General features: G+C 49.8%; 48 protein-coding genes and 1 riboswitch (2 of these 49 cut by a window edge). Of the genes, 29 read left to right on the top strand and 19 right to left on the bottom strand.

All coding sequences use genetic code 11. The annotated features are described in order from the left end of the window. Nucleotides 1–373: the 5' end (the start) of a type I glutamate--ammonia ligase gene (gene glnA, locus Q320_RS0110445; RefSeq protein WP_027468954.1), read on the bottom strand. It extends 1,037 nt beyond the left edge of the window; the window shows 373 of its 1,410 coding nt (coding positions 1–373); its start codon is at nt 371–373; its stop codon lies beyond the left edge, outside the window. A gap of 271 nt (nt 374–644) precedes the next feature. Between glnA and Q320_RS0110440 the strand changes: the two genes are divergently transcribed. From Q320_RS0110440 to Q320_RS0110400, 9 genes are all read left to right on the top strand, one after another. Next, nucleotides 645–1,094, top strand: a complete 450-nt coding sequence (locus Q320_RS0110440; protein ID WP_027468953.1) for a rhodanese-like domain-containing protein — start codon at nt 645–647, stop codon at nt 1,092–1,094. Nucleotides 1,095–1,183: 89 nt separating this feature from the next. Beyond that, nucleotides 1,184–2,050, top strand: a complete 867-nt coding sequence (aroE, locus tag Q320_RS0110435) for a shikimate dehydrogenase (RefSeq protein WP_027468952.1) — start codon at nt 1,184–1,186, stop codon at nt 2,048–2,050. A 71-nt stretch (nt 2,051–2,121) separates the two neighbouring features. After that, a complete protein-coding gene (gene mtgA, locus Q320_RS0110430; RefSeq protein WP_027468951.1) occupies nt 2,122–2,823 on the top strand; it encodes a monofunctional biosynthetic peptidoglycan transglycosylase in 702 nt (233 codons plus the stop codon). Nucleotides 2,824–3,022: 199 nt separating this feature from the next. Next, complete coding sequence (locus Q320_RS0110425) at nt 3,023–5,551, top strand: CHASE2 domain-containing serine/threonine-protein kinase (protein ID WP_027468950.1); 2,529 nt, start codon at nt 3,023–3,025, stop codon at nt 5,549–5,551. Further along, nucleotides 5,526–6,362: a Stp1/IreP family PP2C-type Ser/Thr phosphatase gene (locus Q320_RS0110420; RefSeq protein ID WP_027468949.1), complete on the top strand. Its 837-nt coding sequence runs from the start codon at nt 5,526–5,528 to the stop codon at nt 6,360–6,362. Before Q320_RS0110425 ends, Q320_RS0110420 begins: the two co-directional genes overlap by 26 nt. A 20-nt stretch (nt 6,363–6,382) precedes the next feature. Next, entirely contained in the window at nt 6,383–7,015 is a 633-nt protein-coding gene (locus Q320_RS0110415; RefSeq protein WP_027468948.1) for an FHA domain-containing protein, read from the top strand. Nucleotides 7,016–7,105: 90 nt separating this feature from the next. Then, nucleotides 7,106–7,873: an MBL fold metallo-hydrolase gene (locus Q320_RS0110410; protein WP_051534657.1), complete on the top strand. Its 768-nt coding sequence runs from the start codon at nt 7,106–7,108 to the stop codon at nt 7,871–7,873. Nucleotides 7,874–7,876: 3 nt separating this feature from the next. Further along, nucleotides 7,877–10,210: a GspE/PulE family protein gene (locus tag Q320_RS0110405; protein ID WP_027468946.1), complete on the top strand. Its 2,334-nt coding sequence runs from the start codon at nt 7,877–7,879 to the stop codon at nt 10,208–10,210. Between the two features lie 96 nt (nt 10,211–10,306). Beyond that, nucleotides 10,307–11,896 carry an HD domain-containing phosphohydrolase gene (locus Q320_RS0110400; RefSeq protein WP_027468945.1) on the top strand — a complete coding sequence of 530 codons (1,590 nt, stop codon included), beginning with the start codon at nt 10,307–10,309 and terminating at the stop codon, nt 11,894–11,896. Nucleotides 11,897–11,947: 51 nt separating this feature from the next. On the opposite strand, the gene Q320_RS22310 is transcribed toward Q320_RS0110400, so the two are convergent. The 7 genes from Q320_RS22310 to Q320_RS0110355 form a co-directional block, all read right to left on the bottom strand. Further along, nucleotides 11,948–13,570 (bottom strand): cyclic-di-GMP receptor FimW-related protein, encoded by a 1,623-nt coding sequence (locus Q320_RS22310; RefSeq protein ID WP_027468944.1) that lies wholly within the window; start codon nt 13,568–13,570, stop codon nt 11,948–11,950. Further along, complete coding sequence (locus tag Q320_RS0110390) at nt 13,567–13,980, bottom strand: HIT family protein (protein WP_027468943.1); 414 nt, start codon at nt 13,978–13,980, stop codon at nt 13,567–13,569. Before Q320_RS0110390 ends, Q320_RS22310 begins: the two co-directional genes overlap by 4 nt. 111 nt (nt 13,981–14,091) lie before the next feature. After that, on the bottom strand, nt 14,092–17,967 hold the full coding sequence (locus Q320_RS0110385) for a DUF3683 domain-containing protein (RefSeq protein WP_245590999.1): 3,876 nt from the start codon (nt 17,965–17,967) through the stop codon (nt 14,092–14,094). 314 nt (nt 17,968–18,281) lie between these two features. Continuing rightward, nucleotides 18,282–19,289, bottom strand: a complete 1,008-nt coding sequence (locus Q320_RS0110380; RefSeq protein ID WP_027468941.1) for a tetratricopeptide repeat protein — start codon at nt 19,287–19,289, stop codon at nt 18,282–18,284. Between the two features lie 136 nt (nt 19,290–19,425). After that, complete coding sequence (locus Q320_RS0110370) at nt 19,426–20,583, bottom strand: iron-containing alcohol dehydrogenase (RefSeq protein WP_245590998.1); 1,158 nt, start codon at nt 20,581–20,583, stop codon at nt 19,426–19,428. 82 nt (nt 20,584–20,665) lie between these two features. Further along, a complete protein-coding gene (locus Q320_RS0110365) occupies nt 20,666–21,682 on the bottom strand; it encodes a tetratricopeptide repeat protein (RefSeq protein WP_027468939.1) in 1,017 nt (338 codons plus the stop codon). Between the two features lie 74 nt (nt 21,683–21,756). Further along, on the bottom strand, nt 21,757–22,356 hold the full coding sequence (locus Q320_RS0110355) for an IMPACT family protein (RefSeq protein ID WP_027468938.1): 600 nt from the start codon (nt 22,354–22,356) through the stop codon (nt 21,757–21,759). 117 nt (nt 22,357–22,473) lie between these two features. Here Q320_RS0110355 and Q320_RS0110350 point away from each other — a divergent pair, with 117 nt between their 5' ends. Beyond that, nucleotides 22,474–23,247 (top strand): HAD-IIA family hydrolase, encoded by a 774-nt coding sequence (locus tag Q320_RS0110350; RefSeq protein WP_245590997.1) that lies wholly within the window; start codon nt 22,474–22,476, stop codon nt 23,245–23,247. Nucleotides 23,248–23,279: 32 nt separating this feature from the next. Here Q320_RS0110350 and Q320_RS20815 read toward each other — a convergent pair whose 3' ends face one another. The 5 genes from Q320_RS20815 to Q320_RS0110325 all read right to left on the bottom strand — a co-directional run bounded on the left by Q320_RS20815 (nt 23,280) and on the right by Q320_RS0110325 (nt 30,673). Beyond that, a complete protein-coding gene (locus tag Q320_RS20815; RefSeq protein WP_051534656.1) occupies nt 23,280–25,694 on the bottom strand; it encodes a sensor histidine kinase in 2,415 nt (804 codons plus the stop codon). Between the two features lie 220 nt (nt 25,695–25,914). Next, complete coding sequence (locus Q320_RS0110340) at nt 25,915–27,042, bottom strand: ABC transporter ATP-binding protein (protein ID WP_027468936.1); 1,128 nt, start codon at nt 27,040–27,042, stop codon at nt 25,915–25,917. 454 nt (nt 27,043–27,496) lie between these two features. Continuing rightward, entirely contained in the window at nt 27,497–28,333 is an 837-nt protein-coding gene (locus tag Q320_RS0110335; protein WP_027468935.1) for a carbohydrate ABC transporter permease, read from the bottom strand. Nucleotides 28,334–28,344: 11 nt separating this feature from the next. Beyond that, on the bottom strand, nt 28,345–29,256 hold the full coding sequence (locus Q320_RS0110330; protein ID WP_027468934.1) for a carbohydrate ABC transporter permease: 912 nt from the start codon (nt 29,254–29,256) through the stop codon (nt 28,345–28,347). Between the two features lie 157 nt (nt 29,257–29,413). After that, a complete protein-coding gene (locus Q320_RS0110325; protein WP_035853447.1) occupies nt 29,414–30,673 on the bottom strand; it encodes an ABC transporter substrate-binding protein in 1,260 nt (419 codons plus the stop codon). 614 nt (nt 30,674–31,287) lie between these two features. Here Q320_RS0110325 and Q320_RS19455 point away from each other — a divergent pair. The 5 genes from Q320_RS19455 (at nt 31,288) to Q320_RS0110300 (ending at nt 36,884) form a co-directional block, all read left to right on the top strand. Beyond that, nucleotides 31,288–32,553 carry an ABC transporter substrate-binding protein gene (locus tag Q320_RS19455; protein ID WP_245590996.1) on the top strand — a complete coding sequence of 422 codons (1,266 nt, stop codon included), beginning with the start codon at nt 31,288–31,290 and terminating at the stop codon, nt 32,551–32,553. A gap of 741 nt (nt 32,554–33,294) precedes the next feature. Beyond that, nucleotides 33,295–34,011, top strand: coding sequence for a response regulator (locus tag Q320_RS0110315; RefSeq protein WP_027468932.1), 717 nt, complete (start codon nt 33,295–33,297; stop codon nt 34,009–34,011). Then, nucleotides 34,004–35,509 (top strand): ATP-binding protein, encoded by a 1,506-nt coding sequence (locus Q320_RS0110310; RefSeq protein ID WP_084282578.1) that lies wholly within the window; start codon nt 34,004–34,006, stop codon nt 35,507–35,509. The genes Q320_RS0110315 and Q320_RS0110310 overlap by 8 nt, the downstream gene beginning before the upstream one ends. A 280-nt stretch (nt 35,510–35,789) precedes the next feature. After that, nucleotides 35,790–36,566 carry a phytanoyl-CoA dioxygenase family protein gene (locus Q320_RS19450; protein ID WP_084282576.1) on the top strand — a complete coding sequence of 259 codons (777 nt, stop codon included), beginning with the start codon at nt 35,790–35,792 and terminating at the stop codon, nt 36,564–36,566. Between the two features lie 81 nt (nt 36,567–36,647). Next, nucleotides 36,648–36,884, top strand: a complete 237-nt coding sequence (locus tag Q320_RS0110300; protein WP_027468930.1) for a hypothetical protein — start codon at nt 36,648–36,650, stop codon at nt 36,882–36,884. Between the two features lie 57 nt (nt 36,885–36,941). Here the strand turns inward: Q320_RS0110300 and Q320_RS19445 are convergent, their stop codons facing one another. After that, entirely contained in the window at nt 36,942–37,817 is an 876-nt protein-coding gene (locus tag Q320_RS19445; protein WP_084282574.1) for a lytic transglycosylase domain-containing protein, read from the bottom strand. A gap of 258 nt (nt 37,818–38,075) precedes the next feature. Between Q320_RS19445 and Q320_RS19440 the strand changes: the two genes are divergently transcribed. From Q320_RS19440 to Q320_RS0110270, 5 genes are all read left to right on the top strand, one after another. Then, nucleotides 38,076–39,143 carry an enoyl-CoA hydratase/isomerase family protein gene (locus tag Q320_RS19440; RefSeq protein ID WP_051534655.1) on the top strand — a complete coding sequence of 356 codons (1,068 nt, stop codon included), beginning with the start codon at nt 38,076–38,078 and terminating at the stop codon, nt 39,141–39,143. Between the two features lie 87 nt (nt 39,144–39,230). After that, nucleotides 39,231–39,923 (top strand): Bax inhibitor-1/YccA family protein, encoded by a 693-nt coding sequence (locus Q320_RS19435; RefSeq protein ID WP_035853445.1) that lies wholly within the window; start codon nt 39,231–39,233, stop codon nt 39,921–39,923. Between the two features lie 133 nt (nt 39,924–40,056). Continuing rightward, entirely contained in the window at nt 40,057–41,247 is a 1,191-nt protein-coding gene (locus Q320_RS0110280) for a glycoside hydrolase family 18 protein (protein WP_027468929.1), read from the top strand. Nucleotides 41,248–41,383: 136 nt separating this feature from the next. Next, nucleotides 41,384–42,076: an AzlC family ABC transporter permease gene (locus Q320_RS0110275; protein WP_245590995.1), complete on the top strand. Its 693-nt coding sequence runs from the start codon at nt 41,384–41,386 to the stop codon at nt 42,074–42,076. Beyond that, complete coding sequence (locus tag Q320_RS0110270; protein ID WP_051534654.1) at nt 42,076–42,390, top strand: AzlD domain-containing protein; 315 nt, start codon at nt 42,076–42,078, stop codon at nt 42,388–42,390. Before Q320_RS0110275 ends, Q320_RS0110270 begins: the two co-directional genes overlap by 1 nt. Nucleotides 42,391–42,441: 51 nt before the next feature. Here Q320_RS0110270 and Q320_RS0110265 read toward each other — a convergent pair whose 3' ends face one another. Beyond that, nucleotides 42,442–43,101 (bottom strand): HD domain-containing protein, encoded by a 660-nt coding sequence (locus Q320_RS0110265; RefSeq protein ID WP_084282571.1) that lies wholly within the window; start codon nt 43,099–43,101, stop codon nt 42,442–42,444. A 167-nt stretch (nt 43,102–43,268) separates the two neighbouring features. Between Q320_RS0110265 and Q320_RS0110260 the strand changes: the two genes are divergently transcribed. Continuing rightward, entirely contained in the window at nt 43,269–44,111 is an 843-nt protein-coding gene (locus Q320_RS0110260) for a hypothetical protein (RefSeq protein WP_027468925.1), read from the top strand. 140 nt (nt 44,112–44,251) lie between these two features. Here Q320_RS0110260 and Q320_RS0110255 read toward each other — a convergent pair whose 3' ends face one another. Next, the gene (locus Q320_RS0110255; RefSeq protein ID WP_084282569.1) at nt 44,252–45,238 is read right to left on the bottom strand and encodes a type II secretion system F family protein; all 987 of its coding nucleotides are present in this window, start codon (nt 45,236–45,238) and stop codon (nt 44,252–44,254) included. A 377-nt stretch (nt 45,239–45,615) separates the two neighbouring features. Continuing rightward, nucleotides 45,616–45,748: riboswitch (Lysine riboswitch) on the top strand. A gap of 82 nt (nt 45,749–45,830) precedes the next feature. Between Q320_RS0110255 and dapA the strand changes: the two genes are divergently transcribed. Then, nucleotides 45,831–46,709, top strand: coding sequence for a 4-hydroxy-tetrahydrodipicolinate synthase (gene dapA / locus Q320_RS0110245; protein ID WP_027468922.1), 879 nt, complete (start codon nt 45,831–45,833; stop codon nt 46,707–46,709). A gap of 147 nt (nt 46,710–46,856) precedes the next feature. Here dapA and Q320_RS0110240 read toward each other — a convergent pair whose 3' ends face one another. Beyond that, the gene (locus Q320_RS0110240; protein WP_027468921.1) at nt 46,857–48,143 is read right to left on the bottom strand and encodes a nitronate monooxygenase; all 1,287 of its coding nucleotides are present in this window, start codon (nt 48,141–48,143) and stop codon (nt 46,857–46,859) included. Between the two features lie 274 nt (nt 48,144–48,417). On the opposite strand from Q320_RS0110240, the gene bioF reads away from it, so the two are divergent. From bioF to bioH, 5 genes are all read left to right on the top strand, one after another. After that, complete coding sequence (gene bioF / locus Q320_RS0110235; protein ID WP_035853556.1) at nt 48,418–49,578, top strand: 8-amino-7-oxononanoate synthase; 1,161 nt, start codon at nt 48,418–48,420, stop codon at nt 49,576–49,578. Between the two features lie 83 nt (nt 49,579–49,661). Beyond that, the gene (locus tag Q320_RS0110230; RefSeq protein WP_027468919.1) at nt 49,662–50,516 is read left to right on the top strand and encodes a Rossmann-like and DUF2520 domain-containing protein; all 855 of its coding nucleotides are present in this window, start codon (nt 49,662–49,664) and stop codon (nt 50,514–50,516) included. Beyond that, nucleotides 50,516–50,941 (top strand): MerR family transcriptional regulator, encoded by a 426-nt coding sequence (locus tag Q320_RS19430; RefSeq protein WP_051534653.1) that lies wholly within the window; start codon nt 50,516–50,518, stop codon nt 50,939–50,941. The genes Q320_RS0110230 and Q320_RS19430 overlap by 1 nt, the downstream gene beginning before the upstream one ends. A 50-nt stretch (nt 50,942–50,991) precedes the next feature. Then, the gene (locus Q320_RS0110220) at nt 50,992–51,573 is read left to right on the top strand and encodes an NAD(P)H-dependent oxidoreductase (RefSeq protein ID WP_027468918.1); all 582 of its coding nucleotides are present in this window, start codon (nt 50,992–50,994) and stop codon (nt 51,571–51,573) included. 114 nt (nt 51,574–51,687) lie between these two features. Beyond that, a complete protein-coding gene (gene bioH / locus Q320_RS0110215) occupies nt 51,688–52,449 on the top strand; it encodes a pimeloyl-ACP methyl ester esterase BioH (protein WP_035853443.1) in 762 nt (253 codons plus the stop codon). Nucleotides 52,450–52,560: 111 nt separating this feature from the next. On the opposite strand, the gene Q320_RS0110210 is transcribed toward bioH, so the two are convergent. Further along, nucleotides 52,561–53,289, bottom strand: a complete 729-nt coding sequence (locus Q320_RS0110210; RefSeq protein ID WP_035853442.1) for a DsbC family protein — start codon at nt 53,287–53,289, stop codon at nt 52,561–52,563. 41 nt (nt 53,290–53,330) lie between these two features. Beyond that, on the bottom strand, nt 53,331–54,506 hold the full coding sequence (locus Q320_RS0110205) for a UbiH/UbiF family hydroxylase (protein ID WP_027468915.1): 1,176 nt from the start codon (nt 54,504–54,506) through the stop codon (nt 53,331–53,333). 70 nt (nt 54,507–54,576) lie between these two features. On the opposite strand from Q320_RS0110205, the gene Q320_RS0110200 reads away from it, so the two are divergent. Beyond that, nucleotides 54,577–56,883, top strand: a complete 2,307-nt coding sequence (locus Q320_RS0110200) for a DNA internalization-related competence protein ComEC/Rec2 (RefSeq protein ID WP_027468914.1) — start codon at nt 54,577–54,579, stop codon at nt 56,881–56,883. 189 nt (nt 56,884–57,072) lie between these two features. Beyond that, nucleotides 57,073–57,671, top strand: partial view of an MOSC domain-containing protein gene (locus tag Q320_RS0110195; RefSeq protein WP_027468913.1) — the 5' portion only. 193 nt of this gene lie beyond the right edge of the window; the window shows 599 of its 792 coding nt (coding positions 1–599); its start codon is at nt 57,073–57,075; its stop codon lies off the right edge, out of view.

The raw sequence follows: 57,671 nt of genomic DNA, 5'->3' as shown, positions 1-57,671 counted from the left end.
CCGTGTCACCGATGCCGGTGGTTTTCAAGTAGGCTTCAGCGCGGCGTGCTAATGAACGTGGATCGCGATCGTAGCCTTTACCTGTTGCTGGCTCAATCACATCGCAAGTCATGATCAGCGTTGGCTCATCAAAGAATGGATCGATGTTGGCAGTAGAAGGATCAGCCATCAACAACATGTCAGAAGCTTGAATGCCTTTCCAGCCAGAAATTGAAGAACCATCAAACGCGTGACCCGCGTCGAACCAGTCCTCGTCAACCACGTGAGAAGGAACAGTTACGTGATGCTCTTTACCGATGGTATCGGTGAAACGCAAGTCAACGAAACGAATGTCGTTTTCTTTAATAAGCTTGAGAACGTCTGCTGCCGCCATGTTGTCGCTCCTGAGGGACGAGTAAAAACACTAAAAATGAGTTGGATATTTGTTGCTGCATGTACTAAAGCACGAACCGTGCCAATGCAATTATTGCTTGCAGGCTATTGTGCCACATCTTATTGCTGGCGCGTAGCCTACTTTGCTGGGTATTTTTTGGTGCGTAGCCTTTGTTTTTGCACTGAATTGGTGCACTCGAAGTTTGCCTATTTCTCAGCGTCTATGGCTAAAATAGTGCGATGAATTAATTCAATCCGAGCGAGGGCGTTAAGTGAGTCAATTTAATGAGATTTTAGAAAGTGCCCGTTTACGAGCAGTGAATAAAGCATTGCCCTATTCGGGTGAGGTGACGCCGAGTGAAGCGTGGGCTTTATTGCAAGCGATGCCAAACGCCAAGTTAGTGGATGTACGCACGCAAGCCGAATGGCAATGGGTCGGTGTGGTGCCAGGGGCTCAATTGATTGAGTGGAAAAGCTATCCGAGCATGGCGAGTAACCCTAACTTTCTGGCGCAACTGAAAGCTGCCGTCGATCCAGAAAGCGTGCTGCTGTTTTTGTGCCGTTCTGGTGCACGATCGCACGCTGCGGCGGCATTGGCGGCGCAACATGGTTACAGCACGCTGAATATTCTGGAAGGTTTTGAAGGTGATGTAGATGCTGCAGGACATCGCGGCACCAGTAATGGTTGGCAAGCGGCAGGTTTGCCGTGGACGCAAAGCTAATTTCACGACTGTGCGACGTGTGACGCTGTAAGCCAAATCGAGTGGGGTGTACACTACGCCTCACTTTTTTATTTGCGCCGCGATCTCAGATGACTACGACTCAGCCGACTTACGTTGTTATTGGCAATCCGATTGCCCACTCCAAATCACCGCAAATCCATGCCTTGTTCGCTGCGCAGTTTCCGAATCATTCTGCAGTGGAAGGATTTTTGTATGATCGCCTGTTAGCGCCATTAGATGGCTTTACTGCTGCGGTGGATGCTTTTGCAGCAGCAGGTGGGCGCGGCGCGAATGTGACTGTGCCGTTTAAAGAAGATGCATTTAGGTTTGTTGAAGGTCGTTTAACATCTCGTGCAAGTCTTGCTGGTGCAGTTAATACTTTGGCACTTCGATCTGATGGCTTGTTCTACGGTGATAATACCGATGGAGCTGGTTTGATTTCTGATTTATTGCGCTATTCCGAAATTAAGCAAAAAAAGGTTTTATTGTTAGGGGCTGGGGGAGCTGCACGAGGTGCTCTTGGTCCTTTGAAACGAGAAAATCCAAGTTTGATTGTGGTTGCTAACCGTTCTCTTCATAAAGCGGAGTTATTGGTGCAATCAATTAAGTTCGGTAATTCTACCGAATTGCAATATCAGGTTGGTTCTGTTGGATCAATGCCTCTTGCTGAAATTCAAGGGCAATTTGATATTGTTATTAATTCAACTTCTGCAAGCCTTGCGGGGGAGCGCCTTCCTATTAAGAAGAGCGTTTTCGCGCCGAATGCTTTGGCCTACGACATGATGTATGGCAAAGCCGAAACGCCCTTTTTGGCGCAAGCGCGTGAAGCAGGTGTTGAGTTACGCGTCGATGGTTTGGGCATGCTCGTTGGGCAGGCGGCTGAGGCGTTTGAGTTGTGGACGGGTTTACGTCCCGATGTAGAGCCGGTATTGCAATGGATGCGTGAGCAACTTTAATTAATAATCGATGTATATGACTGTAGGCATTATTAGGTAATGGCTACATTCATATACCCATTAGGATCGTAATGAAACAGACTGGGGTTCTGGGCTGGATAGGGCGTGGTTTGGCCGCCTTGCTGGTGCTGGTGTTGTTGTGGAATATTTGGATGTTGCTGCATATCGTGGCATGGCGCTGGGTGAATCCGAGTAATACGGCATTTATGGCGGTGCAATTAGATCGCTTGCAAGAGATCAATCCGGCTGCCGAGCTAAAATACGAATGGGTGGATTACGAGCAAATTTCACCGAATCTGAAGCGCGCTTTGGTCGCTTCAGAAGACGCTAAATTTCTCGATCATGAAGGTTTTGATTGGGAAGGTTTGCAAACCGCGTGGGAAAAAAATATTAAAAAAGGTCGAATTGTCGCTGGTGGTTCGACGATTACGCAGCAGCTCGCGAAAAATCTGTTTCTATCTGGCAGCCGCAATCCGCTGCGCAAAGTCGAAGAAGCGGTGCTGACCGTGATGATTGAAGCGATTTTAGATAAGCAGCGAATTTTTGAAATTTATCTGAATGTGATTGAGTGGGGCGATGGTGTGTTTGGTGCGCAAGCGGCGGCGCAGCATTATTATAAAACTAAGGCCAGCAAACTCAGCGCTGGGCAAGCGGCCAAATTGGCTTCAATGGTCACTAATCCGCGTTATTTTGATAAAAATCGCAATGACCGACGTTTGCTGCGTAAAGCGGCAATTATTCAGCGCCGAATGCCCTATGCCGATATTCCATAAATAGACCACACCCACCGCAGTAAATCCAAGATCAGGCGAGATTTGCTGATAGCATCGCAACAAGTGGTAAAGCAACAGTTTTGGCCCAAGGGCAGCCCGTCTTGCATCGTAGTTTCCCGAGCTGTACTTGGATGTACTGCCTTGGGCTTGCCCGCCTTGCCATAAAACTTTTGCACGAGTATTTAAAAAGAGGTGATGAATGATTTCTCGGTGGTGGCGGAGCGATGCGCTGGTTGCGGGTTTGGTGGTGCTGCTATTTACGTTGATTTGGCTAGCCACACCCTTGATTCGCAGCTTGGAAAGCAAGGCTTATGATTTGGCGATGAGCCAAATTACGCGCACGCCTTCGCCGAAAATCTCGATTATCTCCATCGATCAAGCCAGTCTCGACAATCTAGGCCGCTGGCCGTGGTCGCGCGATATCCATGCCAAAATGATCGCCCAGCTCAAAGCGGGCGGCGCGCAATTGATTGTACCCACGGTGTTTTTTACTGAACCGCAGCGTGATCGCGGCCTTGATTTTCTTGAAAAACTCGCCAGCCAAATCGCTGCCAATCCAGAAGCCTATCCAACCCATTTGAACGACAATCTGCACGCGACGATTAAAAATTTAAACGTCGATGCTCAGCTCGCCGAGCAAATCGGTGTAGCGGGCAATGTGCTGCTGCCGATGCTGTTTACTTTGGGTGAACAAGCCGGTGAGCCCAATCGTGAATTGCCTGAGTTTGTCACAAAGCAAGAGATTGAAGGCTCAGGGGACGCCACTTTAGGCATGCCGCCTTCTGTGATTAATCCCGTGTTGCCGATTGCTGAAATCGGCGAGCGCGCCAAAGGCGTGGCATCGCTGAATTTAGAGCCGGATGCAGATGGCGTGGTGCGGCGTGCGCCGATGGCACTGCGTTATTACGATGCGATTTTCCCGTCATTTTTGACGTTAGCAGCAGCAAAAAGCTTGAATATGCCGAATCGACAATTGAGCGTGGATTTTGGTCGCTCGGTAACGCTGGGGCCGATGCGCTTTGCAACTTTGGCCGATAGCGCGCTGATGCCGCATTTTTACGCCGATCAACACGGCAAACCCGCGTTTAGCGTGGATTCTTTTTACGATGTGGCCGCAGGAAAAATCCCTGCCAGCAAATATCGCGATCAAATTGTGTTGATCGGCGCGACCGCGCCAGGAATCGGCGCAGCGCTCACGTCGCCCGTGCTGACTAATAATTCACCGGTCGTGTTGTTTGCGAATAATTTATCAGCCGTCTTGTCGCAGCACTATTACACGCCGATGCGTTGGGGCTTTGCGATTACGCTGAGCTTAGTTGTGATGGTGGCGCTGTATTTAAGTTTGGTTTTGCCGCGCCTTCGCGCCAAAGCGGGTGCGATTTCAACGGGTATCATCTTATTGACGCTGTTGCTGGCGCATTATTTTTTGATGAATACCTTGATGATTTGGCTGCAATTGATGGCGCCAGCCACGTTGCTGCTGTTGGGACATTTGGCTTTAACAACGAAACGCTTTTTATCAACTGAGGCTAAAGGCGATAAATCAGCGATTGAATCCGCAGAATCGAATCGTATGCTGGGTTTGGCGTTTCAAGGGCAAGGCCAGTTGGATATGGCATTTGATAAATTGCGCCGCGTGCCGCTGGATGACAGCATGATGGAAGTGATGTACAACCTCGGGCTGGATTTTGAGCGCAAGCGACAGTTTAATAAGGCCGAGTCGGTGTATCGCTTGATGGCGAAGTTCAATGCCAAGTTTAAAGATTTGCCCGAGAAATTAAAAACCGCGCAGCAAATGGCCGCAACGGTGATTCTCGGTGCAGGTTCGGCGGGCGGAACGATGATTTTGGCGGGTGGCGATGTAGAAAAACCGATGCTCGGACGTTATCAGCTTGAAAAAGAGCTGGGCAAAGGCGCGATGGGTGTCGTGTATTTGGGCAAAGACCCTAAAATCGGCCGCGAAGTGGCGATTAAAACACTGGCGCTGTCGCAAGAGTTTGAAGCTGATTTACTCGATGAAGCGCGTGAGCGTTTTTTCCGTGAAGCTGAAACGGCGGGCAAATTGAATCATCCGAATATCGTCACGATTTTCGATGCCGGTGAGGAACACGATTTAGCCTATATTGCAATGGAGTTCTTACACGGTGAGGATCTGATGCCGTATACGCGGCCAGCCCATTTGCTACCCATGTTAGAAGCAATTACCTTGGTTAAACACGTTGCACTGGCTTTGGATTATGCGCATAAAGCGGGCGTGGTGCATCGGGATATTAAGCCAGCGAATGTGATGTACGATAGAGCAAAACAGTTGGTGAAAGTCACCGATTTTGGCATTGCGCGAATTACCGATTCGAGTAAAACCAAAACCGGTATGGTGCTGGGAACGCCGTCGTTTATGTCGCCTGAGCAGCTTGCGGGTAAACGCATTGATGGGCGATCCGATTTATTTTCTTTGGGTGTGATGCTGTATCAATTATTAACAGGGCATTTGCCTTTTGTGGGAAGTTCGATGGCAGAGTTGATGTATCGGATTACACAGCAGCCACCGACTGACCCACATCAATATACCCCCAAGTTACCTGCAATTGTGGTGAAAATTTTGCTCAAAGCAATGGAAAAAGACGTGACACAACGTTTTCAAACGGGAGCTCACTTTGCGCAAGTCTTGGCAAAAGTTGAAGCTGCATTAAAAGGGGTTGCGGATGCGCAGTCTAGCAACGGCGCTTGAAATTTGCGGGCTGACCGATGTCGGTTTGCTGCGCGATCATAATGAAGATGCGATCAGTTTTGATACGGATATGGGCTTGGTCATTCTTGCTGATGGCATGGGCGGTTACAATGCCGGAGAAGTAGCGAGTGGAATTGCCACGCAAGTGGTCAGTGAAGTGATGCGCGCCCAATTGGCAGCGATGCCGCCGCATGTTAAAACGGCGGGTAGTTTGTGGCCAGTAGCGCATGAAATGCTGCTGATTGCAGTGGATAGATCGAATTCTTTGATTTTTCAAACCGCTGAGCAGCATCCGCAATGCGCGGGTATGGGTACGACCTTGGTCGGGGCTTTATTTTACGATAATCATTTGGCGGTTGCCCATGTTGGCGATTCGCGGGCTTATCGTTTTCGGCAGCAAGAATTAACGCAGTTGTCGCGTGATCATTCGTTTTTGCAAGAGCAAATTGATGCCGGTTTACTCACAGCCGCTGAAGCACGGTATGCGCCGCATAAGAATTTAGTCACGCGTGCCGTCGGTATTGCACCGATGGTGCAAACTGAATTGCATGAATATGCCGTTGAACCTGATGATATTTATCTATTTTGCTCTGACGGTTTAAACGATATGCTAGACGATGATTCGATCGAAGCTTTACTCAAAGCGCAGGGCAGTCATTTATCGCTGGCGGCGAAAACCTTAATTGAGCAAGCGAATGCGATGGGTGGAAAAGACAATATTTCAGTGATTTTAGTGCGAATTCGACGTGATTTTTCCGTTGAAGATGGTTTGTGGAAAAAAGTGGGTGGCTGGTTTGGCGCCAGTAATTAAGGTATTGGAAGCGATAACTCATGGCAAAACTTTATTTAAGTCTTGAAGGTAATCCGGTCAAAGAATTTCGGCTGACGCGGCATCGCACGTCGATTGGCCGTCGTTCATCCAATGATATCCAAATTGATAATTTGGCCGTATCCGGTGAGCATGCCGTGCTGGAGTTGGTCGGGCAAATTTATTTTATTGAAGATCAAAAAAGCACCAATGGCACTTCGGTCAATGGTGAGAAAATTAAACGTCATCCATTGCGTGATGGTGATGAAGTTAAAATCGGTAAATACAGCCTTAAATTTTGGCGCGAAGCGGCGGCAGAAGCGAGCGGTACGGATTTTGAGCGCACCATGATTTTGCACGCAGCGCCGCAGCCGCAAGTTAAAACTGATACTGCGCCAGCAGCAGTTGTGCGGGTTTTAACAGGTGCCAATGCTGGGCGTGAGTTGGTTTTAACTAAAAATGTGACTACTTTGGGTAAAGCCGGTTTGCAAGTGTCTGTGATTAATCGCCATGGCTTGGATTATTTCTTGGCGCATGTTGAAGGGGCTAAACGTCCTATTGTGAATGGCCGTGAAATTGGCGAAACACCGCATCAATTAATCGAAGAAGATTTAATTGAGATTTTAGGCATTCGGATGGCCTTTTTTTACCGGTAAGTAGTAAAGCAAAAGTTTTGGGCTAAGGTCACCCTGTCTTGCATCGTCGACTCGCCTTGCCATAAAATTTTTGCATGGGTACTTCATATTATGAGCGCATTACGGGTATTGGGTTGCAGCGGCGGAATTGGGGGTAGCAATCGCACCACCTCATTCCTGCTGAATCAAACCATTTTAATCGACGCCGGAACGGGGGTCGGTGATTTAACGATGGACGAGCTTTTGCAAATAGAGCACGTGTTTATTACGCACGCCCATTTAGATCATATCGCGTGCTTGCCGCTGTTAATTGACTCCACCATTGGCGCACGTACGACGCCTGTCACCGTACATGCTACTGCCGCAACGATTGCTATTTTAAAAGCACATATTTTTAATTGGCTGATTTGGCCTGACTTTAGTGTGATCCCTAGCGTCGAAGACGCTTTTTTGCGTTATGCACCGCAAGAATTAGGCGAATCTTACTTCATTGATGGTGTGACAATCACCCCGATTCCCGCTGAACACACGATTCCTGCTGTGGCGTTTCAAATTGAGAATGACCGTTCATCGATTGTTTTTAGCGGCGACACCGTTGGCGGCCCGCAATTTTGGCAAGTTGTGAATCAAATCACTAATCTAAAGACTCTAATTATTGAAACGGCTTTTGCTGAGCGTGAATTGCCATTAGCGAAAATGGCTAAGCATCTGTGCCCGAGTACTTTAGCGGCAGAATTACTCAATTTGCAAAGTAGCGTCGAAGTCTTAATTACACATTTGAAGCCCGCAGATAGCGATTTAACCATCGCTGAAGTGCTTAATTTGGATCATATTCACCCGATTCGTCGCTTATTACAGGGTGAAATATTGGAGTTTTAAACTATGCCCAGCGCCGAAACAGGCCTTCATCTGGCCTTTTTGCATAATTTACAAGCCTTAACGACTAAAATTCATGCAACGGGGCGACTGGACGAACTCTTAACCGAAATGAGTCCCGATGTGTGCGTGGTTTTTGGCTGTGAGCGATTCACGTTTTACGTGGTCAGTGATGATGGCCGCGATCTGATTGCCAAAGTTAAAACCGGATTGGAAGGTGTTCGTGAACTGCGTATCGCAATCAATGATCGAAGCTTGGCGGGCTTTGCTGCCAATCATAAGCAGCTCCTCAATATTAGCGATGTGTATGATAAAGCCGAGCTGAATCAACACGGGCCTAATCTACAATTTCTGCAAGTGGTCGATCAAAAAACCGGATTTCATTCACGTGAAATGCTGGTTGCTCCCATTCTTAATGATGCCGACGGCGTCTTGCTCGGTGTAGTGCAACTGATTAATCAGCAGCAAAAACAGCCATTTGGCCCTAACTTGTGTGAAGGTGCGCAACTGCTCGCTAAAACACTATCAGTCGCCTTAAAGCAGCGTAAAGCATCTGCTTATCCCTTTGTTCCGCAACATAAATACCATCAATTGATTGCATCAGGCGTGCTGTCGCCAGCGGCGTGGCAAGTGGCGCAAAAAGAGTCGTTAAAACTGCAACAAGACATCGAGCAAGTTTTGCAAATGGGCTTTAGCGTTACGCCTGAGCAAATCGGTGCTTCTTTAGCTACGTTTTATGGCTGCGCTTACGAGCCGTTTGTGAACGATCGAATCAAACCGCTCGACTTGCTCAAAAATATTAAGCGTGAATACGCGATTGAGCAGCAATGGCTGCCGATTGATGACGCAAATGATTGCGTATTGATTTTAACTACCGATCCTGAACGTTTGCGTTTAAGCCATGCTAGCCAGCTGTTTGCGGATAAAAAACTACAAATCAAAATTACGACACGGCAAGAGTTCATTCGTACCGTCGATCAATTTTTTGGCGCGCTTGCTGATGGCAGTATCGATGTATTGCTCGGAACGATGCACGAAGAAGATGAAGTGTTTAGCTTAGAAGACGTGAGCGCCGCGCAGGATAACGAAGTCGTCAAATTGGTCAATCAAATCATTGCCGATGCGCATCGGCAGGGCGCATCTGATATTCATATCGAGCCTTATCCGGGGGCTGCCAAAACTCAAATTCGTTTTCGGCGCGATGGCGATTTACTGCATTACCGCGAAGTGCCATCGGCTTATCGCAGCCCCTTGGTGACGCGGATCAAAATCATGTGTGATTTGGACATCAGCGAAAAGCGCAAACCGCAAGATGGCAAAATCAAAATGAAAAAATTCGTACCGACTTTGGATATAGAGTTGCGCGTTGCGACGATTCCGACGGCGGGTGGTATGGAAGACGTCGTGATGCGGATTTTGGCTGCGGGTGAGCCTTTACCGCTGGAAAAACTAGCCTTGTCGGCGAGAAATTTAAGCCGTTTACAAAGTGTGATTGCTAAACCTTACGGCCTATTTTTTGTTTGCGGGCCAACCGGCTCGGGCAAAACAACGACTTTGCATTCGGTGCTGAAGTATCTCAATCGGCCTGAAACTAAAATCTGGACCGCAGAAGATCCGGTTGAAATCACGCAAAAAGGTTTGCGGCAAGTTCAGGTGAATGTAAAAGCCGGACTCACTTTTGCCAGCGTAATGCGCTCGTTTTTGCGTGCCGATCCTGATGTGATTATGGTCGGCGAAATGCGCGATCTTGAAACGACAGGTATGGGCGTTGAAGCCTCCTTAACTGGGCATTTGGTGCTCTCGACTTTGCATACCAATAGCGCACCTGAGTCGATTATTCGTTTGCTGGACATGGGGATGGATCCGTTTAATTTTTCTGATGCTTTGCTGGGGATTTTAGCGCAGCGTTTAGCGCGTCGCCTGTGTGCAAAATGTCGTGAAAGCTACGAGCCCGATGCCAATGAAATTGAACACATGCTGGGTGAATACGCTGAAGAGCTGAAAAATACCGTCGCTTGGCAGGCCGACCCAGTGGGCGAGATGGCTGCGCTGCGCCAAGAGTGGTTAGCGAGCTTTGCGGATCAGGGTAAGTATCGATTGTATCGCGCTGTCGGTTGCGCCGAATGTCATGACACGGGCTATAAAGGCCGAGTTGGCTTGCATGAATTGATGGTGGGCAGCGATGCGGCTAAGAAATTAATCCAAGAGCATGCCCGTGTCGCCCAATTACTCGCCTGTGCTTTACAGGAAGGTATGCGGACATTGAAGCAAGATGGCATTGAGAAAGTGCTGCAAGGTATTACTGACATGGCCCAAATTAGAGCTGTTTGCATCAAATAAGTAGTAAGGCAAATGTTCTCCAGCATCGTTGTAGCTACTGGTCGTAATCAACATACTGTCTGCGGGCGCTACGCCTTGCTTAAATATAGGGGAAGCATGATGGATATTGCTGAGCTGCACGAAAGGCTGGAAAAGCTCAATTCGATTGGTATTGCGCTGTCGGGTGAGACGCAAATTGATCGTTTGCTAGAAAGTATTTTAGTCGCAGCTTCTGATTTGGTGCAGGCCGATGCGGGCACACTGTATTTGATCCGAGATCAGCAATTGCATTTTGAAATCGTGATTAATACGTCGCTAGGCATTGCGATGGGCGGCACGAGTGGCGTGCCGATTAGCTTGCCGAGCATTCCTTTGCATAACGCTGATGGTTTACCTAATTTGGCCAATGTCGTTGCCTGCGCGGTGAATAAAAATAAAACCATTAATATCGTTGATGCCTACGCTACCGATGATGAATATGATTTTTCGGGTACTCGCTGTTTTGATCTGGCGACGGGTTATCATTCGCAATCTTTTTTATCAGTTCCCATGCGCAATCATGAAGGTGAAGTGATTGGCGCTTTGCAATTAATAAATGCACAAACCGATTTACGCGAAATTATTCCATTTTCAATGAGCGATCAGCATTTGGTTGAATCGCTGGCATCACAGGCCGCTATTGCAATTACTAATCGGATTTTAATTAATTCCTTGCAGCAATTATTTGAAGGTTTTATTAATTTGATTAATTTGGCGATTGATGACAAATCGCCCTATACCGGTGGGCATTGTCAGCGCGTACCTGAATTAACGATGATGCTGGCTGAAGCGGTGAGCCGTACCACTGAAGGTAGTTTGGCGAGCTTTTCACTTTCTGAGCGTGATCGTTATGAATTAAAAATTGCCGGTTTATTGCATGATTGTGGAAAGATCACCACGCCGGTGCATGTGGTGGATAAAGCGACTAAATTACAAACGATTTTTGATCGAATTCATTTAATTGATACTCGATTCGAGGTGTTATTACGGGATATTGAAATTGCCCATTTGCGTGGTGAAATGAGCGCCGAGCAATACCAAGAACAACTGAACGCTTTAAATTCTGATCGAGAATTTATTCAAAAAGCCAATTTAGGCAGCGAAATGATGAGCGAGGCCGATATTAATCGTGTTACGCAGATTGCGGCTAGGCCGTGGACTACGGCGGGTGGCGTATCTCAACCATTTTTAACGATGGATGAATATGAAAATTTAGCCATTCGCAAAGGCACTTTAACTGCGGCAGAAAGGCAGATTATTAATCATCACATTGAGGTGACGATTCAAATGCTAGAAGCGCTGCCTTGGCCTACGCATTTGTTGAATGTACCTGAATATGCAGGTGGTCATCATGAGCGCATGGATGGCAAAGGTTATCCAAAAGGGCTGCGCCGCGAAGAAATGAGTGTGCAAGCACGAATTATGGGGATTGCCGATGTGTTCGAGGCGCTGACTGCGCGTGATCGGCCGTATAAAGACGGTATGAAGCTGTCGGTAGCGCTGGGAATTTTGACGCGAATGGCGTGCGAGCAGCATGTAGATAAAGATTTATTGGAAGTTTTTTTACGTGAAAAAGTGTGGCTCGATTATGCGAAATTATTTCTTGAGCCAACGCAGTGTGATGAAGTTGATTTGGACGCACTTATCCATAAATTAAAAGATATCTAGGGTATCTTCATGTGACCGTTATTTATTAACGGCTACAGTAAAATACATCGCTTAGCTCATCCCACCAGAAGCGACGAAATGAATCCGTTCAAAGTCATTGCCTCGACTTAAGATACTCACCAAACGAATCCGTGTTTTTCGTTGTCCATCCCATAATTCCAGTAAACGCCCTTGGCGAAACCATCCGGACGGCAGAATGAGTGTGTTTGGCACTTGTAAGGCGACAATCGCAGGAATCAGTAAGACTTCAGTGTGATCCGTTTGCCCAAATCGGGCAGCATCTTGGGCGCGGATAGTGGCCGCTTGCGGTTGCCCAGGCAGTAATTGCACGCCGATTTGCAAATCGTCATCGTGCTCGCAAAGCCAGCGTATGCTACCGATCAGGTATTGCTGTAGATCTTTTATTATTACAAGCTGCTGCAAACTCACGCGCTCGCCATCATGAGTGCGCTGTAGGCGCAGCCCTGTGGCGGTTTCATCGATGGTTTGCCATGGATTGGTCGTGATTTGGGGCAGAATGACAGGCGTATTGAGCGCGCTGGTTTGGCCAAATAAACGGATTTGCATCAGTTCTTGGCTGCTGAGCTGGGATTCATCTTGTGGTGCAGGAGCAAATCGCCCTTCGGCCATCCAGCGATGTAAGTTGCTCAAGCCAAAGCCGACAGCTACAGCTTTTTGGCTTTCACGACGCGGGAGACTGCGCTCAATCGGATGATCGCACCATTGTCGGTACAAATCGGTGAGTAGTGCTTCGGCAGCTTGTGGGCTGAGCGCGGTACCGAGGCCGATTTTCTCTGGCATTTCGCCACTGCGCAGCAGCTTAATGCGTTTGCTCAGCGCTTGAGCAAGCAGCAAGCTGCTAATCGCCATCTCACTGTCTTTTGTCGTGCGTTCACGTCGCTCAGGTGCAGCTGGTGCTTCAAAGTCAATCGTGTAGGCGGATCGATTTGCTAGTGTTTCAGCAATATGCTCTAAAGTGCAGCGTGTTGCGAAAACTTCTAAGCATTCATTAATCCACGTTAGATAACGTAAATTATATTGAAATGGATTCGCTGCAATGAGTAATAAACTATGAATAAATATATTTTCTGCTGTAGCAGCGCCGCCAATATTAATTAAACTATCTTTCGCTTTTTTTTGTTCAATTCCTAAAAATTTTGCCAATTGATAATAATTAAATTGCTGCACCCATTGAGTATTGGGAACCGATTTATTAATTAAGATATAACAGGTATTCACTTTAAGGCTGCAGTATAAAGCGCGCTCGGCAAGTAGCGGCATGTATTCAGCAGCATCGCTTTGACCAGAAATTGCTGCATGCCAGCAGCGTGCATAACAACTCTCAAGCGCCTGCCAAAGTTGCAGTGCGGCTTGCCATGCGAGTGTTTCGTTGCCAGATAGAGGAATGGCTTTTTGTGTGTAGCGGCTTAAAAAGCCTTCTTGCAATACGTGCACTGATTCGCGAAATTGCTCGGCAATTTTAAGGCTGTCTAAGCCCGAAATCGTGCTTTGATTGAGCGCATTTAAAGCGTCCAGCATTTCGGCGTGCGCCACGGGTACATTAATCAGCGGCAAGAGTTTTAGCCAATCTCTGGCGCTTCTGGCGTCATGAAAAGGGGGCGTTGCAGTGCCAGAAATCGCAGGCAGGTGCTGAGAAAAGAGGGCGATGCTCATGGCTGTAGCTGGGAGATTTGTTGTTTCAGTTGCGTGAGCGCCGCTTCACTGACGGCGTGTGCGCTGCTACGTTGTGCTTGCGCCCAAATTGGGGCAGGGAAGTGCAGATCATCTTGCCAGCGCGGAATGATATGCCAATGTAAATGCGGCACCATATTGCCGAGACAGGCTAGGTTGATTTTATGGGGGTTGAGCGTTGTGCGTACCGCATTTTCGACGGCCCAAACGATATTCATTAATTGAGTTCGTTCAGCGGCGCTCAGGTCCGTCATTTCTGCAATATGCTGCGTGAGTACGACACGGCAAAATCCGGGATAGCCCGCCTCATCAGCCAAAATAACGCGTGCAAAGTCATTTTGCCAAAGCAATTCGCCGCCATTAGTCGCGCAAAGGGGGCAATCGAGGTGCATGAGACTTCCCGTGAATTAGGTTAATTAACGTTTGATTATAAGCGTTATTCCAAGTAAAAAAATAGGGTGCAGCGATGAGCTGCACCCTATTGTGTGAAGGTTAACAATTTATTACAAAAGTACGCGCTCTATACCACCATTACTGGCTTTTTTCACGTACTCCGGCATCCAATTTTGCCCCAATACATTCTTGGCAATTTCGATAACGATGTAATCAGCGGTTGTGCCTGAATCATCATCGTAACGGCTTAAGCCTTGCATGCACGATGGGCAAGACGTCAGAATTTTGACTTGCGCCTTAGCGTCGCCAGCATCCGCGCGCAGTTTGGCTGCGCCTTGCTCCATTTCCTCTTGCTTGCGGAAACGCACTTGAGTCGAAATGTCTGGGCGTGCTACCGCGAAAGTACCCGATTCGCCGCAGCATCTATCATTGAGATCGACGCGCTGCCCCATTAACTCATTGGCAACGTCAATACCTTTGTACGTCTTCATCGGCGTATGGCATGGCTCGTGATACATATACTGGGTACCGCTCACACCCTCAAGCTTGACGCCTTTTTCAAGCAGATACTCATGAATATCGAGTAAGCGGCAGCCTGGGAAAATTTCCTCAAAGCGATATTTCTGCAGTTGATCCATACATGTTCCGCATGAAACCAACACTGTTTTGATATCGAGATAATTCAGCGTATTGGCCAAACGGTGGAATAACACACGGTTATCCATCGTGATTTTGTCGCCTTTATCCGCTTGCCCGCTGGAAGTTTGCGGATAGCCGCAGCACAAATAACCTGGTGGCAATACCGTCGTTGCGCCGACATGCCATAGCATCGCTTGCGTCGCCAAACCGACTTGACTAAACAATCGCTCCGAGCCGCAACCTGGGAAGTAGAACACGGCTTCGGTTTCTTCGTTCAAGCGTTTCGGATCGCGAATCACCGGTACGACATTGCTGTCTTCAACATCGAGCAAGGCGCGCGCGGTTTTCTTCGGCAAGCCACCAGGCATCGGTTTATTCACAAAGTGAATCACTTGCGCTTTGAGCGATGCGGTTCCCAGCGTTGCAGGCGGCGCTTTGGTGATGCCTTTAATCAAGCCAAAACGTTTCGCCAAAGTATGCGCCAAGCGTTGACCTTGATAGCCCCATTCGATCATGACTTTGCGCATCAATTTGATGGTCGCAGGGTCTTTCATCGTTAGGAAAGCCATCCCGAGCGCAGAGCCAGGGTTAAATTTCTTTTTGCCTTCTTTGCGCAAGAAATTGCGCATCGCAATCGTCACATCGCCGAAGTCGATATCGACGGGGCAAGGATTCACGCAACGATGGCAGACGGTGCAATGGTCAGCCACATCGCCCAATTCTTCGAAGTGGCGCAGCGAAATTCCGCGCCGTGTTTGCTCTTCGTAGAGGAAGGCTTCAGTGAGCAGACCCGTTGCCAAAATTTTATTGCGCGGCGAATACAAGAGATTCGCGCGCGGTACGTGTGTGGTGCACACCGGTTTGCACTTGCCGCAGCGCAAGCAATCTTTGACCATATTGCTGATATTGCCGATGTCCGATTGTTCCAGAATCAGCGACTCAGTGCCGAGCAAGCTAAACGACGGCGTATACGCATCGCGCAAATCAGCGCCAGGCATCAACTTGCCTTTGTTGAAATGCCCGTTTGGATCAATTTTTTGCTTATACGCTTCAAACGGCGCGAGTTCTTCGCGCGTTAAGAATTCGTACTTGGTAATCCCAATGCCGTGCTCACCTGAAATCACGCCGTTCAAATCACGCGCCACTTGCATAATCCGCGCCACCGCATGATGCGCCCGTTGCAGCATTTCGTAATCGTCTGAATTGACCGGAATATTGGTATGCACATTACCGTCACCGGCGTGCATATGCAGCGCGACCCAAGTGCGGCTTTTCAGTACTTTTTGCTGGATGGCATGAATCGCGTCCAGAATCAATTTATCCGCACGGCCACCGAACAGAACTTCGAGATCGGTAAGTAATTCGCGTTTATACGAAATTCGCAAAATCGAATCACGGATTGCATGGAATACACTTTGCGGCAATTCATCTGGATCTAGCGTTTTTTCCAGCGGCATAGTCGGGAATGCAGTTTGATAGAGTTCAAACGCATCGTCCAAATTACGGCTGAGCCAAGTCCAGTGCGTGCGTGCACGCTCGATAAATGCCAGCGCCGATTCGCGTCGATCACCAATCAGCACATCATGGCTAACGGGTGAATCGCTGGCGTCAAACGGCAAGCGGCCTTGCTGGAAAAACTCGGTGAATTTATCGAGCAATTCCATTTTGTTATGGATTGAGAGTTCGATATTAATACGTTCAATCGCATCCGAATAATCACCAAGGCGGTTGAGCGGAATCACGACGTCTTCGTTAATTTTGAACGCATTGGTGTGTTTGGCAATCGCCGCAGTGCGTGCGCGGTCGAGCCAGAATTTTTTGCGTTGCTCTGGCAGTACGGCGATAAAGCCTTCGCCGCCACGTGCATTAGCGAGTTGCACCACATGGCTACTTGCTTCACCGAGCGCGCGCTCATCGTCCGATACAATATCGGCGATCAGCACCATTTTCGGGCGACCTTTCGATTTTGCTTTGGTCGCGTAACCAACGGCACGTACATAGCGCCAATCCAGATGCTCTAAACCGGCCAATTGCACGGTTTTGTGCGCATCCAGATAGTCTTTGATTTCGACAATCGATGGTACAGCGCGGCTGACTTCGCCGAAAAATTCCAAGCAGACGGTGCGCACATGATTCGGCATGCGGTGCAGCACAAAGCGCGCGCTGGTAATCAGGCCATCACAGCCTTCTTTTTGAATGCCTGGCAAACCCGCGAGGAATTTATCAGTAACGTCTTTACCGAGGCCTTCTTTTCTAAATTTTGCGCCCGGAATCACCAGCGTTTCTTCGCCGATTTTGGTTTTACCGTCTGGCTTAAATTTATTCACACGGAATGTCGCTTGCGCCGCGTCGTGGATTTTGCCGAGGTTGTGATCCATACGCTCGATAAACAGCCAATTCCCATCGGGATCGACCATTTTCCAGCTCACCAAATTATCGAGCGCAGTGCCCCATAACACGGCTTTTTTACCACCGGCATTCATGGCCACATTGCCGCCAATACAGGAAGCATCAGCTGACGTTGGATCGACTGCAAACACTAAACCAGCCGCTTCAGCCGCTTCCATTACGCGGCGTGTTACAACGCCTGCGCCACATTGAATAGTACTGATTTCGTGATCAACGCCCGGGATATGCATTTTCTCAACGCCACTGTGGCGGTCGAGTTTTTCGGTGTTAATCACCGCAGAAAGCGGCGTCAGTGGGACTGCGCCGCCGGTATAACCGGTGCCGCCGCCACGTGGAATAATCGTCAAACCCAGCTCAATACAGGCGGCGACAATCGGTGCCATTTCTGCTTCGGTATCAGGGCACAACACGACAAATGGATATTCAACGCGCCAATCTGTTGCATCGGTCACGTGGCTGACGCGCGACAGACCATCAAATTGGATATTGTCACGCTTGGTAATGCCGCCCATTTTTTTCAGCGTTTTTTTACGCAGAATGGCCACATCGCGAAATTCTCGCTCGAAAGCATCAACCGCTTGGCGGGTGCGAGCCAGCAGAATATTCACGCGCTCATTTTCTTGGCGGCGCTTTTCTATTTCTGACAAGCGATGGTGCATCGCTTCAACCAGCAATTGCAGGCGTTTATGATTTTCAAGCAAATCGTCTTGCACGTAAGGATTGCGCTTCACAACCCAAATATCGCCCAAAACTTCAAATAGCATGCGTGCCGAGCGACCGGTTTTGCGTTCTTGGCGCAATTCATCTAATACACGCCAAGCGTCTTCGCCCATCAAGCGAATAACAATTTCGCGGTCTGAAAACGAGGTGTAGTTATATGGAATTTCGCGCAAACGTTCAGGCGATACAAGCAAAGTCGCGGCGGTGGGATCCATCATGAAGGGCATCTCCGGCAGGCATTACGGCTAAAGAATGAATTTTAACGGAAAAACACCAATTGAAAGGCGCAAATTTCGTGTGGGTATGTAAAGAAAGGCCAATAAAAGGCGAAAAATCGTCAAAAATCGCCGATTGTGGGTTCGCGCATTTCAATTTGCATTGAGATGGGTTTATTTCTTGGTGCTGCTCAAGGCTTTGCGTCAGCGTATTGAAGGAAATATTTGAATTTCTCGCTGCTAGTGATAGCGGCATGTTTTACGTCAGTCGCTGCCAACGTACTTCATTGCGCAGTGAAGTAAAGCGAGTAGGGCGGTTAAAACAGTGCCAATTCCATTGTTTCAAGCTGCGTTTCGTGGCGTTCGGATAGAATCGTATTGCGCAATAGCGTGTATTGCGCCTGATGTTGTTGCGCCAGATCGGGCTCCGCGATCGCGGTATACACTTTGGCTAAAGTTTGATGAATGGAAGATTGCAAATGTACCGCGCCCAACGCTGTGGCAATGATGAGGCCAGAGCTGAGTTCTTCGATCGCATGCGAGAATTCACCTTTAGCCAGATGGCATTCGCCCAGTGTGAGTAGCGTATTGGCTTCGCTCCATTGATGAATATGCAGGCGATTAATTTTCAGCGCCACCATGAGGCTCATTCGGGCGCGATCAAGATCGCCGCGCAGCAGTTGAATTCGGCCAATCAGCATGTAAATTTCGGCTTCATTGCGATAGCTTTGATCGGCACGTACTAAGGGCAGCGCGCCTTTTAGCACGCTGAGCGCTTCATCGAGCTGCTCGCAAGCGATTAAATCGGTGGCGATATTGATTAAAATCGCACCTTGCAAATGATAATCTTCCGAGCCAGCGGCCAAGTCTTCGGCTTTGCGGTGATGCGCCAAAGCGGTTTGGAAATGTTCGTGAGCGTAATAAAGTTGTCCAAGACCAACGTGGGCTTGTACGCGAGTTTCTAAATCAATCGCGCAATCGGGTAGCGTAAGGCAGCGATTCCAGCTGTCACGAGATAAATGATAATCACCTAGGGTATATTGCGTACGAGCATATAGATTAAGGCTTGCACCTTCATACTGCCCGATATCATGTTGTGCACCGAGCTGCTTGATTTCTTCGAGGTAGTTTAACGTATCTTCGTTGTTACCAAAGTTGAAGGTCGCCATCGCGCAAATGGAGATGGCTTTTGCTTCAAGTTGTGGCACCGCATAGCTACGTGCGATTTCTCTGGCGTTGAAAGCCAGATTTAGGGCTTCGCCACTTTGGGTATGGACCAGTTTTTGTGCGCGATTGAGGCTGCGCTCAAGTTCAACGAGAGTCATTATTTCGCAATACGGGGTGCTGGATGCGCAGCATACCACTGGCGCTGCGCATCACCCCAGCGAGATCAATCAGCTGTGAGTAAAATGGCACGACAATCATATGAAGTAAGGCCGAAAACACCCATCCCCAGCGCGATCAAGATGCGGTGAGAAGAATTGCGCGACAGTCATCAGGCGTCAGATCTAAATGCTCGCCCAAACGCAGACGATTATGGCGAGTTAGCTGCTCGGCGACGCCATCGGCAACGATTGTTGCATCTAGTTGATAGGCAGATAAACTCGTATGCAAGCCCATGCGTTGAAAGAAATCTTCAGTTTTGGCAATGGCCTCTTGCGCAACGACTTTATCATCGCCGTTCAGCTGCCAGACGCGGCGGCCGTATTGAGCGAGTTTGGCTTGTTTGGCGGCAAAGCGATAACGCCACAGTGATGGCAAAATAATCGCCAATGTTTGCGCATGATCCAGCCCGTGCAGCATCGTTAATTCATGCCCCATCGCATGCGTCGCCCAATCTTGCGGCTGCCCCAAACCGACCAAGCCAAACAAAGCTTGGTTGGCGGCCCACATTAAATTGGCACGGGCGTTGTAGTCATTGGGTTCGGCCAGCGTAATGGGGCCAATTTCGATCAGCGTTTGTAAAATGCCTTCGGCCAAGCGATCTTGTAGTAAAGCGCCATTTGGGTAAGTCAGATACTGCTCGGTAGTGTGTACAAAGGCATCGACGACGCCGTTGCCGATTTGCCGCGCCGGTAAAGTCATCGTCGTTTTTGGGTCGAGCACGGCAAATTTTGGGAACACTAGCGGATTTTTGAACGACAATTTATCGTTGGTTTCGCGGCGAGAAATCACGGCGGCAAAATTACTTTCCGAGCCCGTCGCAGGCAAGGTGAGCACGACGCCAATCGGCAGCGCCGTTTTTAGCGGCACGCGATTGCCAATAATCAGCCAGCAATCGCCATCGTGCGGGATAGCGGCGGCGACAAATTTCGCGCCATCAATGACCGAGCCACCACCCACTGCGAGTACGAAATCCAAGCGCTGCTCACGCGCAAACTTAACCGCGCGCATTAAGGTTTCAAATTCAGGATTCGGCTCAACGCCCGCAAAAGCTTGCCAATGATGCTGGCTGAGCGCGCTAGCCACTTCATCGTAAACGCCGTTGTGTTTGATACTGCCGCCACCATACAGCAAGAGCACGCGCGCATCGGCTGGAATCAGTGTGGCTAGTTTGGCAATTTGCCCCTCGCCAAATTCAATTTGGCATGGATTATGAAAGCTGAAATTTTGCATCATGTTTTTCCTTCGTGAACTGTACCGAGAATCTATTGGGTATATTGATGTAGGTATTATTCATTAATCTCTACGTTAATATACCCTAGCCATAATTAGCTAGTTCAGCTTCAAGCTCGGCGAGGCGTTTGAATAGCTGCGGATCGAGCAAGCGATGGAAGTTTTCTTGGTATAGCTTGTGATGGTATTCAGCGGCTTTGGCTTGGCCTAATTCACGGAAAACTTGGGCGAGAAATTTGTGAATGATAAACACTTTATGCCCGCAGCCCATACGGGTCGCCATTTCCAGCGCGCGAGTAAAGGTGGTGATGGCTTCGTTGAGTTCGCCTTGGGATTGCTGTGTGCGCGCTTTGACAATATGCCAGCTAATTTCGCCCCAAGCCCAGAAGTGAACTAGCCGTTGCCCAGCATTGATTAAGCGTAGTGCTTCTGGGTATTGCTCGTTGGCCAGTGCAATTAGCGTCTTGTAAGAGAATACTTCACCTAAGTATTCAAGGTGATTAATGCGTTGAGTGATTTCTTCTGCTTCGTTTAGCGTGTCGAGCGCTTGGGTGTATTGCTCTAGTTCATACAAATCGGCGGCAACATTAATCAGCAGCCGCGCGCGGAGTTCATCATCAATCGCTGGACTGAGCCAGCGCTCGGCCCATTGATGATGGCGCAGTGCATCGGTAAATTTGGAGCAGGCAAAGTAAATCTGGCCGATCCCAATATGGGCATTGATTCGGGTTTCGCTAGAAAATTCGGCGTGGCCTAAATTCAGGCAGTCGGACCAATAATCAATCGCGGTCACGTATTCGCCCAGCGTGTAATGCGCAACGCCAAGGTGATGCAGTAAGTCGCCGCGCTCAGCTTCAAGATTGTGCTTTTCGGCAATAACCAAGGCAGGTAGCAATACATGGCAGCCTTCGTGGATTTGCCCGAAGGCAAATAGCATGCTCATTTGTTGGTGCAGTACAGCAATGTGCAACTGAGGATCACAGCCTTGTGCCGCTAGCGCAGAGGCGTCGATTGCGAGCTGAATCGATTCCTGCGGGTTGACGTAGGTGAGTGATTTGCTGCGCTCGAGAAGCTCGCGAATTTGCGTTTCATGATGATTCATATTGCACCTGCACAAGTGAGTTTTGAGGGTACGCACTCAGGCTGGGTTTCTCAACTCATTTTTACACTAAAAGCTTAAAAACTAGGGTTTTCTAGTAAGCGAGTTTGCCCACGGCAGAGCTGATGCATTTGCGTGAGCATCTGTTCTCGTGCGCTCGATTTGAGCGATAAAGTCAGAATCACTTCGTGTTCGGTAAACTCGCTGCTTAAAATCTCAGCGCCTTGCTGCTGCAAATAATGGCGCAGCTTGTTTTCTTCCGCAAACGGCAGCGCCAATTGCACTTGCTCAACGCGGATTTGTGCTATGTATTCAGCGGCCAGCAGCGGGGTGGCAATCGCATCGGTATAGGCGCGAGTCAGTCCGCCTGCGCCCAGCTTAATACCGCCAAAGTAACGAATTACGACGGCCAACACGCCATCTAAATGTTTGTGTTGCAATACCTGCATCATGGGTCGACCCGCCGTGCCGGAGGGTTCGCCATCGTCCGACATTCCCGATTCGCCACCCGCGAGTAGCGCCCAGCACACATGACGTGCGTCGGGATGCTCTTGTCTCAATTCGTCGATGATTTGCAAGGCGCTAGCGCGATTGCTTACCGGAATGACATGACCGATAAAACGACTTTTCTTGATGATAATTTCAGCGCAAACGGCTGTGGCTAGGGTTGTACTCATGCGCTGTATTTTACGCGCATCTGAGCGTATTAAGATCAAAGTAGGCAAACAATCCTACTGCGCAGCGTGCACGCTTGGTGTAGCCTTATCGAATCAATTCAAGCGAAGGAGTCACTAGTGATTAAAAGCATTATTTCTGATATGGATGGCGTGATTTATCGTGGTAAGCAGCTGATTCCGGGCGCGAATGAATTCGTCCAAAAATTACTCGCAGCGGATATTCCGTTTTTGTTTTTGACCAATAACGCCGAGCAAACGCCGCTGGATTTAAAGCTTAAAGTTGAAAGCCTCGGGATTCATGGTTTGACCGAAGACAATTTCATTACCAGCGCAATGGCGACGGCGATGTTTTTGCGTAGCCAAAAAGAGCGCGCCAAAGTGTATGTGATTGGTGGCGGTGGCCTGATTAATGAATTGTATAACGTTGGATTTTCGATTTCGGAATCCAATCCAGATTACGTTGTCGTTGCGAAATCGACGACATTTAGCTTTGAACAACTGAAAAAAGCGGTGCGTTTTATCGACCAAGGCGCGAAATTTATCGGCACCAATCCCGATATGATTGATCCGGTTGAGGGCGGCGGGAATGAGCCAGCAGCAGGAACGATACTCGCGGCAATTTCAGCGGCGACGGGTAAAAAACCGTATATCGTTGGGAAACCGAATGCGCTGATGATGATGCTGGCGAGTCGTAAATTGGGCGTGCATCCGGAAGAATGCGTGATGGTCGGTGACCGAATGGATACCGATATTGTCGGCGGTATGGAAGCGGGGATGAAAACGGCGCTGGTGCTGTCGGGCGTATCGACTTTAGCGATGCTCGATGATTTTCCGTATCGACCTGATTATGTATTTAATCATGTCGGTGAAATCGAATTTAGCCAACTGTAATTCGTTTTGAACTGCCATTGAATGTTGGGTCTTCAGCGTTCGATGGCATTTTTTTCGGTGTCGCTAAGCAGTGGGGCAACGAGGGGAAGTTTGATATTAAATCGGGTGTATTGCTCGGCTTCGCTTTCTAGTGTTAGCTCTCCACCCAATACCCCAGTAACAATATTATAAGTAATATACATGCCTAGGCCGCTCCCCCCTTTGCCCAGCTTGGTGGTGTAAAAAGGCTCAAAAACTTTTTTATGCAGCGTTAGCTTGATGCCACAGCCATTATCTTCAAAGCAAAAGTCAACCCAGCCCGCTTGATTTTGCTGGGCTGAAAGCCGTATTCGTCCTGCACTCTTTTTTTCAAAACCGTGCAGCAGTGAGTTGTTAATCAAATTGGCAATCACTTGCTCAAATGGCCCCGGATAGCTGTCCATCTGAATATGCGCAGGGATGTCGATACTGAGCTGATGCTGGGTATGGCGAATCTGCCCGTTAAACATTTTAACGACATCATTGACGGTGCCGAGTAGATCAAATTCGCGGCGGCGTGAGCTGGCGGTGTCGACGGCAACTTGCTTGAAATCGCAGACTAATTCAATCGCCCGATTAATATTGCGCTCAATTAAGGCGCTGGCATCGGCCATGGTGTGGGCATAATTTTCGAGTGATGATTTTTTTAAGGTATTGCTCAGCATTTGTTTGTGCAGCTCGCGGCTTTCTGCGCTGAGCGTGGTACTGCAGGTAAGCGCCGCCCCCAGCGGCGTATTGAGTTCATGCGCAATGCCAGCGACCAAGCTGCCGAGCGCGGCGAGCTTTTCCGATTGCACTAATTTATCCATCGCCAATTCCAGCGTTTGCGTGCGCTCGGTGACGCGGGTTTCGAGTGCGTCATTGGCTTCGATTAAGCGTGCATTGAGCAAATGAATTTCACGTTGAAAGGTGTGCCTATCATGATTGGCCAAAGCGCGGCTAGTGATGTCGGCTAGCTGGCTGGCATGTTGCACGTCATCGGGCAGCCAGTTTCTTTGATTGCCTAAATGCTCAAATAGCAATACATATTGCTCAGCACCACTCCAAATTGGGAAGGCCAAAATCGAATGAATATCGCGTGGCAGTAAATAATGCTCGGCCAAATCCCAAGCATCGGGATGATGCAGCGCATCGTGAGCGATCAGTGATTTATGTTCACTCAGCCAATTAAAAAAAGTCGGTAGCTGGCTTTGCTGCAAAGGCGCTTCACTGATGGCTTCATCGTGTAAATGCAGCGCAATGCATTGCAGGCTATCGGTGTGGCGTTGCCATAAACCGACGCGGGCAATCGCTAAAATTTGTGTGGCGGCTTGGCAAATCACATGCGGAAATTCAGTTAATTTGCCGTGTTCAATCGCTGGATGATTCGCCAAATCGAGTAATAAATGACTCGCATTGGCGCGCATTCCGGTTTTTTGTTCTAACTCTTGGTGTTGATCGGGCTGGGCTGCGGCGTTGATTTTTTGTTGTAATTGAAAACCCGATTTAAATTGCGCTAAAGCCAGCGGCAGTTGTTGAAGTTGCTCGGCGTAATCGGCTGCCGCTAGATGCTGGCGCATCAACACATGCAAAAATTCATTGTTGTGTGAGATTTCTTGCCCGATCAGTACCTGCTGGAGGGCTTGCGCCCAATCTTTGCGCAGAGCATAGATTTGGGCGATGGCGGAATAGATATTCGCTTCACTCCAGCGATGTTTTGCTTTATGCGAATGCGCTAAAGCTTGCTCTAATAAAGCCATCGCGGTATCTAGCTCAGCTTCTTGGATAAATACTTCGGCCAATCTGAAATTGGATTCTGCGGCATAGTCGTAAAAATGTTCGCGCAGGCAAATTTCGCTGGCGTCATTCAGCGCTTGTTTGGCGTCGGCATTGCGCTGGCATTTGAAAAAAACCACGCCCAGATTGATTTGAATTTTAGCGTCAAGATAAGGATCGTTCACTTCATGCACGCGTGCTGCGGCGGTTTGAAAGAACACCACGGCGGTCGCCGGATCATTTAATGCATCATAAATTTGTCCAAGGCCAATTTGGGCTGAAATCCACGTGGTTGGCTCGGCATTGGCTAATTCTGCCAGTGCGACGCTGCGTAACCAGTGATTGAGCGCGGTACGATAATCGCCAGCGGTGTAGTGGGAGCGGGCGATTTGCTCGTGAACGCGCGCTTCGAGTGGGAAATTATGCAGTGCTTGCGCTTGTTGCACGGCTTCGTAGAGTAAATCGCGGGCAGGAACCGATTGGCCTTTATTATTCATAATCAGGCCGTACAGCTCGGTCGCGTAGATTTGGCAAAGTGGCTCGCGCTGCGCGCGGGCGCTGGCAATTAAAGCTTCGCAAGCGACTTGCGCTGCGTCGGGCTGCTCAGCCCAAGTGGCTTCAATCTGCGCCAGTTGCGCGGTAAATTCGGCGGGGATGAAGTTGAAATCAGTCATGGGCGCTTTATCACGGACACATGATTGAGAATGGCACAAAATTGCAGTGATTGAGGGCTTTTGTTGGGCAAACTGGGTGATTTGGCTCAAAGTTAAAAACGGAGTCCACGAAAAGCACGAAAAGCACGAAAAGCACGAAAGGCACGAACAAGGGCAAAACCTTCTGTGATCCCTTGAGTTTTTTCGTGCTTTTCGTGTCTTTCGTGGACAACAGCCTTGTTTAAGCTTTATGGCGTGACGATTGCATATTGCCCGGTTTCAAGCGGCGCAGTGCTTGGCCTGCGGCGTTGAATACGTGGAAGGCATTGCTCGGTGCGCTAATGGTGATGGCGCAGCCCAATTTGACTTCACGCTCGCCATCGCCGCGAACAACAATATCTGTGCCATTCGCTAGCGTTAGATACAGATAATTGGCTTCACCCAAATGCTCTACCAAGTTCACTGTGCCACTAAGAGGTATACCGCTGTAGCTATCTTCAATCAAGTGCTCTGCGCGAATACCTACTGTTACAGGATCGCCAACTTTGGCGCTGTCATTGGCAACCAAAGCTTGAATCAACACGCCACCGGCTAAAGCAATCGCTAAACCTTCAGGCAAAATTTCTTGTACCACGCCTTTGAGCAAATTCATTTTCGGTGAGCCGATAAAGCCGGCCACAAACAGATTAGCCGGTTGCTGGTAGAGTTCCAGCGGTGTTCCGGCTTGCTGGATATGACCACCTTCCATGACGACAATTTTGTCGCCGAGCGTCATCGCTTCGATTTGATCGTGCGTCACGTAGATCATCGTCGCATTTAAATCGCGGTGCAATTTGGCGATTTCTAACCGAGTTTGTACGCGTAATGCGGCATCGAGATTGGAGAGTGGTTCGTCAAACAAGAACAGTTTTGGTTCACGCACAATCGCACGGCCAATCGCGACGCGCTGCCGCTGACCACCCGACAATTCACGGGGCAGGCGTTCGAGTAAATGATCGATTTTGAGGATTTTGGCGGCATTTTTAATGCGAATGTCGATCTGAGTTTTGTTTTCGCCAGCGATTTTCAGGCCAAAAGCCATGTTTTTGTACACGCTCATATGCGGGTATAGCGCATAGCTCTGGAACACCATCGCAATGCCGCGATCTGCAGGTGATAGATCGTTGACGACCGTGTCGCCAATCGAGAGTTCACCGCCAGTGATGGATTCCAAGCCGCAAATCATCCGTAATAGTGTCGATTTACCGCAGCCCGATGGGCCAACCAGCACAACGAATTCGCCGTGCTCGACATCGAGATTGATACCATCCAAAACTTTGGCTTTGCCATCGTAGGATTTAGATAAATTATTGAGGCGTACATTAGCCATGATGAGTTCCTTGTTAATCTGGTATTGAATGGGTATATCAATGCCAGCTTTGAATTTATTGATTTATGGGTACATACCCATTATTTAAAAGTTGTTTTCAAATTTGCTATTGATAGGAAAGTGTCTCGCTTAAATTGAAAGCGCCAACTTGCTAATTACCATGGTCGCGCTCATGCCGCGCGGCACTCACTTTTCTTGAACGGCCAAGAAAAGTAAGCAAAAGAAGGCCGCCCTAGTATCTGCGTCCGGCTTCGCCGGATACCCTCGCTGCGGACAATCGAGGCGGTTGCGCTCAAAACTCGTTCGGCCTCAAAGGCAAAAGCATCGGCCTCGCTCAAACATTGATCGCAAAAACCCCGCCCCGCTTTTCCTCGCTCGGCTTGATACAAGGGACTTTAAGCCTCAGATCAACCATCGCGGCACTGCATCAACATCAAATCCAAACCTTTCTTATTTATTTCACCGCACCCGAAGTCAGGCCACGGATCAATTGGCGCGAGAAGAAGGTGTACAAAATCAGCACCGGAATCACGGCTAAGCTCAAGCTAGCGAGCACTGAATTCCAGTCGGTGACGTATTGACCAATAAATTGCTGTACGCCCAAGGTCACTGTTTGGGTTTCTTCGCTTGGCGCTAAAATCAGCGGGAACCACAGGTCATTCCACACCGGAATCATCGTAAATACGGCGACTGTGGCGACAGCAGGGCGGATCAGCGGCAAGATCACTTGGAAGAAAATCTTGAATTCGCCAACGCCATCACAGCGCGCCGCTTCTTTGAGTTCTTTTGGAATTTGCGCGATAAATTCGCTCAAAATCATCACCGCCAGCGGTAAGCCTTGCGCGGTGTAGACCAGCACCAGCGCGGTGAGCGTGTTGATGAGATTAAGCTGAACAATCAGCTCCAGAATCGACACCGTACCCAAACGAATCGGCACCATAATTCCGATCATCATATAAATCGCCAAAATCCGATTGCCACGGAATTTGTATTCCGACAGCGCCCACGCGGCCATCGCGCCAAACAGCAAAATTAAAGCCAGTGAAGCCATTGTGACCGTCAGGCTATTGCCGAAGTAGGTCAGAAAATGCGATTTGGCGATGACTCTCTCAAAGCCGCCCAAAAAGAAGGTTTCTGCAGTGGGGAAGGCCAGCGGATTATCAAAAATCGCCGCTTTGGTTTTAAACGAATTAATTAAAATTAAAATAATCGGAAACAAAGCCAGCAGCGTGTAGCCGCCGAGCATCAGATGTACGCCAGCGGCGGAGAGTGGTTTGGTGACTTTTTTCATCATCAATCCTTTTAAAGTTCGTAACGCGTCAGCTTGCGCTGCACGAAGTAAAAGTAAGCACCCACGCCGCAGAGAATGACGAGGAACATTAAGGTAGCGACCGCTGCACCCATCGTTGGGCTACCGATCTGGCTTTGGTAGCCAAAGAAAGTGCGATAGAACAAAGTACCTAAAATATCGGTGCTGTAATTCGGGCCGGCAATCGCGCCTTTGACTGAGTAAATCAAATCAAACGCATTAAAGTTGCCGACATAAGTCAGAATCGTCACGAGCCCCAAAGTTGGCAAAATCAGTGGTAGTTTGATTTCCCAGAAAATACGCCAAGCGGATGCGCCTTCGACGTGGGCGGCTTCAACGATGTCTTCTGGCACTGCCAACAGCGCCGCGTAAATCAGCATCATCGGAATGCCGACGAATTGCCAAACCGAAATTAAAGCGAGGGTAATCAGCGCTGAGCCTTCCTCACCCAGCCATGGCGAAAAATACTCCCCTAGGCCAACATAAGTCAGCATGGATTCAGACACGCCCCACAACGGCGACAAAATCAATTGCCAGATAAAGCCAATAATCACCACCGACAACAGCGTTGGCAGGAAAATAAAGGTGCGATATTGCCGCGCGAATTTAAGCCCTTTAAGTGATAAAAACGTCGCCAAGATCAAACCAATCGGATTTTGAATCAGCAAATGAATCAGAAAAAACTTAAAGTTATTACCCATCGCATTCCAAAACGACGCCGACCAAGCCGGATCGGTGAGGATGGTCAGGTAGTTACTCAAGCCAGCAAAGCTCATGTGGCCTGCATCGTTGCTGGTATAAAAACCGAGACGCAAAGTGTCGATTAAGGGCAGCGCGCTAAATACTGAGTAAATCAGTACCGCAGGCGCTAAAAAAAGGACGATATGCCAAGGCAGGCGTTTCATCGCAACTCCAAAAAATCAAATAGTAAAAAAGAGCGTCAATCGGTGACACGTGGTGCTGCTGATGGGCGAGTGCTTGTCTCTTCGCTCCGTCTTCAGGCCGAAAAAAACCGGCGGCAAGCCGCCGGTTGAGCTCACAAGGTGTGAGAGGAGGAAACGCTTACTTGACGGATGCGCGTGATTTTTCAAAGCCAACTTGAATTTGTGCTGCAGCGTCTTTTGGTGTCATTTTTCCGTTCAAGACTTGCGAACTCACATTCCACAAGGCGTTTTCCATTGCTGGCTCGCCACGGTTCAAGATTTGCGCATTCAAACGGATGGTTGATTTGCATGTTTTGCGCCATTCCAACATTTGTTTTGCCACTGGGTCTTGGACTGAAATCAAGTGATTTGATAGCGAGAAGAAGCCCGTTACTTTATTGGTGTACAGGTCAGCAAATTCTTGTGAGCCCAACCAAGCTAAGAATTTGTAGGCTTCCGCTTTGTTTTTCGCTTTTGGATTCACGCCCATACCGATGTCGGTGTGATCCGAGATGTAGCATTGGTCGCCGGCTTTAGCCACGGGTGGTGGGAATGCGCCGAAGTCCATGCCTTCTTTATTAAAATACGCAATGTCCCAGCTACCGGCTGGATACACACCGGCTTTGCCCATCGCGAACAAATTTTGGCTGTCTGCGTAGGTTTGTGCTGAAGCGCCTTTACCCATCAATGGCGTCCATTTGCTCATTTGCGTCCACGCGGCTACGTATTGTGGATCAGTAAATTTAGCTTTACCCGCGATCAAGGCTTTACGGCCTTCTTCGCCTTTCCAGTCATTCGGGCCGATATTAGTAAAGACGGTTTGATTGCTTTCCCATTGATCTGCAGTGCCTAAAGCGATTGGCGTTTTGCCGGCGGCTTTGATTTTTTCCATTGCTGCGTAAAATTCAGCCTGGGTTTTCGGTACTTGCAGGTTCAATTCTTTAAAGATTTTTTTGTTATAGAAAAAGCCGTGCATTACTGAGGCCATTGGCATGCAGAATGCGCTTTTGCCATCATCAGTTTGCCAAGCCACTTTGGCTGAAGCTGGGAAGTGTTCCATACCCGCTTTACCATCGAGTTTTTCGAGTTGGCCTTTTTTAAACAGATTGAGCGACACATCAAATGGGCGGCAAGTAATCAAATCACCCGCAGTGCCACCAGTCAGACGCGCAGTCAGACTTGAATCGTATTCAGTCGGTGCTGTTGGCGTGAATTTAACTTGGATGCCTGGATTCTTTTTTTGGAAAGCGGGGATTAATACTTCTTCCCACAGCGTCTTGTCATCAACGCGCCAAGATTCAATCGTGATCGTGCCGGCTTGGGCTGTGCCTGCCGCAAGGAGTGTAGCTAGCAAGAGCTTGCGTGCGCTCAAAACCGATGTGCTTAAAACAGTCTGCATTTCGAAAATCCTCAAGTGTATGTAGTTGCGGTGCCGTGATCTGATGTCTCGGTGCGCGAGGTTCTGTTGACGTTTGTTTTACGGTCGCGCTGGAGCGGGTTTCGCGGCGAATCAAGGCGTAGTAAGCGATGCATAGTCATTCTATGTGAGCTTGCTACAACGCAGAGTCGCCGCGAAAAGCGCCCAGCCCTTCGGGTTTGGCGGCTTTTGGCCTGATGCTGCGTTACAAAGCGCTGACTTAGAATGACTAAGTTTCACGCTTCGTGCCTTGCCTCAGGCCAAAAGCCGTACAAACGCGATCCGCAAAACAAACGTCAACAGAACCTAAGGTAGCACTGCCTTTTCTGTGACACTAGCTACGGCCGTTTTACCTAGGGATATGCTTTATGTTGTTGAATTCCTTGGGCTACATCAACATTGCTGCAATTTTTTCTGTTACAAAAAATCACGTTAGCATCATTCAAAAGACGCTGCCGTGCCTTGCAGCTAAGGCGTATGCTGTGTAACGCCCCAATATGGGGTGCTTGTGTATCTCTATAAAATGAAATGTTTTATTACAGTTTCCCTTGCAAGCTTACGATATAGTCGTGCTAATTCATGGAGAATAACGACAGGTGTTTGAATCAAAAGTAAAAATTGCTAAAAGCGCGACACTTTGGCTAATTTTGTTGCTATTTTCTAGCGCACTACACGCAAGCGAATCGCTGGATGTGTTGCATTGGTGGACATCGCTCAGCGAGCGACGTGCCGCTGATTTTTTGCGCCATAAATTAGTCGAAGAAAATATCGAATGGCGTGACGCAGCGATTCCGGGCGGCGCAGGTTCGGGCGCGATGAAAGTATTAAAAAGCCGCGTGCTATCAGGTAAACCGCCAGCCGTGGCGCAATTGATCGGCCCTGCGGTGAGCGAATGGGCTGAACTGGGCTTGATTTTAGAATTAGATAATGCAGCGGGGCGCTGGCAAAGCCAGATGTTTCCGACGATTTGGCAATTGGTGACGCATCGGCAACATGCGGTGGCGGTGCCGCTGGGCATCCACCGAATTAATACGCTGTTTTATAATAAAAAAATCTTTGATCGCTTGGGCTTAAAGCCACCACGCAGTTTTGTTGAATTTAAACGCGTCGCTTTGCAACTACAGGCCGCAGGGATTACGCCGTTGGCGCAGAGTAGCGAAGCATGGCAAGTGGCGACTTTATTTGAAACGCTGGTGCTGGCTGAATCGGATGTGAAGTTTTATCGAGACTTATTTGTCGCACGCAATCCGCAAGCGTATTTAGATCCGCGTTTCGCGCAGGCATTAACGCGCTTGCGGCAATTGCGTACGTACACCAATAAATCGAGCATCGACACACCGTGGACGGATATTTCGCGGCAATTTGCCAGTGGCCAAGCGGCGATGTTGGTGATGGGTGATTGGATAAAGGGCGAGTTGATGGCGCAAGGGCAGAGCGTCGATGTGGATTTTGGCTGCGTGGCCGTGCCCAATACAGACAATGCGCATTTATATAGTGTAGATACGATGGTGATGTTTGCCGGTGATTACAGTAAGCAACAAGGCCAAGAGCGTTTTGCACAGGTCGTGCTCTCGCCTGCCGCGCAAGTGGGTTATAGCAAACTCAAAGGTGCTGTGCCGGTGCGGCGCGATGTGGATGTGGCAAGTTTAGACAGTTGCGGCCGAAATTCATGGCGCGCCTTCGGCCGTGGCGCAGCCTTCCAAGCACCGAGCTTGGTGCATAGAATGGCCGCCGATGAAACCTTCAAAGAGGCTATCGTCGCGCAGATTCAAACCTTTTATTTAGACGACAAAATTTCAGTCGCAGAGACACAGCAACGATTGGCAGCGATGGTACGGGCATTGAATCGTAAAGAAGATTAAGTGCATGTGCGGTATGAGTTATTGATGTATTTGATTGCAGTCCTTTATTTAAAAAGCCTAGAGGGCAATACATCGACTTAATAGAGTTTGTTCAGATTACGTGTTGATGGTACGTGTTGATGGTTTTAAGTGCCTGCGGCACGGTGTTTTGGTGTCGCAATCCGCGACGAGGACTTCTTTCTTTGCGTCGCCAAAGAAAGAAGCAAAGAAAGGCGACCCGGGCGCGCATCGGTCCCCGATGCCCTCGGTCAGTCGTGAGCCAAACGATAAAGCTGTTTGTCTCTCTCCTTCACTCGGTGCGCTTAGACGGGGGTTTTAAGCCCCAGCTCAACGAGCGCGGCACAGCATCAACACCAAATCTGAACATCGCCATTTAAATAAGCGAGTCTCGTTGAGCTGCGCGAGATCCCTTGTATCAAGCCGAGCGAGGAACAAGCGGCAAGGGGCTTTCGGCGGGCTCTGTTTTGTTAAAGCCCGACGCCTTGCCGATTGTCCGCAGCGAGGGCATCCGGCGAAGCCGGACGCAGATACAGGGCGGCCTTCTTTTGCTTACTTTTCTTGGCCGTTCAAGAAAAGTAAGTGCCGCGCGGCATGAGCGCGACCATGGTTAGCAGAGCATTGGCGCTTCAAGTTAAGCGAGGCATTGAGTTATCAACTCTGAATCTCACTATTTTTGTAGGGTATTAGGCTGTAATCTAATTTAAATATGTTGTTAGTTGATATACCCAAGGATTAATCAAAATGAGCCGTAAAATATTAATTGTTGATGATGATTTAAAAACCCGCACTTTGCTCAAAGCCTATTTGGAACGCAATCAATACGATGTGCGCCTCGCGCCCGATGGCGAGACGTTTCTGAGCGAATTTGAGCGCTACAAAGACGAGCTGAGTTTGGTGATTTTGGACGTGATGCTGCCCGACACCGATGGCTTTGCGCTCTGTCAAACCGTTCGAAAAAACAGCAATGTGCCGATTGTCATGTTGACGGCCAGCTCGGATGAAACCGACCGGATTGTCGGCCTTGAATTGGGTGCGGATGATTACATTGCGAAACCCTACAATCCGCGCGAATTGCTGGCGCGGATTAAAGCCATTCATCGTCGCACTGGCATTGACGGCCCGGCGTTAGGTGGGCGTTATTACCGTTTTGTTGGCTTTACACTCGATACCGTCGAGCGCAACCTGATTTCACCGGAAGGCGAAGTCATCAAACTCACCGGTTTGGATTTTCAATTATTGAAAATGTTTTTGGAGCATCCAGGGCAGATTTTGGATCGCAGCCAATTGGCTGAAGAAACGCGAGGCCGCGATGCAGGGCCGCTGGATCGCTCGCTCGACGTGCAAGTGAGCCGCCTGCGCCAACGGCTGGAAGACGATGGCAAACATCCGAATCTGATTAAAACAGTTCGTGGCGCGGGTTATGTACTGTCGGCGGAAGTGACGATTAGTCATGTCTAGCGCAGCTTGGCAATGGTTGCGCTCGATAGGGCGGCGGGCGCGTTTAATGAGCACGCCGCGCTGGCTAGAGCGGATCTTGCCATCGCGACTCTTGTCGCGTTTGCTATGGGTAATGACCATCGGCGTACTGACGTCACAACTGATTGGCAATGTGATTTGGGCGAATTATTTAAAGAATAAATCCGAGCAAGAAGTGAGCGCCGCAGCGGATCATATCGCGCGTGGCGCGGCGAGTGCCGTGCATTTTTTCCAAAGTCTGCCACCGAATTATCGTCCGCTAGTGATTCAGCAATTACGCGAAATGGGCGGAACGCGTTTCTTTGTGAACGTGAACGACAGCCCGATTATCGTTAAACGTATTGCCTCACAGCCTTTATCCAATCAGGTCTTGAAGGTAATACGTCATGTATTTGAACAAGATCTTCCTCGCGTTGGCGATTTAAAAATTGATTTTGCGTGGCCCAGCGAATTGGCGGTGGCCAGTGATGGCATGACGGTGGCGCAATTGCCCGATCATTGGGTGAAAAATACCTTGCTGATGGCGCCGCGCCCCGCGCCCGTGTTGGTGATTCAAACCGAAATTGAGCCGGGGCATTGGCTGTATCTGGCGACGTTAATGCCCGATCCTTATTTTTTGGATAATAGCGACCCGATGCCGCCGGAGCGTTGGCTCTTGCAATTTGCAACGCTGATTACGGTGCTGCTGCTCAGCTGGGTGGTGGTGCGCTGGATTACGCGGCCATTGGCGGCGCTGTCTGAAGCCGCCGAAGCCTTTGGTAAAGGCGAGTCGCCGCATTTGCCCGAAGAAGGTAGCGAAGAATTTATCCGCACCGCGCATGCTTTTGGCGCTATGCGTGAGCGGATTCAACGCTATTTAGAAGACCGTGAAAAACTGTTTGCGGCGATTTCGCATGATTTACGCACACCGATTACACGCTTAAAACTGCGCACCGAAATGCTCGACGATGAGGATTTGCGCGTTGAGTTTCATGAAGACCTCGATGAACTGGATATGATGGTCAAAGGTGCGCTACAAAGCGTGAAAGACAGCGACATTCACGAAAATCGCACACGCGTGAAATTGGACGCGCTGATCGGTCGGATGGTCAAAGATTCGCGGATGGCGGGGCATGAAATTGCGTTTAGCCGTTGCGGTCTTTGGGTGATGGCCAAACCGTTAGCGCTCAAACGCGCGCTGAGTAATTTGATAGACAATGCACTGTTTTACGGCGAGCGCGTTGAGGTGACGGTGCTGGAAGGCGTCGGCAAAGTGGTGATTATTATTCGCGACCATGGCCCAGGCGTTCCCGATGATGCGCTGGCGACTTTATTTGCACCGTATATGCGGCTGGAACATGGCCGCAGCCTGAATCATCAAGGTCACGGTTTGGGGCTTGGCATTGCACGCAATATTATTCAAGCGCACGGCGGCGTGCTGGAACTGAGTAATCATCCCGAAGGCGGCTTGCAAGCCATGATTACGCTGCCGCAGGATTAAAACCGCCCACGAAAAATCCAAAGTCAAAGGCGGGGATCACGAAAAACACGAAAAAAATATAAAAGGCAAAAGCATAGGTAGGAAGGAAATCTATTAGTGCATTTTTGCTTTTTTTCGTGTTTTTTGCCCTTTGTTCGTGCCTTTCGTGATCCTAGTTTTTGACCTTGATCCAAAATGCAGTCCACGCAGGTCTGGTGTTGACTGGCAAAAACCGCAAGTTCAATCGGGCTTAACTTCTAGTACAATCTACGGTCTTGCTGATTTTAATTGAGCGTATGCCGTGCTTGAGTTTTCTCACCCTATTGATGTCAACGCGCTGCGTGTTGCTTTTGCCGAGCAAGGCGTCGTGGTTTTGCGCAATTTCGCGCCAGCAGAGCAAGTGAACGCGATTCGTGATGCGGCGATGCAAGGCTTGCAAGCGCGTGAAGAACCGCTTGAGTTAGAGGCGAGCTTGGCTTATCCGGGCGCGCCCGTGTCAAGTGATGCGCAAGGCGGGCAAACCATACGCCGTTTGCGCGGCATGGTGGCGCGCTCACCGATTTTTATGGATTGGGCGACCGATACCGCACTGATCGACATTATGCGGGCGCTGCTCGCGAGCGACCACATCACGTTAACGCAAGTGCATCACAACAGCCTGATGACCAAACAGCCGAGTTTTAGCAGCGATACTTTATGGCATCGCGATGTGCGCTACTGGCGTTTTTCTCGCCCGCAATTAGTATCGTGCTGGCTGGCTTTGGGTGTAGAAAGTCCAGAGAATGGCGGCCTTGGTTTTATCCCGCGCTCGCAAGGGCTGGAATTGCCGGAAGCTGCATTTGATGAACGCGAATTTTTATTGCCTGCGCATCCTGCGGCAGCACCTTTGGTCGCCGCTGCTGAGTTTCCTACTTTAGCTGCGGGTGATGTGGTGCTGTTTGATGCACGCACTTTTCATGCCGCTAGCCGTAATAAAACGATGTTGACCAAATATTCTCTGGTGATGAGCTACCATGCCAGTGATAACTACCCTTTAGCCGGTAGTCGCTCCGCAGCAGAGCTTGGAATTGTGTGTTAAGGGATAACTCTAGATTTCTTCGCCGTTGCGCGATTTGGGCTGCTTAACGCTAATTTTTCTCAATCTATTGGAGTTCACGCTATGCCGATCAGCCCCGAATTATTTACTTCATTAATTGAAAAAATCCAAAGTCTAGAGCCAGTCGCTGCGTATCAAGGTGCGGAGCAGTTGGAGAAGATCAAGCATGAAATGACCGACGAGCAGCGCCTGCATTACGATACGGTTTTGGGTGATGCGAGTCGAAAGCGCAAAGAAATCGCCAAAGCGCAAGCCGATGCAGAAGCAACGCAAAATGAGTGGGATCAAGACGAAAATTAAGGCATCATTTATAAATCTGATGATGATTAAAGGGTATGTTGCTCTAAGCATTATTAATTATTGCTTAGAGCGATATACCCTTTTCTTTTCTGTAGTGTGTTGTACAGGGAAGACATTAATATCTCGGCCACGGTCGTTCTCAGTTTGATGGACTACGTGGGGATAGAGCATCATCACGCGTTTGACGTATTGCTGGGTTTCTGGGTAGGGCGGAATGCCGCGATAGCGATCGACTTTGCCTTCTCCAGCGTTATAACTCGCAGCCACCAGCGCGACATTACCTTGATAACGATCTAGTAACCAGCGCAAATAGCGCACGCCGCCTTTGACATTCTGACTGACATTAAACACATCTTTGACATTAAAACGTTCAGCCGTATCGGGAATGAGTTGCATGACGCCCATGGCCGATTTGGGCGAAACGGCGGTGGAATTGAGGCCTGATTCCACTTTGGCAATCGTGAGCGCAAAGTTTGGATCAACGCCGTGCCAGCTGGCGATTTTACTGATGATTTTGGCCACGAGTTTTTGATTCGCGCTGAGCATTTTGCTATTCATCGGCGGCAAAGAGGGCGCATGTTCGGGATCGACTTCCGCTTGAACACAGGCAGGCAGGCGGTGCGCGCTAATGCGGATGGTTTCGAGCATTTTTTGCGATTCGTAATGGCCTTGCTCAGCGGCAATCGAAAATAAAGTCGCCGCCGCCGCGCGATCTTCGGGTACGCCCAGACCAAACGCGTACAGCATTGCCAAGCGATATTGCGCTTCGGTAATGCCATGTCGCGCTGCGCGGCAATACAGCGCGGCGGCAGCCCAAGGATTACGCGTTTCTTGCTTGGCCGCACTGGCCAGACGCGCCGACCAGACCGCGCTTTCATCAACTGGCGTTGGCGTGGTGCTAAGGGCAAGTACGCTGAAGAACTCGGCCAACATGGCGGTTTTCCTAATGGCTGATAGCCGACTTTCAGCATAGGCTCAATTGGAATAGGTGGACATTTAGCCTGATTAAAGGCTAAAGGCAACAATAATTACACAACTCAAAAAGCCGTAAAAACATCAATTCGTCATTCCGGCGAAAGTCGGAATCCAGCTGCAATGGTGATTTTCGCTGTGCTTTGGATATCGGTCTGCGCCGGTATGACGATCTAATGCTTTTGAGTTTTTGTGTAGATAATGCTTAAAAGGACAGTAATGACGGTACACGTACGCTTGATGCCGGCCGCAAACGGCGGACAGATTGGGATTTTGGCTTTGTCGGCGCCGGAGCGAATTAATGCGCAAAACCTGAGCATGGTGCGGCAAATGACGCAGGCTTTGCAGCAATGGCAAAGCCGTGCTGATGTCGTCGCGGTGGTGTTGATCGGTGCTGGCGAGCGCGGATTTTGTGCGGGCGGTGATTTGAAAGCCCTGTATTACGCAATGACGCAGCCGGGGCAAATTGCTGAAGGTGAGGCGTTTTTTGCCGAAGAGTACGCGCTGTGCCAGATGATTCGTGATTTTTCCACGCCGGTGCTGGCATGGGGACATGGCATTGTGATGGGTGGCGGTTGGGGCTTATTTGCCGCTGCTAGTCATTGCGTGGTGACTGAGTCGAGCAAATTGGCGATGCCAGAAACCGCGATTGGCCTGTTTCCAGATGTCGCTGCCAGTCGCTGGCTGCCAAGTTTGGCGGGATGCGGCCAATTTTTGGCGCTGTCGGGCGCGGCGATTAATGCGGCTGATGCGCTGTTGACGGGCGCAGCACACTGGGCTTTGCCCGATGCATCGCGGCATGCGGTGATTGAGCAATTAACGGCTTTACCGTGGACTGGGCAGCTTAGTGATCACGCGCTGCTGAGTGATTTTTTGCAGCATCAACTGCCTGTGTCCCATTTAGCCGCTGGCCATTTAGCGCCGCATCTGGCGCTATTACAAGATCGCCACGGTTCATCTTTGCAGGAAACGCTGTCTGAGTTGGGCGATTTAGCTGGATCAAATGATCCTTGGCTGGCGCATGCTGCTGAGCGCATCAAGAAAGCATCGCCAACCTCATTATGGCTGGCTTGGACTTTGCAAACGCAATGTGCTGAGCTGAGTTTTGTAGAAACCGTACAGCTAGAAACGCAGGTCAGTGCAGCCTGTTTGCGCTATGGCGATTTTACTGCAGGGATTTATTCGACCTTATTTGATCGCAGTAAAGCCCACGCGTGGCAGCAGACTTCAGTGGCTCATTTGGATATGTCACAATTACGTAGTGTATTTCTAATGCTCTTTAACTGAATATTTTCGAAAGCAGGAAACTTTTTTGCTTTGCCAGCCTCTTAGCTGGTGATACAGTACCAGCACGAATCAATCTGGAGGTTCACCATGCAATTTAATAACTTCAATAATGCAACGACGTATAACAGCGGCGCGCTGTCGGCGGAGCGTAATCAAGTTTTACGTAATACTTATTTCTTATTGGCATTGACGATGTTGCCAACGGCAGCGGGCGCTTTGCTCGGTATGTCGCTTAATTTCCGCGTTAGCGGCTTTATGGGCTTTGGTCTGTTTATGTTGGTGAGTTTTGGCGCGTTTTACGCGATTGAAAAAACCAAAGAAAGCAGCGCTGGCGTGTTTATCTTGTTGGCGTGGACTGGTTTTATGGGCTTGTGGCTCAGCCAAATCCTGCAATCGGCAATGAAATTTAGTAATGGCGCAGAAATGATTGGCATGGCCGCAATTGGCACTGCCGCGATCTTCTTTACTTTGGCGACGATTGCTACCGTAACGAAAAAAGACTTTTCCTTTATGGGTAAATTCTTGTTCATCGGCATGGTTGTGGTGTTGTTGGCTGCAGTAGCCAATATTTTCTTTGCGATCCCTGCTTTGTCATTGACGATTTCTGCCGCAGTTCTGATGATTTTCTCTGCCTACATCTTGTACGATGTAAGCCGTATTGTGAATGGTGGTGAAACCAATTACATCAGCGCTACTTTGAGCCTGTACTTAAATATCTATAATGTATTTGTAAGCTTGCTCAATATCATCATGGCATTTACTGGCAATAGCCGTGACTAAGCTGGATGATCTTCGCAAAAACGCCACCTGCACGGTGGCGTTTTTTTATGCTTATTTACACGCTATCGCACGATATACTCCTTGGTATTGTAAACAACGGTATCGCAATACCGTGGAGGAGATCGTCGTGAGAATGAATTTATCAAAATGCTTGAGTGTGTTGGCGCTGTCTGCGCCGAGTGTGTTGCTGCCAACGTCTGCATTGGCGGCTGAAAAACTGATTTCCTACTTACCAACGTGGCGCGACGCTGCCGTGGTCGCCAAAGTCGGGCCGCAACTCGCCAAACTTAATTTCGGCATTTTGTCGTTTATTGAAGTCGGTGCTGATGGTACGGCGTTTATTCCAGCGTCGACCAAGGCCGGTGCCGATTTATGGAAAGCGCAGTTTGCCAACGTCAGAAAAACCAATCCGCAGTTTAATTGCATGTGGGCGATTGGCGGTTGGACTGGCTCGCGCAATATCGCAAAAGCGGCGCGCACCGAAGTGGGGCGTAATAAGCTAGTTCAATCCGCAATTGGCATTATGCGCGATTCGCAATGCGTGGGCTTGGATCTGGATTGGGAGCATCCCGTCACCGGTGGTGATTATGCCGCCGATGCGTCGCCAGCAGATTTGCAAAACTGGGTGAGCCTATTGCGCGATTTGCGTAATGGTTTGGATGCTGCAGGCAAGGCGGATAAAAAAACGTATTTCTTGACCGTCGCCGTGCCCGCCAATAACGGTGGTTGGGTGATGGGCGGGTATGACATGAAGTCGGCGTTACCATTGCTCGATTGGGTGAATTTGATGGCGTATGACCGCGCTGGCAGTTGGAGCAAAACATCGACCTTGCAAGCCAGTTTGCATGCCGTGCCGGGCGATCCTGATGGTCAGGTTTTATCAAGCAGCAAAGCGGTTGAGTATTTCCTAGCCCAAGGTGCGAAACCGGCCCAGTTAGTGCTGGGCGTGCCATTTTATGTGCGCGGCCTAGGTAATGTGGCAGCAGGTGAAAAAGGCGATGGCTTGGGGCAAGCAATGAATGGTGCGGGCTTAAAAGACGAAGCCGAGCAGGGCGTGGCAATGTGGGGTGATTTCCAAACGCGTTATGCCAAAGCGAGTGGTTGGAAAGCCTATCGGAGTAAAGAAGCTGGCAACGCACCTTATCTATATCACGCGGGCAAAAAAGAATTGCTGACTTTTGATGATCCGATCTCGCTGGCTGAAAAAGTGAAATACGTTAAAGACAATAAGCTTGGTGGCGTGATGATTTGGGAAATTACGCAGGATGATGCCGATTTCACCTTGCTCAATAGCTTGAGTCAAAGCCTGTACCCGAAAAAATAAGCGACGTTGCAGTTGATCAATGAATGGGTGGGCGCAAGCCTGCCCATTTTCAGTTTTGCAGACCGAATCCCAAGCGCTGTTGTCAATTCGGTTTCTCAGCCTAGCCAGCCTGCGTCAGCTCCAATATGATAGGGCGATGAATCCATTAATGACTTACTGGCAAGCCTTTAAAACTGGGGCGCTGGACACTTTACCGCTGCAAATGGGCGTTGCGCCGTTTGGGCTGATTTTTGGCACGCTGGCTGCGCCGGCTGGCTTGTCGCCGTGGGCGACGTTGGCGATGTCGGTGTTTGTTTACGCCGGTTCCAGCCAGTTTTTGGCGCTCAGTTTGCTCGCGGCGGGCGCGGCGCTGCCGGTGATTGTATTTACAACCCTGATCGTCAATCTGCGCCACGCGCTGTACAGCGCCACTTTGCAGCTGCCGTTTGCGCATCTGCCTTTTCTGCGCCGCGCCGCTTTGGCGTTTTTTCTGACCGACGAAACTTTTGCCGTGGTGCAAAGTGCATCTAGCCGCCAGATTGTGCCGCTGGACGCCGTGATGTTCGGCTCAGGTTTCGTTAATTTCACGACGTGGGTGAGCTTTACCGCGATTGGCATTGTGCTGGGGCAGAATATTCCTGAGTTGCAACATTGGGGCTTGGAATTTGCGATGGTCGCGACGTTCACGGGCATCGTCGTGCCGCTACTGATTACGCGTTCGCAAGTAGCCTGTGCGATTGTTGCGGGTGTGACCGCCTTGCTGGCGCATGGTTTGCCGTACAAACTAGGTTTGCTGCTGGCGGTGTTCTGCGGGGTATTGGCCGCTATGCATCTAAAGGAAAAGGCTTGATGGATATACTGACGAGTTTATTATTGCTGCTGGGTATGGCGCTGGTGACCTACGGTCTGCGCGTATCGTTTTTTCTGCCCGGCGTCGGCGAGCGTTTTCCGCCCAAACTACGCCAAGCCGCAGCGTATGTACCGGTCGCCGTATTAACGGCGATTATCGTGCCGGAAATCTTTATCCCGCACCACGAATGGCAATGGCTCAGTCCACAACTTGCTGGCGCTATCAGCACTGGCATCATCGTTTGGCGCAGCAAAAAATTGATGCTAGGCATCTTTGTGGGCATGGCGGTGTATTACGCCTTCCGGCTGCTGTAAAAGCGGGGATCACGAAAGGCACGAAAGTAATTCAAAAAACACGAAATAGGACTACCCCCATTCAGCAACAAAGGTATCGCGGAAATTCCTTAACCATTCCAGTCGATCTTCACCGAGTTGCCTACCCGCCACCGTATTCATTGTTGGCGGTAAAGTCGCTAATTTAACTTCAATGTGATCGAGTGCGTAGCGCTTGTCATCCATTTCGCGCTGCAAAGCCATTGGGTCGCTTGGATGCGCCAAGCTGCTTTCCATTCGACCTGCCGTGTAAAACAGCCGCGCCAAACCGACAGCGCCTAAAGCATCGAGTCGATCGGCATCTTGCACGATTTGCGCTTCGATAGACTGCGCTAAAATCCCCGCAGAAAAGCTATGCGCTTCAATCGCGTGCGCGACTGCGCTTAATTTATCGCTTGGAAAGTCGATTAAATCGAGCGCTGCACAAGCTTTGACCGCAGCTTGGCGAGAGGCCAAGTGTCGCTGTGGATCGTTCTTTGATAAGTTGACCAGATCATGCAAATAGCAAGCCGCAAGAACGACCAGCGCATCGGCTTCGGCATGTTCCTTAAGTAGGACATGTGCTGTATTCCAGACGCGATGCAAATGATTCAAATCATGCGCACCATCCTCCATCGAATTGGCTGTTGCAATATTGATGAGGCGTGATTGCCAGTTTTTGATTTCGCGATTGATTGGTGTTGGGGTTGTCATGTGAACTGCTCGTTGGGTTGAGTATAAAAATTAAGCTAAATTTCTTAATTTCAAATTTTAATAGTTGGCTTCTCAGTGCGTAGTGTGGGTTAATCTCAGTCATAGACTGCAAATTGATTAAACTAATCCCGCCAGTATGGCTTTATAACTGCAATGAGAATTTATCTGTGTCAGAGCATAACCTACCTGAATTTAAAGAAAAATTTGTCGCATTTGTTGATATTCTTGGTTTCAAGGATCTGGTCAAAAATTCCGAGTCTGGTAATGGCTTAACTTTGAATCAAATACTTGAGCTGCTCAAAAACTTTGGAGCTAAAAATGAGAGACAGATGTATGGCTCTTATGGCCCATCCATATGTCCAAATAGTCAACGAATAAAAGATGATCTCGACTTTCAATTGTTACAAATATCTGATTGTGTTGTGATCTCTACAGAAATATCTCCAGCAGGGGCAATTAATTTAATTAATTTCTGTTGGAACATTTCAATGAAGTTCTTGCAATCTGGACTTTTGTGTAGAGGTCATATTACGCGCGGTCTCATTTATCATTCTGATGAACAGTTTATTGGTACAGCTTATCAGAATGCATGCGATGCTGAGTCAAAGGTGGCATTATTTCAACGTGACTCAAATGATACTGGTACTCCTTTTATCGAGATTGATAAGATTTTTAGTCAGTATGTTAAGGATATTGACGATCCTTGCATAAATAAAATGTTTCATCGTATGACTAGAAGTGATGGGGATGGCATTGCGATTTTTCCTTTTCAAAGCTTGCAACATAGCTTTAGCTTTGGAGGATCTGGAAGTGTTTTTAATGCAGATAGTGAGCGTGAAGCAAATGAAAATATTAGGAAGTGGATTCAAACTATAAAGGAAAAAGTAATTTTTTTCTCTAACCCTTCAAATCCACGGGCTATGCGAAAAATTGAACATTATATTGCGGTGCTGGATGAACAACTAGCTGTATGTGATGAAGCAGATGAGATTATTAATCGCATGAGTTAGTTTAAGGCTTTTTAAATATTTCTGTGTTAGATCGTCGCTTAGTCTTCGCAAGTTTAGCACTAAGTTATAAAAGCTTAATATTTTCAGCTTTTTAGTTTTTTCGGCCTTGTTCGTGCCTTTCGTGATCCAAGTTTTTGACTTTATAAATCCGCCGGTATTTGCGGCATAAATGCGCCGCTGCCAATAATTCCCCACGCCATCCAGCCAGCAATCAGTGCGTAAATAATTCGCGGTAGCCATGCGGCGAATTGGGTGGCGGTGTGTTCTAAATTGGCGCTGAGCTGTGCTGCGACGCGTTGTAGCATTTCGGGCAATGTGCCGCTGCTTTCTCCTGTTTTAACCATCGCGATCAGCGTTTCATCCGCCAGCCATGGCACGAAGGTCAGCGCTTCGGTGAGGCTTTGCCCGCGCTGTAATTGCCGCAATAGCGGCTTGCACTGCGCTTCTAAACAGGCGCTGTGGATCGTCGATTGGGCGATGGGGATCGCTTCAAACATCGATACGCCTGCATGCAGTAGCAGCGCCAAACTATCGACAAAATCACGCTGTTTGCTGCGTAAATACCAAGCGCCAAATAAGGGCAATTGCAAAATCGTGCTTGCCATGCTGGATGAGGTATCGCGCTCAAAGGTATTGAATACGCCTTTCCCCAGCATATACGTTACTGCAATCAATATGAGCGGCATCAATACGCCGAATAAATAGCCGCCCACGCTCAGTGTACCCATGATGAGCGCGGGTAGTGGGTTGATGAGTAAACCCAGCAGCAGCATCAAGGCAGGTAGTGCTAATTTGGCGCGGATTTGTTTGGCTAAACGCGCGTGTAGCGCGGCTTGCTCGGCCAGACGCGTATACGTGGCGGCTGGGCTACCGGCTTGGCAGGCGGCGGCAATCAGCGCGGTTTCTAGTGAGTTAAAAATCCCCGCTTGCGCGCCAGCTTGGGCAATGGTTTTGCCGCGAGTGAGCGCTTTGCGCATTGCGGCTAGATGGGTTTGATAGCGCTGGGGCAAGTTGATAGTGGCCAGAGCATGGTCGGTCGGCAGACCGGCGCGCTCTAAAGTTGCCAACTGCGAAAACAGCTCGGCGCGAACTTGCCAAGGGAGTGAGGATTTACTTTTCATAGGCATGAGTATTGCTGATGTGCGTCGCAAAGGCGAGCGTGAGCCACATCTAAAATCAAAAACGGTTGTCCACGAAAGGCACGAAAAGACACGAAAGAAAACCAAGGCGAATATTGCTTTTAAATTTTGCCTTTTTTCGTGCCTTTCGTGTTTTTCGTGGACTAAGCCGTTTTAGATTTTTCTTTCAGGATTGACATTTTTAGGCGGCTGGGTTGCAATACGGGCTTGAACGACAAGAGAGGCGCCTTGCCCAGGTCGTATCACCGCAGAGTTCAAGCTCTGAGTGTATTAAAAACAAAAGTCCTCACACTGCATTGCTTCGTCTCGCCGTACGTTTTGTACTGTCTTCGACTTTGCGCTTTGTGTGAGAATTTTTGTATGTTTATTACGCCAGCGGTGCTACTAGGGGGAGCAAGGCCGAAGCGGAATGGGGCTTGAATCCATTTTGCTGGTTACAGAGGCTGAATCCTCTGGACTGTCAGTAGCCACACCGGCCGCTGGAGTGCTCTTGGTAATGATTTCCCCTAGGCCAGCCTTTTGCTGCCGCGTCATTACCGCACTTTTCCTCTCTCCAATCGTCTTTAAATTGGAGAACTGCATGACTTCTGTACTGCCCCCTCAAAATATCACCTTGTGGACTGCGATTATTACGCCGATGCTGGCTGACGGCGCAATCGACTTTGCAACGTTTACTTTGCTGCTGCGCGAACAAGAATCTGCGGGCAATGGCGTGGTGTTGCTTGGCTCAACCGGTGAAGGCAGCAATCTCAGCGTCGCCGAGCGCCAAGATGTTGTGCAGCACGCCTGTAGTTTGAATTTGGACATCCCTTTGATGGTTGGCGTGGGCGGCTTGGATTTGCCTAGCCAGCTTGAATGGTTGGCTTTCTGCGAAACGCAGCCAATCTCTAGTTATTTGCTGGTGACGCCGATTTACGCCAAACCCGGCGCGAATGGCCAGCGCCGCTGGTTTGAGGCTTTACTGAATGCCGTTAGCAAACCTTGCATGCTGTACAACATCCCATCGCGCGCGGGTGTGCCTTTGGCGGAAGGTGCGATTGCTGGCTTGCTCGGTCACGCCAATTTTTGGGCGGTGAAAGAGTCTGGCGGTAATGCGGCACGGTTTGCTGAACTGAAAGCAGCGTATCCGCAAATCGCTTGGTATTCGGGTGACGACGTTTTGTTCGCCGAACACGCAGCTTTAGGAGCGGCGGGTTTGGTATCGGTCGCCAGCAATGTATGGCCACAGCAAGTGGCGAGCTGGGTGCAACGTGGTTTGGCAGGTGTTGCGATTGGCGACGCGCTGCGCTTGGCTGCGGAAACGCTATTCATTGCGCCAAGCCCAATCCCCACCAAAGCCATCATGCATCACCAAGGCCGCATTGCATCGAACGAATTACGCCTGCCGCTGTGCGCCGAAGATTTGGCGTCGCTGGCGCCGATTTTGGCTAAAGATCAGGAAATCGCTGCGCTGGTTTAATTCTTCAGTAATGGGTATTGCTACCTGGGCTTTATTTTATAATGGCTAAGTGGCAATACAGTATGTAAGTATGTTTTATTAAAAACTGCCCCAATTTTTCCAGACAAAAATAAACCCGCAAACGCGGGTTTATTAGTTTTTGGCGATTTAAACTGCTGTTTCGTCGAGTTCTGGCAGCGCGACTTTATTGTCGGTGCTGAATTGGTAGTCTTTAAACACATGCTCGGCGGTGAGCAATTGATAGCGGCCATCTGGCAAGCGATTGGTGGTGTCTTTCAAACGGTAGGTGTAATGGCCGCAAGTCCAGCAATCAAAGTTACGCATGTGCGTACACAAACAGGTTTTCTCGAAAACGTGAATTTCAGAGATTTTTTTCGCTGTTGGGTTTTCTTCGATGACTTTGTTGTAGGCATTGATATACGCGCAGCCGCCGTTGGCATCGAGCAAATAACCGTAGGCTTCGCAATTTGGACGAATGCCTGAGCCAATCGCTGGCGTGTTTTTCAACATGCGCATTGGATAGCCCGTTGGCGAGATTTGATTCACTTCGATCAAATCTTCATCGGCTTTGTAATATTCTTGCTTCACATCATTGGGCAGGCCGCATTCTTTAGTCACGGTAAAGCGCGTCGCAACTTGCACGCCGCCGCAGCCCATTTCCAAGAATTTCACCGCATCCGAGCCAGTAAATACGCCACCTGCAGCGATCACTGGCATATTGTCGTAGCCTTGCTCTTTGATCCAAGCAACCACTTCGGCGACGATGTCTTCTAACTTGTAGTCGGCCCAGTCCATACCAAAGCCCAAGTGACCGCCAGCAAGCGGGCCTTCGACGACAACGTAATCAGGGAGGCGATTGGTGCGGGCTGATTTTTTGATGAATAGCTGTAGTGCGCGAACTGAGGAAACAATAATTCCTAGCTTGGCTTCATGGAAACGCGGATGGTCTTGAATCAGTGCAAACGAGCCTAAATGCAAGCCAGCGGCGAGCGTAATGCCGTCGATACCCGCATCGAGCGCTGCGTTCATGCGCACGCGGATGGTTTCTTTCGGGCCGTTCATCGTCAACTTTTCCATACAGTTGATGAAGATCAGGCCATCGCCTTGCTTGCGCGTCATTGTCGCTTCAACGTGTAAACGCGTGGCTTCTTCAAGCTGTTTTAAGTCGAACTGCACCACCGCTTTGTCGGAATTAGCAACGTTGAATTTGTATTGTTTGAGTTTATCTTTAACGTATTTGGTGTTGTAGCGGCGATCGGTAACGGTATTAATCATCGCATCGGAAATATGCCCAATACCGCCTAAGCGGCAGGCTTCGAGTGCCAAGTCGGCTGTAGAAATATCTACGCCCATCCCGCCGATCATAATCGGTACATATTCTTTTTGATCTGCTTCTTTGCCAAATTTCAGACGAAAATCATCAACACGCTTCATTAGATTAATCCGTTCATAAGCCCGCTGCACACGGGCTCAATGATGAGTAAATTTTGAATGGCGAATGATAACGTGGAAATAGGGGCTCTGGCTTGCTTGAATGATGACAATGCGCAATAAATTGCAATTGTCACGGTGGTATTTTTGGTATTTCTTTCTAAATTGACTTAATTTAGCGTGTATTTATTTCTATTTTAGTCAGTATTTGCAGCAGGTTTTCCTTGGCGAACTAAATCCATTTAGAATGCTGGGCTGGATTGCCAAGGAATTTTTAATGACAGAAATCAGCTTATTTGCACAATTAGCCGCTGAGCTGACAGAGCGTAAAGCGGCGTCTTTATATCGTACACGGCGCGTGTTGGAATCGGCTCAAGGCGCACGCGTGACGGTGGCGGGGCGCGAATTACTTAATTTTTGCAGCAACGATTATTTGGGTTTGGCGAATCACCCCGCCATCGTTGCCGCCGCGCAAGCGGGTGCGGCGCGCTGGGGCGTGGGCAGCGGCGCTTCGCATTTGGTGGCGGGGCATTTTGCGGTCGAGCAAGAGCTTGAAGAGCGCCTTGCAGCGTGGGCGGGAAAACCCGCTGCGATCACTTTATCGACTGGCTATATGGCTAATCTGGCCGTTGTCACGGGTTTGGTCGGTCGTGGTGATGCGGTGTTTGCCGATAAAACCAATCACGCGTCGCTCAATGATGCGATGGCTTTGTCGCGCGCGGATGTAAAACGCTTCCCGCATAGCGATGTGGCGGCCTTAGAACGACTACTCGCCGCCAGTAGCGCCAAACGCAAACTGATTATCGTCGACGCGGTGTTTAGTATGGATGGCGACATCGCGCCGCTGGCCCAAATGCTGGCGCTGGCTGAAGCCTATGACGCCATGCTCTATATCGACGACGCGCATGGCTTTGGCGTGCTGGGCGAGGGGCGGGGCACGTTAGTGGAGCTGGGTTTAGCGTCGCCACGGATTATTTATATGGCGACTTTGGGCAAGGCCGCTGGCGTAGCAGGGGCGTATATCGCTGCAGAGCAAGTCGTGATTGACTATCTGATCAATACGGCCAAGCCGTATATCTATACAACGGCTGCACCGCCGATGATTGCAGCGGCGATGCACGCGAGTTTGGACGTCATTGAGACGGACATTGCGCGGCGCGATACTTTGCATCGTCATATCGCGTATTTCCGCGAAACGCTGGCGGGTCGCTGCGAATTACTGCCCTCACGCACGGCGATTCAGCCGATTATTCTGCCTGATGTTGAAACCGCTGTTGCCATTTCGCAAGCGCTATTTGATGCCGGATTCTGGGTCGCCGCAATCCGCCCGCCAACGGTGCCAACGCCGCGCTTGCGGGTGATTTTGACTGCGGCGCATACGGAGGCAGAGGTGGCTGCGCTGTGTGAAATCCTATTAAAAATTTTAAAAGGTAGTTAATAGGTATTGCTATCTGGCTATTGCTTTATTTGGCTTCAATGGCAATACCTATTAATAAATCGTAATAAGCCGCAAAGGTCGCAATGAAAACACTGAATCTCATTGGCCCTGGACGGCTGGGGAAAAGCTTGGCGCGTTTGGCGCTGAATTCTGGGCAATACCAAATGGGCGGTGTGTTGGCACACTCGGAAAATCGCGCCAATGAAGGTGTGGTTTTTATTGGTGCTGGGCGAGCTTGTGCGTCGATGCGTGATTTGCCCGCTGCGGATTTGTGGCTGATTGCCGTGCCAGATACCGCAATTGCTAGCGTGGCCGCAGATTTGGCCGCAGAAAATCTGCTGAATGCAGGCAATGTTGTTTTCCACGCCAGCGGCGCGCTAGAAGCGAAAATCCTCGCACCCATGCAAGCGCAAGGCGCATTGATTGCAAGCTTGCATCCGGCATTTTCTTTTGCCGACCCAGCGCGTGCGGTCGCGACTTTTGTGGGTACGCCCTGCGCGATTGAAGGCGATGCGCTCGCTTGTGAGCAGCTCAATCAATTTGCGCATGCCATCGGCGGCGCACCGTTTGCACTGGCTGAAGGCGGAAAAATCGCTTATCACGCCGCGCTATCGATGGCGGCGAATTACCTCGTGACGCTGGCCGATCTCTCTTTACAAACCGCACAGCAGGCAGGTATTGCCCCCGAGATGGCGAATCAATTGGTGTTGGGGCTGATGCAGCAGACATTAAGTAATATTCAAGCCCTCGGTACGGCCAATGCTTTGACCGGGCCGATTGTGCGCGGCGATGCGGCGACCGTTGCTAAGCATTTGTCGGTGTTGCCTGAATCACAGCAAGCGGCGTATCGCGCTCTGGGCTTGGCGACGGTGACTTTGGCGGGTGAGCGTTTAAGCGATCCGGCGGCTTTGAATCGCCTACTTCATCGAGGTATTTAATGTATATCGGTCAATTAGCTAAACTGAGCGGCGCTAGTCCCAAGGCGATTCGGCACTATGAAAGCTTGGGTTTGTTGGGGGACGTCGTGCGGCTGGGGGTTTACCGAGTCTATCGCCAGCAAGACGTGCAAGTGGTGCAATGGATTAAGCAGGCGCAAAGCTTGGGCTTTCGTCTGTCTGAATTGGGCAAAGTGTTTAAGCAAGACGCCGATGGCCAATTGGATTGGCAGGAGATGAATCGGCAAATTGAGCATAAACGCACGGCAGTTCATCAAGAAATTGTGCGTTTGCAAACGCTGGAAGCGTGTTTACAGGCGATGCACAGCGAAATAAATGAATGTTTATCAGGCGCGCCTTTGGCCGCCGAGCCAACACCAGAGCAGGCCAAGTTTTACGCCTTTTGCGCCGCAGATGAAAGCCCTTGACTCTGTCCTTAGGGGCAGACTTAGGCTAATGCTTTTTGACGCGAGGGCGCATGATGAGCAAAAAAGTATTGGTGATTCTGGGGCATTCTTTAGACGATAGTTTTTGCGGAGCGCTGAGTGCGCAATATGCGGCGAGCGCTGAGGCCGCTGGGCATCAGGTTCAGGTGTTGAAGCTGGGTGATTTGCAGTTCGATCCGATTTTACGCCATGGGTATCGGCAGATTCAGCCCTTGGAGGCTGATTTGACTCAAGCGCAGGCACAAATTGAATGGGCTGAGCATATTGCCTTGGTTTACCCGGTTTGGTGGGGCGCTGCGCCAGCGCTGCTGAAAGGTTTTATTGATCGCATTTTTGTGCCGGGATTCGCGTTCAAATACCAAGAAGATTCCAGTTTCCAAGTCAAATTACTCAAGGGGCGCAGTGCGCATCTACTGGTCACGATGGACACGCCACCGTGGTATTACCGCTGGGTGTATCGTTTGTCGGTCTTGCGGCAAATGCGCAAAACCACGTTGGAATTTTGCGGGATTAAGGTGACAAAATCGGCCGTTTTTGGCCCTGTAATCAGTGCGCAACCTGCGCATAGATCAGCTTGGCTGGCGCAGACCAGCGCTTTGGCGACACGGATTTAAGCTTGTTTAGCGCTGTAACCCGAAAGCCAAGCGAAAAGTTTTTGGGCTGTGGCGCAAATCCACCGCGCGAGGCGGTAAACTTCGACTCCGTTTTGAATGTTGGCTGGAACAATAATGTGGATTGAAACGCGTGGCCGTGGGCCGGATTTGGTGTTATTGCACGGCTGGGCGATGAATAGCACGGTGTGGAATGGTATTGCGGATGAATTAGCGCAGGATTATTGCGTGCATTTGGTCGATTTGCCGGGGCACGGCGCGTCAATTGTAACTGACGCGCTCAGTCTGCAAATGATGGTCGATGCCATGGATGCGGCGTTTCCGTATCCGGTGCAAATCATCGGCTGGTCACTCGGTGGCGCGGTGGCGGCGCAGTGGGCAATCCAGCAGCCAGAAAAAGTAAAATCCTTGACCTTGGTCGCTTCTAGCCCGTGTTTTATGCAACGGACCGATTGGCGTTCGGCGATGCCGGCGACGGTGTTGGCGCAATTTGCTGAACAATTGCAGTTAGATTGGCAAGGTACATTAAAGCGTTTTATTAGTTTGCAAGCGATGGGTGATGCCAGCGCGCGCGCGGTGACCAAAGAACTACTCGCCGATTTATTCAAGCATGGCGAACCGAGTATTACGGCGCTGAGCGAGGGCTTGGCGATTTTGCGCGATACTGATTTGCGCGATCAAATTAGCCAAATTACTTGCCCCGTCTTATTACAATATGGCGATAGAGATACATTAACGCCGCTGCCAACTGGGCATTGGCTGAAATCACAATTGAGCGATGTGGAATTGATCGTGCATCAAGGCGCAGCGCACGCGCCGTTCTTGTCGCATCGGGCGGATTTCTTGGCGGCACAATTGAAATTTCTGGCAAGTAATTAGGGGTATGTTGTCGTAGCCCTTTTTGATTAAGGTTTTTAACTATATACGCCTATTTTATAAATAAAAAAAGCCACCGAAATCGGTGGCTTTTTTAATGCTTGGATATCAATTTTATTTTTGCGTTGCGAAGATTTTTTCGATTTCTTCTTTTGGAATAGCGCCGGAGACGATTTGGCCGTCAGCAAAAATCAGCGCTGGCGTGCCATTGATACCGAGTGACTCACCGAGTTTAATGCTGCGAGCCACTGGATTGTCACACTGGGTCTTGCCGCCTGTTGGCAAATTACCTTGATGCATAAAGTCTTGCCATGCTTTGGTGCGATCTTCGGCGCACCAGATTAGCTCAGATTTACGCGCTGCATCGGGATGCAAGCCTGCGAGTGGCATTAGGAAAGTGTGGATGGTGACGTTGTCGATCCCTGCCAAGCTCTGTTGCTCAAGGCGCTTGCAGAATGGGCAGTCTGGATCAGAAAATACCACCAGTTGACGCTTACCTGTGCCGCGAACTTCTTTGATTGCGTCGGCAAAGGGTAGCTTGGCAAAGTCAGTTTTATTTAGCTCAGCCATACGTGCTTCGGTCAGGCTTTTTTTCGTGCCCACATTGACCATATCACCGACCACAACGTATTCGCCTTTGGCATCGGAATACACAATATGGCGTTTACCCAGTACCACTTCATACAGGCCTTTGATCGGCGTTTCACGTACTGAATCAACTGGCTGGCCGAGTTTTTTGGCTAAAGTGGCTTTTAGTTCTTTTGGCGGCGCATCGGCATTCGCGCTGCATGCGGTCATTGCGATCATGCCAGCAGCAATCAGGGTACGTGTGAAGTGTTTCATGATGATCCTTATTTTTAATCGTTTAATTTGATTCGTTTTGTTCATGAGTCCATGGCATGGCGGATGAGCTGCCGTTTAATCCATGGTAATGCATCGGTAAAGCCCAGCCCGAAATTGCGCAGGCTTTTTAAAATCGGGTTTTGGTTATTAAATAATTGCTGAAGACCATCGCAAACCGTTTGCATCAGTAAGACCGATTCGCGGCGGGCGCGTTCGTATCGCCTTAAGACCAAGAGGTCGCCAATTCGTTCCGGATGCGTTTTTGTCAGTAAGTTGGCCAATTCTGCCACATCGCCAAAACCAAGGTTAACGCCTTGACCAGCGAGCGGGTGGACGGTGTGAGCGGCGTCACCAACGAGCGCTAGGCGTGTTTTAACGCAGGTTTCGATTTGCATGAGCTTGAGCGGGAAGGCCGCTGGCGGCGTGACTAATTTCAGCTCGCCCAAGGCACGATGACCCGCAGCTGCAACCTGCTCAGCCAGTAGCTCGGGCTTTAGCCCGAGTAATTCGTCTTTTTGGCTTTCGTCGCACGACCAAACCATCGACATTTGTTGCTGTGGTAACGGTAGCCACGCCAAAATACCATCGGTTTTAAACCATTGCTGCGCCGCGCCGTAGTGCGGTTTCTCGCAGGAAAAGTTCGCGACGACGCCAAATTGTGCGTACGGTTTACTGTGCGCTTCAATCTGCATTTGGCGGCGCACCCAAGAATTCGCACCGTCAGCACCAATCACCAAACGTGCGCGAAGTTCACGGCTATCACTCAGCGTTAGCGTTGCCGCATCGTGGTCGATGGCGAGTGATTCGGGTTCTGCCGGCGTGATGATTTGTACATTGGCGCTGTCGGCCAGCGCCAGCCACAGTGCGCGTTGCAGTTCGCGGTTTTCAACGATGTAGGCCAGCTCGTCCACGCCGCTTTCTAGCGCGTTAAATTCCAGCTTGGCGTTGGGCGCATCGCCGCGAATTTTCATGCTTGTGATCGGTGAGAGTCGTTCAGTACGCACGCGTTCCCATGCACCGATCTTCGTGAGTAGTTTTCGGCTGGCGCGGCTAATCGCGTAGACGCGCTGATCCCAGCTGGCCAAATCAAAATCCAGCGCAGGCTCGCGCCCTTCGAGCAAAATAATCGATAGCGAGGTGTTTTTGAGTGCCAAGGCCAGCGCCGCGCCCACCAAGCCGCCACCCACAATAATCAAATCAGCGTCGTAATTCTTCATGGGGGATGAGTTTATCACCCCTTCATATTGTTGCAAGGCGATTTATGGCTTTGACGGCTAAGCTGAAAAAATGTTGAGCCGCTATTTACTCTTTATTACTTGCTTTGTGCTTGGGATTATTACGCTACAAATGCAAGCGACTTTGCCGCCAACGTGGTTGGCGTGGCTCGGTCTTAGCTTGGCGTTAACACTGATAGGTTTGCCGCGATTTTTGCCGCCACAGCGATCTATATTGCGCTACGCGATGATTGGGATTTGTTCGCTGAGTTTGGGGTTTGCTTGGGCGCAATGGCGTGCTGAATGGCGGATGGCACAGCGGATTCCCAGTCCTTTAATTGGGAAAACGCAGATCGTTGAGGGTTATGTCAGTGATTTGCCGCAGCAAACGCGATTTGGTCAGCGCTTTATTTTTACACCAACGCAGCCGATTTCTGGCTGGCAGCCCACGCGGATTCAAGTGTATGGCAATGACAAAATCGGCGCAGTCGCTGCAGGTGAGCGCTGGCGTTTGGCGCTCAAACTCAAGCCGGTTCACGGCGCAGTCAATCCGGCAGGTTTTGATTTGGAAAGCTGGTTTTTGCAACAAAATATCGCGGCGACTGCAAATCTCAAGTCGGCTGAGCGCTTGCCGGGGCAGGCCAATGCGCTGCTGCGGCTGCGCGCCCATTTACGCGAGCGAATTCAATTTTTACTTCACGATGCGCCATATCAAGGCGTCATCGTCGCGTTGACGATAGGCGATCAGGGCGGGATTCCCAAAGCGCAGTGGCAGCGCTTTGCACAAACTGGCATCACACATTTGATTAGTATTTCTGGTTTGCATATTACTTTGCTGGCGGCGATTGCTGCTGGCATGGTGCGCTGTGTGTGGCGGCGAATTCCAGCTTTGGCCTCGCGATTTGCAGCGCAACGCGCCGCTTTGATTGCGGGCGTGATCACTGCGCTTTTCTATAGCCTCTTGGCTGGAATGGCGGTGCCGACGCAGCGCACGGTGTTGATGCTTTTGGTGGCTGCGCTGTGCATGTGGCGTGCTAAACCGATGGCGGTCAGCAGCATCTGGGCGAGGGCATTGTTGGCGGTGGTGGTGTTTGATCCATTTGCGGTGCTGTCGGTTGGGTTTTGGCTGTCGTTTATTGTGGTGGGCTATTTGATTTGGTCGGGCGCAAATCGGATTGGCGAAGCTAAGCAGTGGCATGTGTGGTTGAGTACGCAGTGGGCGGCAACTTTGGCTTCGATGCCGATTCTGTTATTGGTCTTTGGGCAATTTCCGCTGATTTCTCCGCTGGCCAATGCGCTGGCGATTCCTTTGGTGAGTTTATTGATTACGCCTTTGGCTTTGTTAGGCTTGCTTGATCCAACTGGAACGCTACTGCATTGGGCAGAGCGGCTATTTGCCGTGGTCGATTGGTTCTTGCTGCGCTGTTTGGCCTTACCGATACCTGATTTGCAGTTTGTTACGCCTTCTATGGGTATCTTGCCACTAGCCATGCTGGGTATGGCCTTGCTGTTATTACCCCGAGGTATCCCAGCACGTTGGCTGGGTTGGGTGATGCTCTTTCCGCTGTTTTTTACTCCGAAAAAATTAATAGCCCCGAATGAATTTATGGCTCAAGTATTGGATGTGGGCCAGGGTTTGAGTGTGTTGGTGCAAACGAAAAATCATGCGCTGCTATTTGATACCGGCCAAGCGCCCAATGGTGAGCGCGTATTATTGCCGGTGTTGCGCCAAGCTGGGATACGCCAGTTGGATGTGCTTTTACTATCGCATAATGATAACGATCATATCGGCGCGGCAGCGATATTGCTCGATCCGGCTGCGTCTGTGGCCGTTACCCAAATTGTGCATAGCCTGCCGGATTTGCATCCACTCTTGAATACATCCATCGCGCAGCAGCGCTGCCAAACTGGCCAGCATTGGGATTGGGATGGTGTGCAATTTGCGCTATTGTGGCTGCGGCCGGATTATTCGGCACGTGACGACAATGCTAAAGGCTGCGTGCTGCGCATCAGTAATCGCTGGCACAGTCTGTTGATTCCAGCCGATATTGGCCGATTGGAGGAGGGTGAATTATTGGCGGCGGGTTTGCCAGCGACAGACATTGTGATTGCGCCGCATCACGGCAGCAAAAACTCGTCGTCCGATGCGTTTGTGAGTGCTTTGCAACCCCAGTACGCGGTGTTTTCTGCCGGATTTATGAATCATTTCCAGCATCCACGGCCAGAAGTGGAGGCGCGGTATGCGGCCGCTGGTGCGGCGCTGTTGCGTACCGATCAAATGGGCGCAATTCGTTTTGTAGTGGGTGAGCAAATCCAAGTGCAGCAGCAACGCGCCATTGCGCCACGATATTGGTACACTGCGACATCCCAGACGCGCTAAGCACAGCCATTTGTCCACGAAAAACACGAAAAGGCACGAAAGAAAACCAAGGGATAATATGACGTTTTGTCGTGCGATTGTTCGTGATGTTCGTGATTTTCGTGCCTTTCGTGGACTCCGTTTTTGACCTTGCCTCAAAGTGCTTAGCGCGTACACGGTTTCATTCTCTGTAATAACTGGAAATCCACCATGACCATGACGCTGGCCGCGCTATATCGCTACCCACTTAAATCATGCCGCGCCCAAGCATTGACGAGCAGTCATGTCACTTTGCGCGGCCTGCAATTTGATCGGGAATGGATGGTGGCAACGCCTGAGGGTAAATATATTACGGGCCGCACCGAGCCGCGCTTGTTGCTGATTTCTGCTGAGCCCACGCCCGACGGCGTTTGGCTGAAAGCGCCGCAGTGTGTCGACCTCTTTGTGCCGCTGGGCAATTTTGGCGAAAACCATATTGCCGACGTGTGGGAAACCGAGTTTCTCGCTCGCCGTGGTGCGCTGGATGCCGATGCGTGGTTGTCGGCTTACTTGGGTAAGCAAGTTCAATTAATGTGGACTGGGCCTGCCAGTCATCGACGCTTAAAAAATCGCGCTGAAATTCCAGTTAGTTTTGCCGACACTTATCCTTTACTTTTGATTGGCGAAGGCTCGCTGCGCGAATTGAACCACCGCGTCGGGCGCGAGTTATCGATGCTGCGTTTTCGCCCGAATTTGGTCATTGCCAATACCGAGCCGTTTGCTGAAGACCGCTGGAAACGGATTCGAATTGGCGAGATTGAATTTGAAAT

Source organism: Deefgea rivuli DSM 18356, from assembly GCF_000620145.1.
GTDB classification, from domain to species: Bacteria; Pseudomonadota; Gammaproteobacteria; order Burkholderiales; family Chitinibacteraceae; genus Deefgea; species Deefgea rivuli.
This window is presented reverse-complemented; position numbering and strand designations above follow the sequence as displayed.

Excerpts from the sequence above, each read along its gene's own strand:
- Q320_RS0110330 (WP_027468934.1), bottom strand. The coding sequence starts at position 29,256 with ATGAAACGCCTGCCTTGGCATATCGTCCTTTTTTTAGCGCCTGCGGTA.
- Q320_RS0110400 (WP_027468945.1), top strand. The coding sequence starts at position 10,307 with ATGATGGATATTGCTGAGCTGCACGAAAGGCTGGAAAAGCTCAATTCG.
- Q320_RS0110205 (WP_027468915.1), bottom strand. The coding sequence starts at position 54,506 with ATGAAGAATTACGACGCTGATTTGATTATTGTGGGTGGCGGCTTGGTG.
- bioF (WP_035853556.1), top strand. The coding sequence starts at position 48,418 with ATGACAGAAATCAGCTTATTTGCACAATTAGCCGCTGAGCTGACAGAG.
- Q320_RS0110275 (WP_245590995.1), top strand. The coding sequence starts at position 41,384 with ATGAATCCATTAATGACTTACTGGCAAGCCTTTAAAACTGGGGCGCTG.
- Q320_RS19435 (WP_035853445.1), top strand. The coding sequence starts at position 39,231 with ATGCAATTTAATAACTTCAATAATGCAACGACGTATAACAGCGGCGCG.
- Q320_RS0110300 (WP_027468930.1), top strand. The coding sequence starts at position 36,648 with ATGCCGATCAGCCCCGAATTATTTACTTCATTAATTGAAAAAATCCAA.
- Q320_RS0110335 (WP_027468935.1), bottom strand. The coding sequence starts at position 28,333 with ATGAAAAAAGTCACCAAACCACTCTCCGCCGCTGGCGTACATCTGATG.
- Q320_RS0110325 (WP_035853447.1), bottom strand. The coding sequence starts at position 30,673 with ATGCAGACTGTTTTAAGCACATCGGTTTTGAGCGCACGCAAGCTCTTG.
- Q320_RS0110425 (WP_027468950.1), top strand. The coding sequence starts at position 3,023 with ATGATTTCTCGGTGGTGGCGGAGCGATGCGCTGGTTGCGGGTTTGGTG.
- Q320_RS19445 (WP_084282574.1), bottom strand. The coding sequence starts at position 37,817 with ATGTTGGCCGAGTTCTTCAGCGTACTTGCCCTTAGCACCACGCCAACG.
- dapA (WP_027468922.1), top strand. The coding sequence starts at position 45,831 with ATGACTTCTGTACTGCCCCCTCAAAATATCACCTTGTGGACTGCGATT.
- Q320_RS0110390 (WP_027468943.1), bottom strand. The coding sequence starts at position 13,980 with ATGCACCTCGATTGCCCCCTTTGCGCGACTAATGGCGGCGAATTGCTT.
- Q320_RS0110210 (WP_035853442.1), bottom strand. The coding sequence starts at position 53,289 with ATGAAACACTTCACACGTACCCTGATTGCTGCTGGCATGATCGCAATG.
- mtgA (WP_027468951.1), top strand. The coding sequence starts at position 2,122 with ATGAAACAGACTGGGGTTCTGGGCTGGATAGGGCGTGGTTTGGCCGCC.
- Q320_RS0110230 (WP_027468919.1), top strand. The coding sequence starts at position 49,662 with ATGAAAACACTGAATCTCATTGGCCCTGGACGGCTGGGGAAAAGCTTG.
- Q320_RS0110365 (WP_027468939.1), bottom strand. The coding sequence starts at position 21,682 with ATGAATCATCATGAAACGCAAATTCGCGAGCTTCTCGAGCGCAGCAAA.
- Q320_RS0110280 (WP_027468929.1), top strand. The coding sequence starts at position 40,057 with ATGAATTTATCAAAATGCTTGAGTGTGTTGGCGCTGTCTGCGCCGAGT.
- Q320_RS0110265 (WP_084282571.1), bottom strand. The coding sequence starts at position 43,101 with ATGACAACCCCAACACCAATCAATCGCGAAATCAAAAACTGGCAATCA.
- Q320_RS0110340 (WP_027468936.1), bottom strand. The coding sequence starts at position 27,042 with ATGGCTAATGTACGCCTCAATAATTTATCTAAATCCTACGATGGCAAA.
- Q320_RS0110270 (WP_051534654.1), top strand. The coding sequence starts at position 42,076 with ATGGATATACTGACGAGTTTATTATTGCTGCTGGGTATGGCGCTGGTG.
- Q320_RS0110385 (WP_245590999.1), bottom strand. The coding sequence starts at position 17,967 with ATGATGGATCCCACCGCCGCGACTTTGCTTGTATCGCCTGAACGTTTG.
- Q320_RS22310 (WP_027468944.1), bottom strand. The coding sequence starts at position 13,570 with ATGAGCATCGCCCTCTTTTCTCAGCACCTGCCTGCGATTTCTGGCACT.
- Q320_RS19440 (WP_051534655.1), top strand. The coding sequence starts at position 38,076 with ATGACGGTACACGTACGCTTGATGCCGGCCGCAAACGGCGGACAGATT.
- Q320_RS0110380 (WP_027468941.1), bottom strand. The coding sequence starts at position 19,289 with ATGACTCTCGTTGAACTTGAGCGCAGCCTCAATCGCGCACAAAAACTG.
- Q320_RS0110310 (WP_084282578.1), top strand. The coding sequence starts at position 34,004 with ATGTCTAGCGCAGCTTGGCAATGGTTGCGCTCGATAGGGCGGCGGGCG.
- Q320_RS20815 (WP_051534656.1), bottom strand. The coding sequence starts at position 25,694 with ATGACTGATTTCAACTTCATCCCCGCCGAATTTACCGCGCAACTGGCG.
- Q320_RS0110355 (WP_027468938.1), bottom strand. The coding sequence starts at position 22,356 with ATGAGTACAACCCTAGCCACAGCCGTTTGCGCTGAAATTATCATCAAG.
- Q320_RS0110255 (WP_084282569.1), bottom strand. The coding sequence starts at position 45,238 with ATGCCTATGAAAAGTAAATCCTCACTCCCTTGGCAAGTTCGCGCCGAG.
- aroE (WP_027468952.1), top strand. The coding sequence starts at position 1,184 with ATGACTACGACTCAGCCGACTTACGTTGTTATTGGCAATCCGATTGCC.
- Q320_RS0110415 (WP_027468948.1), top strand. The coding sequence starts at position 6,383 with ATGGCAAAACTTTATTTAAGTCTTGAAGGTAATCCGGTCAAAGAATTT.
- Q320_RS0110420 (WP_027468949.1), top strand. The coding sequence starts at position 5,526 with ATGCGCAGTCTAGCAACGGCGCTTGAAATTTGCGGGCTGACCGATGTC.
- Q320_RS0110370 (WP_245590998.1), bottom strand. The coding sequence starts at position 20,583 with ATGATGCAAAATTTCAGCTTTCATAATCCATGCCAAATTGAATTTGGC.
- Q320_RS0110410 (WP_051534657.1), top strand. The coding sequence starts at position 7,106 with ATGAGCGCATTACGGGTATTGGGTTGCAGCGGCGGAATTGGGGGTAGC.
- Q320_RS0110240 (WP_027468921.1), bottom strand. The coding sequence starts at position 48,143 with ATGAAGCGTGTTGATGATTTTCGTCTGAAATTTGGCAAAGAAGCAGAT.
- Q320_RS19430 (WP_051534653.1), top strand. The coding sequence starts at position 50,516 with ATGTATATCGGTCAATTAGCTAAACTGAGCGGCGCTAGTCCCAAGGCG.
- Q320_RS0110200 (WP_027468914.1), top strand. The coding sequence starts at position 54,577 with ATGTTGAGCCGCTATTTACTCTTTATTACTTGCTTTGTGCTTGGGATT.
- bioH (WP_035853443.1), top strand. The coding sequence starts at position 51,688 with ATGTGGATTGAAACGCGTGGCCGTGGGCCGGATTTGGTGTTATTGCAC.
- Q320_RS0110405 (WP_027468946.1), top strand. The coding sequence starts at position 7,877 with ATGCCCAGCGCCGAAACAGGCCTTCATCTGGCCTTTTTGCATAATTTA.
- Q320_RS0110220 (WP_027468918.1), top strand. The coding sequence starts at position 50,992 with ATGATGAGCAAAAAAGTATTGGTGATTCTGGGGCATTCTTTAGACGAT.
- Q320_RS0110315 (WP_027468932.1), top strand. The coding sequence starts at position 33,295 with ATGAGCCGTAAAATATTAATTGTTGATGATGATTTAAAAACCCGCACT.